Here is a 56,352-nt window from a genome sequence, read left to right as displayed (position 1 = left end):
AGCGCCGGCACGCGGCCCTGCGCGGCCTGCGGCGGCAGGTACACCGAGAACTTCATCGGCAGGCCGATGGCCGCCGAATCGTGACGGTAGAAACGCTGCTCGCCGCCGTGGCACGCATGCGAGGAAACGAGTTCGAGCATGGCGGTACGCTCCCGGTCAGTACAGCACGACCGAGCGGATCGACTCGCCGGCCTTCATCAGGTCGAAGCCTTCGTTGATCCGCTCGAGCGGCAGCGTATGCGTGATCAGGTCGTCGATGTTGATCTTGCCTTCCATGTACCAGTCGACGATCTTCGGCACGTCGGTACGCCCGCGCGCGCCGCCGAACGCCGAGCCCTTCCATTCGCGGCCCGTCACCAGCTGGAACGGACGCGTGCTGATTTCCTCGCCCGCTGCCGCCACGCCAATGATGAACGACTGGCCCCAGCCCTTGTGCGTGCATTCGAGCGCCTGGCGCATCAGCTTCACGTTGCCGACGCATTCGAACGAGTAGTCGGCGCCGCCGTCGGTCAGTTGCACGATGTGGTCGACCACGTTCTCGACTTCGTTCGGGTTGATGAAGTGGGTCATCCCGAACTTCTTCGCGAGCTCGACGCGCTTCGGGTTGATGTCGACGCCGATGATCTTGTCCGCGCCGACCATCTTCGCGCCCTGGATCACGTTCAGCCCGATCCCGCCGAGGCCGAATACGACCACGTTCGCGCCGGCCTCGACCTTCGCCGAGTACACGACCGCGCCGACGCCCGTCGTCACGCCGCAGCCGATGTAGCAGATCTTGTCGAACGGCGCGTCCTCGCGCACCTTCGCGACCGCGATCTCCGGCACGACGATGTAGTTCGAGAACGTCGACGTGCCCATGTAGTGGAACAGCGGCTTGCCGTCGAGCGAGAAGCGCGACGTCGCGTCCGGCATCAGGCCCTTGCCCTGCGTCGCGCGGATCTTCTGGCACAGGTTGGTCTTGCGCGACAGGCAGAACTTGCACTCGCGGCATTCGGGCGTGTAGAGCGGAATCACGTGGTCGCCCTTTCTCACGGTGCCGACGCCGGGGCCGACGTCGACCACCACGCCCGCGCCTTCATGGCCGAGGATCGCCGGGAAGATCCCTTCCGGATCGGCGCCCGATAGCGTGTAGTAGTCGGTATGGCAGATGCCCGTCGCCTTCACTTCGATCAGCACTTCGCCGGCGCGCGGCCCTTCGAGATCGACTTCCTCGATCGTCAGCGGCGCACCGGCCTTCCATGCAATCGCGGCTTTCGTTTTCATCGTGTCACTCCTGTGTGTCGGTGAGATCGGCCCGGGCCGGCGTGCGGCGCCGGCCGGGGTTTCATGCAAAGCGGTCGAAGCCGTGCCGCGCGGCACGGCGCAAGAATATCGTGCTCGCCATGATGGCCGCTCCCGCCGCGCATCGCGTGCGCGAAACGGTCGCCGGCTTGCCAGGATGCGTCATCGCTGGCGCAAAAGAACAAGTGGTCGAGTTTAAACGCCCGTCGTGAACCATGCATCCGTGCGGGCATACAGATCGACGAAGCGCGCGTGGCGTGCGGCCAGCAGGCGGTCGTCGTGCGGTGCCGCGACCGGCGACGCAGCCGGCGCCAGCGCGCGCAACGCGTCTTCACGCCAATGCCCGATCGCGACGCCCGCGAGCAATGCGGCGCCGCGCGTCGCGGCGTTCGGGCAATCGATCGCGTACAGCGATGCGCCGAGCGCGTCGGCGAGCAACTGGCGCCAGCGCGGATCGACCGAGCCGCCGCCCGCGAGGCGCAGCGTCGTTACCGCGTCGCGGCGATCGGCGTCGCGGATCGCATCGAGCCCGGCGCGCAACGCGAACGCGACGCCTTCGAACGCGGCGCGCATCATCGCGCCGCGCGTGTCGCCGAGCCCGAGGCCGAGCCAGCCGCCGCGCGCATCGGGGTTCATCCACGGCGAACGCTCGCCGGTCAGGTACGGCAGGAAGCACAGCCGCTCGGACGCCGGCTGCGCGAACGCGTCGTCATACGCATCGGCCCATTGCGCGTAGCCGAGCCACCCGCGCACGGCTTCGAGCGCGAGCCCGACGTTCTGCATCGCCGCCATCGTGTAATAGCCGCCGCCCGTCGCCGCACGATAGCGATGCAAGCCGCGCCGCGCGGGCGGCAACGCATCCGCGAGCACGACGATCTGCCCGCCGCTGCCGGTCGTCAGCAACGCATCGCCTGCCGCGGCCAGCCCGCTGCCGAGCGCCGCGCATGCGGTGTCGGCAGCGCCCGTCGCGAGCGGCACGCCGGCCGGTAGACCGAGCGCGGCGGCGGCCTGCGCGCCGAGCACGCCACAGCGCGCGGAGGACGCGCGAACCGGCGCGAAGCGGTTGGCCGGCAGGCCGAGCGTGTCGATCAATGCACTGTCCCACGCGCCGTCGGGCGTCGCGAGCGCCGTTGCGCACGCATCGCTCGGATCGGCCGCCACGTCGCCGCCGAGCGCGATACGCAGCCAGTCCTTCGGCTGCACGGCCCAGCGCGCGGCGCGTAGCGCGTCGGGTTCGTGCGCCGCCAGCCAGCGCAGCAGCGGGCCCGCCATGCCGGGCGCGACGGGGTTCGGGACGACGGGTAATCCGGCGACGGGCAATCCGATGGCAGGCCAGTCGGCCGCGTCCGCCTCGCGCACCGCGCGTGTGTCGGGCCACAGCAGCGCGGGCCGCACCGGCTGGCCGGCCGCGTCGATCAGCACGACGCCATGCATCTGGCCCGAAAAGCCGATCGCCGCGACCTGCGTACGCTCGTCGGCCGGCAGCCGCGCGGCCGCGCGCACGAGCGCCTGCCACCACGCATCGGGCGCGATTTCGGCCCAGCCCGGCTGCGGCGACGACAACGCATAAGGTTCGCTCGCGACGGCGCGCTCGACGCCGTCGGCATCGAGCGTGACGAGTTTGACGGAGCCGGTGCCGAGGTCGATTCCGAGCAGGCGCATGAGCTAAGAGGGATTCGAATGAACGGATGTCGATGATAACGGGATCGCGATGCGCACCCCGCTTTTTGCCGCCGCGTCGACGCATCGACCGCGCGGTCGGGCCGGCGCATTCCACCGGGCTGCACCTTGCACGCAAAAGCGGCCGTTCGCGGGTTAACCCGGCACGATTTCCGAACACCGCTTTTTGCCACTATGCGGCCCGCCCGATACACACCATAAAGCACCCCATATTTGACAGGGGGGCCGGCGCTATTTTGAAGCGCTATAAAACCGGTACACCTCACTCCCGCGGCAGTTTCCCGATGATCGCCCCCCTGTTCCATACCGAAATGGCATATCGAACCAGCAAAGAACGGAATAGAACCCAGTGCTCTTGTTGCATGGATTCATTCCGAATAACTTCGTATCACCCCGAAAACAAGATCATGGAGTGAGACAGATGCAATCGAACACGGTCCATCCGTGCGATGAGGTGCTGCCGACCGGCAAGCTGGTAACGCTTGGCCTGCAGCACGTCCTCGTCATGTACGCCGGCGCCGTCGCCGTGCCGCTTATCGTCGGCGCGGCGCTCAAGCTGCCGAAAGACCAGATCGCGTTCCTGATCAGCGCCGATCTGTTTTCGTGCGGCATCGCCACGCTGATCCAGACGCTCGGCCTGTGGATCTTCGGGATCCGCCTGCCCGTCATCATGGGCTGCACGTTCGCGGCCGTCGGCCCGATGATCGCGATCGGCACGAATCCCGGCCTCGGCATTCTCGACATCTTCGGTTCGACCATCGCGGCCGGCATCATCGGCATCGTGCTCGCGCCGACGATCGGCAAGCTGTTGCGGTTCTTCCCGCCCGTGGTGGTCGGCACGGTGATCGCGGTGATCGGGCTGTCGCTGATGGAAGTGGGCATCAACTGGGCGGCCGGCGGCGTCGGCAACCCCGAGTACGGCAGCCCCGTCTATCTCGGCCTGTCGCTGCTCGTGCTGACGCTGATCCTGCTGATCAACAAGTTCGGCCGCGGCTTCATCGCGAACATCTCGGTGCTGCTCGGCATCGTCGCCGGTTTCGTGATCGCGTTCGCGATCGGCCGCGTGAACACGGAAGGCGTGTCGCTTGCACCGTGGGTCGGCTTCGTGATGCCGTTCCACTTCGGCTGGCCGCACTTCGACCCGCTGTCGATCGTGACGATGGTCACGGTGATGTTCGTCACGTTCATCGAATCGACCGGCATGTTCCTCGCGGTCGGCGACATGGTCGATCGCCCGGTCAACCAGGAGCGCCTGGTGCGCGGCCTGCGCGTCGACGGCCTCGGCACGCTGATCGGCGGCATCTTCAACTCGTTTCCGCATACGTCGTTCTCGCAGAACGTCGGTCTGATCGGCGTGACGGGCGTGAAGAGCCGCTTCGTGTGCGCGACGGGCGGCGTGATCCTCGTGCTGCTCGGGCTGTTCCCGAAGATGGCGCAGGTGGTCGCGTCGGTGCCGCCGTTCGTGCTCGGCGGCGCGGGCATCGTGATGTTCGGGATGGTCGCCGCGAACGGCATCAAGGTGCTGTCGAAGGTCGACTTCGTGAACAACTCGCACAACCTGTTCATCGTCGCCGTGAGCGTCGGCATGGGCCTCGTGCCGGTCGTGTCGCCGCACTTCTTCTCGAAGCTGCCGCCCGCGCTCGCGCCGATCCTGCACAGCGGCATCCTGCTCGCGTCGGCGTCGGCCGTGATCCTGAACATCGTGTTCAACGGCGTGAAAGGCGAAAAGGATGCGCGCTGCGAGATTCGGCGCGCGGGACATGACTTCGACGGGCGGCCCGCCGACGTGCATCACTGATCGCGCCGCGCCGGACGACGGCTCGACGCAGTAACGAAAAACGCCACGGCATGCCGTGGCGTTTTGCTTGATTCCCTGCACGATCCGACAGCGCAAAAGAGAACGCCACGGACTTTCGTCCGTGGCGTTCTCGTTTCCGGATACAGCCGGTTCGAAGCGCAAGCGCGGTAACCCGCGCCCGCCCTTTTCGATGCTTACCCGTTCGTCGCCGCTGCCGACGCAGGCGCCGGAGCCGCCGCCTTGTCGTAGTCGACCGGCGCATCCGGCGCGCGCGGCGCTTCGCCGGCGCGCTGGATCCACCCGCCGCCGAGTGCGCGGTACAGATCGACCAGGTTCGTCCAGCGCGCCAGGCGCGCGCTGATCAGCGACTGCTGCGCGGAGTACAGATCCGTCTGCGCGGTCAGCACCGACAGATAGCTGTCCACACCGTTCTTGTAACGCAGGTCCGACAGGTCGAAGCGACGCTGCTGCGCGTGCTCGTTGCGCTCGAGCGCCGCGATCTGCTGATCGTACGTACCGCGTGCGGCGAGGCCGTCCGATACCTCGCGGAACGCCGACTGGATCGCCTTCTCGTAGTTCGCGATCTCGATGCGCTTCTGCACATGCGCGAGGTTCAGGTTCGCGATGTTCTGACCGCCTTCGAAGATCGGCATCGTGATCTGCGGCGCGAACGACCATGCCGCCGTGCCGGCCTTGAACAGGCCGCCCAGCGTCGGGCTGCCGGTGCCGAACGCGCCCGTCAGCGAGATCTTCGGGAAGAACGCCGCGCGGGCCGCGCCGATGTTCGCGTTCGCGGCCAGCAGCGTCTGCTCGGCCTGCATCACGTCCGGACGACGCGTCAGCAAGTCCGACGGCAGCCCAGCCGGCACGTCCGTCAGCAGGTTCTGCGCGTCGAGCGGCATGCCCGCCGGCAGATCGTCCGGCAGCGGCTCGCCGATCAGCAGCACCAGCGCATTCAGCGCCTGCGCACGCGCACGCGCCTGCGCCTGCTGGTTCGCGAGCGCCGTCTCGACCACCGTCTGCGCCTGACGCAGCTCGAGCTCGGAGCCCGTGCCGTTGTCGAATTGCAGCTTGGTCAGGTCGTACGACGCCTGCGCGGTCTTCAGCGTGTCCTCCGTGACCTTCAGCAGGTCATCGGTCGACAGCAGCGTCAGGTACTGATCCGCCACCTGCGACACCAGCGAGATCTCCGACGCCTGCCGTGCGTACGACGTCGACAGGTACTGCGCGAGCGCTTGGTCCTTCAGGCTCTGCACGCGGCCAAACAGGTCGAGCTCCCACGACGCCGACAGCCCGACGTTGTAGGCGCGCGAGATGTACGGCGCACCGGTCTGCGAAAGACCCTGCGGCACGCGCTGGATGCTGCCCGTGCCCGTCCCGTCGAGCGTCGGAAACAGCCCCGCACGCGTGATCTGGTACTGCGCACGCGCGGCCTCGACGTTCAGCACCGACACGCGCAGGTCGCGGTTGTTTTTCAGCGCGATCTCGATCAGCCGCTGCAGGCGCGGATCGACGAAGAACTCGCGCCAGCCGATGGCAGTCGCCGCCTGGCCGTTCGCGCTGCGCGCGCCGGCCGCACCCGGCTGCGTCGCGTAGACGCCGCCGGCCGGGTACGCCTGCGCGACGGGCGCGTCGGGCCGCGTGTAATGCGGCGCCATCGTGCAGCCCGTGGCAAAGAGCGCGACTGCGATTGCAGTCAAAGCGTGTTTTTGCATCATCACTGTCCCTTGTTGCCTTGGTCGCCGTTGCCCGGCTTCTCTTCGTGGTGCGAGTGCTCCTGAGCCAGGCGCAGCGCCTCGTCGGCATCTTCCTTCTCGCCGCTGAAGATCGCACGGATCTTCACGAAGAACATCGGGATCATGAAGATCGCGAGGAACGTCGCCGTGATCATCCCGCCGATCACGCCCGTACCGATCGCGTGCTGGCTGGCCGAACCCGCGCCGTTGCTGATCGCGAGCGGCATCACGCCGAGAATGAACGCGAGCGATGTCATCAGGATCGGACGCAGCCGCAGGCGCGCCGCTTCCAGCGCGGCCTCGATCGGCCCCATCTTCTCCGTCTGCTGCAGTTCGCGCGCGAACTCGACGATCAGGATCGCGTTCTTCGCGGACAAGCCCACGGTGGTCAGCAGGCCGACTTGGAAGAACACGTCGTTCTCGAGGCCGCGCATCGTGGCCGCGAGCAGCGCACCGATCACGCCGAGCGGCACGACCATGATCACCGAGAACGGGATCGACCAGCTTTCATACAGCGCCGCGAGACACAGGAACACGACGAGGATCGAGATCGCGTACAGGATCGGCGCCTGCGAACCGGACTGGATTTCCTGGAACGACAGGCCCGTCCACGAATAGCCGATACCGACCGGCAGCTTCTTCGCGAGCGTTTCCATCGCGGCCATCGCCTGACCGGTCGACTTGCCCGGTGCGGCCTGGCCCTGGATTTCCATCGCCGACACGCCGTTGTAGCGCTCGAGCTTCGGCGAACCGTACGTCCAGTGACCGGTCGCGAACGCGCTGAACGGCACCATCCCGCCCGACCCGTTGCGCACGTACCAGATGTTCATGTCTTCCGGCGTCATCCGGAACGGCGCGTCGGCCTGCACGTACACCTTCTTGATCCGGCCGTCGGTGTCGAGGAAGTTGTTCACGTACTTCGACGCCCACGCGATCGAGAACGTCTGGTCGATCGCATCCGCCGTCACGCCCAGTGCATTCGCCTTCTCGCGGTCGATGTCGACCTTGTACTGCGGCGTATCGTTCAGGCCGTTCGGACGGACACCCTGCAGCGTCGGATCCTTCGAAGCCATCCCGAGCAGCTGGTTACGCGCGGCCATCAGCGCGTCGTGGCCGAGACCGGCGTTGTCCGTCAGCTCGAAGTCGAAGCCGGCAGCGGTACCGAGTTCCGGAATCGACGGCGGGTTGAACGGAATCACGAGCGCGTCCTTGTAGCTCCCGTAACGCCCGAACATCCGGCCGATCAGCGCCTGCACCTTCTGGTTCGCATGCTGACGCTGCGAATAGTCCTTCAGGCGGACGAACACGAGACCGGAGTTCTGGCCGCGGCCCGCGAAGCTGAAGCCGTTGACCGTGAACGCCGATTCGACGATTTCCTTCTCGTCCTTCAGCAGGTAGTCGGAAATGTTCGCGAGCGTCTTCGCGGTCGTTTCCTGCGTCGAACCCGACGGCGTCTGCACGATCACGAACATCAGACCCTGGTCTTCATCGGGCAGGAACGACTTCGGCAGGCGCACGAACAGCAGCCCGACCGCGACGATCACGACCAGATAGATGATGAGCCAGCGGCCCGAGCGCTTGATCACGTGGTGCACGCCGACGTGGTACTTGTCGCGGCTGGTGTTGAACGTGCGGTTGAACCAGCCGAAGAAGCCCTTCTTCTCTTCGTGGTGCCCTTGCGGGATCGGCTTGAGGATCGTCGCGCACAGGGCCGGCGTCAGAATCAACGCGACCAGCACCGACAGCACCATCGCCGACACGATCGTCAGCGAGAACTGACGATAGATCGCGCCGACCGAGCCGCCCGAGAACGCGACCGGCACGAACACCGCCGACAGCACGAGCGCCACGCCGACGAGTGCGCCGGTGATCTGGCCCATCGCCTTGCGGGTCGCCTCCTTCGGCGACAGCCCCTCTTCCGCCATCACGCGCTCGACGTTCTCGACCACCACGATCGCATCGTCGACCAGCAGGCCGATCGCGAGCACGAGGCCGAACATCGACAGCGTGTTGATCGAGAAGCCGACCATCGACATGATCGCGAACGTACCGAGCAGCACGACCGGCACCGCGATCGTCGGGATGATCGTCGCCCGCAGGTTCTGCAGGAACAGATACATCACGAGGAACACGAGCACGATACCTTCGAGCAGCGTCTTGACCACTTCCTCGATCGACAGCTTCACGAACGGCGTCGTGTCGTACGGATACTTGACGACGAGGCCGTGCGGGAAGAACGGTGCGAGCTCGTCGATCTTCGCGCGCACGGCCTTCGCGGTCGCGAGCGCGTTCGCGTTGGTCGCGAGCTGGATACCGAGTGCCGCGGTCGGCTGACCGTTGTACTTCGTGTCGAAGTTGTAGTTTTCGCCGCCGAGGCCGATCTGCGCGACGTCCTTCAGGCGAACCTGCGAGCCGTCCTGGTTGACCTTCAGCAGGATGTTGCCGAACTGCGCGGGCGTCTGCAGCAGCGTCGATTCGGTGATCGTCGCCTGCAGCACGGTGCCCGGCTTGGCCGGCGTGCCGCCGATCTGGCCGCCCGCGATCTGCACGTTCTGCGCGGTGATCGCCGAGCTGACGTCGACCGGCGTGAGGCCGTAGTTGGTCAGGCGGTTCGGATCGAGCCAGATCCGCATCGCGTACTGCGAGCCGAACAGCGTGACGGTACCGACGCCGTTCAGCCGGCTGATCGGATCCTTCACGTGCGACGCCACGAAGTTCGCGAGGTCGTACTTGTTCATGCTGCCGTCTTCGGAGTTGAAGGCGAGCACCAGCAGGAAGCTGCTGCTCGACTTCGTGACCGACAGACCGAGCTGCTGCACGACCTGCGGCAGAACCGGCGTCGCGAGCGACAGCTTGTTCTGCACCTGCACCTGCGCGATGTCGGCATTGGTGCCCGGCGCGAAGGTCAGCGTGATCGTTGCGTTGCCCGAGTCGTCACTCGTCGACGACATGTACAGGAAGTTGTCGAGACCGCTCATCTGCTGCTCGATCACCTGCGTCACCGTGTCTTCCACCGTCTTAGCGGAAGCGCCCGGGTAGTTCGCGGTGATCTGGATCGATGGCGGCGCGATCGTCGGATACTGCGAGATCGGCAGCGTGAAGATCGCCGCAACCCCGGCCAGCATCAGGATGATGGCGATCACCCACGCGAAGATCGGGCGATCGATAAAAAACTTTGCCATGAAGCAGGCTCCCTGTTATTTCGCGCTCGAGGCAGCAGCAGCACTCGCCGGCGCGGCGCCCGATGCGGCGGCACCGGAAGCGGCAGCGGCGCCGGACCCGGCGGCGGCCGGCGCGGCGGGGGCAGCAGCACCCGAGGCGGCATCGGCCGCCGGTGCGAGCTGCGCGGGGACCGTCTTCACGGTCGCGCCCGGGCGCACCTTGTCGACGCCTTGCACGATCACGTGATCGCCCGCCTGCAGACCGCCTTCGACGACCCAGTTCTGGCCTTGCATGCCGGTGGTCTTCAGCGGCCGCGGCTCGACCTTGTTGCTGGCGTTCACCACCATCGCGATCGCCTGCCCCTTCTGGTCGTGCGTGACGCCGATCTGCGGCACCAGGAACGCGTTCTCGTTCACGCCTTCCTCGATCCGTGCACGCACGAACATCCCCGGCAGCAGCACGCGGCCCGGGTTCGGGAACACCGCGCGGATCGTCACCGAGCCGGTGGTCTGGTCGACCGTCACGTCCGAGAACTGCAGCTTGCCGGCTTCCGAATACGTCTTGCCGTCTTCGAGGATCAGCGACACCTTCGCCGCGCCCGGGCCGCTCGTCTTCAGACGGCCGCTCTGCACGTCCTGACGCAGCTTCAGCCCTTCGAGGCTCGACTGCGTGAGGTCGACGTACACCGGATCGAGCTGCTGCACCGTCGACATCAGCGTCGCCTGGCTCGCCTGCACGTACGCGCCCGGCGTCACCTGCGAGATGCCGACGCGGCCGCTGATCGGCGACACGACGTCCGTATAGCCGAGATTGATCTGCGCGGTGTCGACCGCTGCCTTGCCGGCCGCGACGTCCGCCGCGGCCTGGCCTTGCGTGGCGACCGCGTTGTCGTAGTCCTGCTTGCTGACCGCGTTCGCCGCAACCAGCACCTTGTAGCGCGCGACCAGCGCGTTCTGCGTGACGAGGTTCGCCTGCGCCTTCGCGAGCGTCGCCTTCGCGCTGTTCAGCGCGGCGATGTACGGCGCCGGATCGATCTTGTAGAGACGCTGACCGGCCTTGACGTCGGTGCCTTCGGTGAATTCGCGGCGCAGCACGATGCCGTCGACCCGCGCGCGGACCTGCGCGACGAGGAATGCACTGGTGCGACCCGGCAGGTCGGTGAAGACCGGTACGGCTTGCGGCTGGACGGTGACGACGCCGACTTCCGGCGTTTGCGGCGGCGGTGCCGATTCTTTTTTCCCGCACGCGGCCAGGAAAACGGCGGCCGTCGCGACAGTGATTAAGCGGTATGGAACCCGTTCGACGCGCATGGAGCGACCTCTGTGTATAACCAATGGAATAAGTGCCGCGCCCGAGCGGAGCGCAACACGGATGCGCCTCGCGGCGCTGATCGAACACCTGAATTACTGGACTGCTAGAGACTGCTGGATACAGCAAGTCGGCACGAGACCTCCGTGCCGACGGGACGCCGCGAACTGCGGACAAGTACTAGGGCGGGAATCAGCAGAGTGGGATATTAACTGATTGCCACTTGGGTCATTCGATCGTAGGGTGGTATTGTATATACATTCACGAATGTATGTAAAAAGCCCGTTTGTACGCCGCCGACTGTCCAGTCTTACGAATTGTTACCGGAAGCAAGCATAGCCCGTCTGCATGACGGCGACGAGGGGTGGCGGACCCCATATTCACCGACGATCGATCCAATCAGGCCTGCACATGGTCAGACGTACCAAGGAGGAGGCGCTCGAGACGCGCAATCGCATTCTCGACGCCGCCGAACACGTGTTCTTCGAGAAAGGCGTGTCGCACACGTCGCTCGCGGACATCGCCAAGCACGCCGGCGTGACGCGCGGCGCGATCTACTGGCATTTCGCGAACAAGAGCGAACTGTTCGATGCGATGTTCAACCGCGTGCTCCTGCCGATCGACGAACTGAAGCGGATGCCGCTCGACGCGCCGGGCGGCAATCCGCTCGAGAAGGTGCGCCAGATCCTGATCTGGTGCCTGCTCGGCGTGCAGCGCGACCCGCAGTTGCGCCGCGTGTTCAGCATCATGTTCATGAAGTGCGAATACGTCGCGGACATGGAGCCGCTGTTGCAGCGCAATCGCGCGGGGATGAGCGAGGCGCTGCACATGATCGACGCCGATCTCGCGGTGGCCGTGGGGCTCAAGCTGCTGCCCGAGCGGCTCGACACATGGCGCGCGACGCTGATGCTGCACACGCTCGTCAGCGGCTTCGTGCGCGACATGCTGATGCTGCCCGACGAGATCGACGCCGAGCAGCATGCGGAAAAGCTCGTGGACGGCTGCTTCGACATGCTGCGCTACAGCCCGGCGATGCTGAAGGACGGCGACTGACCGCGCGGCGCGTCGCACGCCCTGTCGCCGCGCGGGGTCAGGCCGCCTTCGCGCGCCGCGCGCGGGCCCGCCGGTTCGACGCGGCCACCGAATCGCGCGCCGGCATCGGCGCGCCGGCCAGTCCCGCGATCCACGCGTCGGTCGACATCACCGCCGCGAAATTCGACTGGAACACCACCCCGTACGCGCGGTGAATCTCTTCGGCGCTCACCGCGCCCGCTTCGTTCTCGTAGGGCAGCGTGCCCGTCGCGTCGTTCAGGTACTCGACCTTCAGCCCCGCATGCGCCGCGTGATAGACCGTCGACGCATTGCAGTTGTGCGTCATGTAGCCGGCCACCGCGAGCGTGTCGATCCCGTGCGCGTCGAGCCACGCGGCGAGATCGGTGCCGGCGAACGAGCTTGCCTGCGCCTTCTCGATCCGATGCGCGTACGGCCGGCTCGCGACCACGGCGTGCAGCGCGACGCCGTCGCTGCCGGGCGCGAAAATCGGCGCGCCCGCCGACGCGACGTGCTGCACCACGATCACCGGCACGCCGGCCGCGTGCGCGGCGTCGATCGCGCGGCCGATGTTCGCGAGCGACACGTCGAGCGGCGGATATTCGATCGGCAGGTTGCCCGTCACGTATTCGTTCTGCACGTCGATCACGATCAGTGCGCGGCGGTTGGCGGGACGGGAAGCGGAATGCGAGGCGGCGTTCGACATGGCGAGCTCCTGGTCGGGAGGCGCTGCCCCGCCCCGGAGCGGGGCGGCCAGCAGTGCGATGCGATGCATTGTCGGGCCGCGTGGCGCGCGTCGATAGTGGCCCGATAGCCATTCTTCGATAAAATCGGGCCATCGCCGTTCCGGAGTCCGCCATGCCCGCCGTCGCCTCGTCCCCGTCCGCTCCGACCGTCGTCGCCGTGATCGCGTACGACGGCATCAGCCCGTTCCATCTGTCGGTGCCGTCGGTCGTGTTCGGCAAGGAACGCGATGCGGCCGTGTCGCCCGTGTTCGAATTCCGCGTCTGCTCGGCCGAGCGCGGCCCGCTCGCGACCACGGGCGGCTTCACGATCACCGCGCCGTACGGGCTCGACGCGCTCGACGATGCGGACATCGTCATCGTGCCTTCGTGGCGCGACCCGGACGAAACGCCGCCCGACGCGCTGCTCGATGCGGTGCGCGCGGTCGCCGCGCGCGGCGCCGAGCTCGTCGGCCTGTGCCTCGGCGCGTACGTGCTCGCCGCGGCGGGCCTGCTCGACGGCCGACCGGCCACCACGCACTGGGCGTGGGCCGACGATTTCGCGCAACGCTTTCCGCGCGTGCGACTCGATCCCGACGTGCTGTACGTGGACGACGGCAACCTGATGACGTCGGCCGGCACGGCGGCAGGCCTCGACTGCTGCCTGCACGTCGTGCGGCGACGCTTCGGCTCGGACGCCGCGAACCGGATCGCGCGCCGCCTCGTGATCCCGCCGCACCGCCAGGGCGGCCAGGCCCAGTACGTGCCGCAACCGGTCGCCGCGCACCCGCGCGATGCGCGGCTCGCGGGCCTGCTCGATTGGGTGCGCGCCCATCTCGACGCCGCGCATAGCGTCGATTCGCTGGCCGAACGCGTGCTGATGAGCCGGCGCACGTTCACGCGCCACTTCCGCCAGGCGACGGGCACGACCGTCACCGCGTGGCTGCAGGCCGAGCGGCTCGCGCGCGCGCAGCATCTGCTCGAAACCACCGGACAATCGATCGACGCGATCGCGCAGGCGGCCGGCTACGGCTCGAGCGTGTCGCTGCGCCAGCATTTCGCGGGCGCGCTCGGCACGTCGCCGTCTGCGTATCGAAGGGAATTTCGCGGCGCCGGGGCCGGTGCCGACGCGGGACGGTGATACGCGCCGGGCGGGCGCGACGCAGGCCGTGACGCGGAACCGGGCGACCGCTCAGCCGCCGTTGAACCAGCGTGCCGCGTAAAGCAGCAGCGCGACGAACACGATCATCGCCGCCCAGGCCCACACGGGCACCGTGCCGGAATCGCGATGCCGGAGCGCGCTCGCCGCCCGCCCGCTCAGCGTACCGCCGAGATGCGGCGGCAGCGAACGCTTCGTCGCGGCCATCAGCGATGCCGGCCGCAGAAAGACATGCTGGCGTCGCTGCGCGGCGGCGCTTGCGCGATTCGGCGCGAGGCCGTGCTTCGCCTGGACGACCGCGCAGAACTCGCGGAAGAATGCGTCGGTCCATTCGCGCAGCGCATTGTCGATCTGCCGCCCCGGCAACTCCGCGAGCGGCCCGCTCGCCGTCGCCCAGACCACGTACTCGATGCGCGTGGCGGTCGCATCGTCATCCGGCATCAGCACCAGCTCGACCTGGCCGCGCAGCGCGCCGAGGCCGTCGGCCCGCGCCTTGAAGTTGACCACGCGGCGCGGCTGCCCTTGCGTGTCGCCCTGTTCGGCGGCCGCATGCGCGCGCACGTCGTAGCGGGCGCGCAGCGGGCCGAGCGGCACCGTGATCGTCAGCGCGAACTCGCCGTGCGCGAGTTTCACGAACGATTCGCAATGATCGAAGCTCGCCCGCAGCAGCGCGAGATCCTCCAGCGCTTCCCGCACGACAGGCGGCGCGAGCGGTACGCGTAACGTGTCGTTCAATTCCATGACGCCTCCCCGATGAACGCGCGCCGCATCAGGACGTCTCGACGAGACTGTCGACCCGTGCGACATCGAAGGCGACGTAGTGCGCGAGCACGGCGGCCGCCTCCTTCGGTTCTTCGTAACTCCATGCGGCGTTCTCGATCACGCCGTCTTCCGTCTGCAAGTCGAAATGCACGGCCTGCCCCCTGAACGGGCAGGCGGTCGTGACGCCCGATTTCACGAGCCGGCGCATGTTGACGTCGCTGCGCGGCAGGTAGTGGATGTCCGGGAGCCCCGCTTCACGCACGGTCAGCGCGCCGTGCGAATCGGCATAGGTGATGCCGCGATGGATCACGCGCACGCGATGACGGTTCGGCACGATTTCGAGTCGGGGGTCGGCTGCATCGGACATCGTTTCTCCTTCGGGCGGCCGCCAGGCCGGGCAGGAAACGAAAAAGCCACGGCACGCATGCCGTGGCTTTCATTATGGGCGAAACTTCGTCCGATTGCGCGTCCCGGGCCCGGGACGCGCGCGGGCGGCTACTGCGCACTCCACTGGAACGCGGCTTTCGCGCCGCCCTTCGCGCCGACCGTGACGGCGCGCGATTCGTCGCTGCCCTGGTACGACGCATGCACCGTATAGCGCCCCGGCGGCAGCTTCACCAGCATGTACGGCCCGCGCGCGTCGGTCGCCAGCACCTCGGTGCCCTTGCCGTCGACGATCCGGACATGGACGTCGGCCAGGAACTCGCCGCCCTTGCCGGTGAAGCGCAGCGCCAGCGGCCATGACGCCTCGTTACTCTGGAATGCCGTCGACTGGTCCTTGCCGATACCGCCCGACACATAGCTGATATCGCCTTGCTGGCTCGCGGCGGGCAGACCGTCCGACTGCGCGTACGCGCCGGTCGCACCGGTCGCGAGGCCGGCGGTCAGCGCCGCGGCGACGGCAAATCGGGACACGTTGCGTAGATGTTGCATGGCTCTCTCCTTGGGGTCGGAACACATACGGGGCGCAGCGTCACGCGATCGAGCGGCGGCGGCGCCCGCCGCGGCCGGCCGGGCCGGCCGTCGGCCGTGGCCGGTCAGCTCAGGTCGACCGGCACGAAGATCTGTGCATTATCGCGCTGGATCAACAGAGCAAGACTGTTGCCCGCGCCCTTCACCGCGTCGCGCAACTGCTCGGGGCTCGTGACGGGGCGGCCGTTCACCGCGAGGATCACGTCGCCGGGCTGGATGCCCGCGTTGGCGGCCGGCCCGCCGGCCTGCTGCACGATCAGCCCGTGCGACAGGTTGTCCGCGTTGCGCTCCTGCGGCGACAGCGGGCGCACCGCGACGCCCAGGCGGCCCTGCTCGACCGGCCCGCCGTCGTTCGACGCGAGCTTCGCATCGGCCATCGCGCCGAGCGTCACGCTGATCGACTTCTTCGACTTGTCGCGCCAGATCTGCAGGTCGGCCTTCGAACCCGGCTTCAGGTTCGCGATCTGCGCGGGCAGCGATGTCGAATCGGCGACCGGCGAACCGTTGACCGACAGGATCACGTCGCCCGGCTGCAGGCCGGCCTTCGCGGCCGGACCGTTGGCGTCGACCGAGCTGACGAGCGCGCCGTCCGGCTTCGGCAGCCCGAACGAGCTCGCGAGCGTCTGGTTCAGCCCCTGCACGGCCACGCCGAGACGGCCGCGGCTCACGTGGCCCGTCTTCACGAGCTCGTCCTTCACCTTGATCGCCTCGTTGATCGGGATCGCGAACGACAGGCCCTGGAAGCCGCCCGTCTGCGAGTAGATCATCGAGTTGATGCCGATCACCTCGCCTTGCAGGTTGAACAGCGGGCCGCCCGAGTTGCCCGGGTTCACCGGCACGTCGGTCTGGATGAACGGCGTGTAGTTCTCGTCCGGCAGCGCGCGCGACTTCGCGCTGATGATGCCCGACGTGACCGTGTTGTCGAAGCCGTACGGCGAGCCGATCGCGACGACCCACTGGCCGACCTTGCTCTGCGCCGGATCGCCGATCTTCACGGTCGGCAGGCCGCTCGCGTCGATCTTCAGCACGGCGACGTCGGACTGCTTGTCGGAGCCGACGACCTTCGCCTTGTATTCGCGCTTGTCGGTCAGCTTGACCGTGACGACGTTCGCGCCGTCGATCACGTGCGCATTGGTGAGGATGTACCCGTCGGCGCTGACGATGAAGCCCGACCCGAGGCTCGCGCTCGGCTGGTCGTCCGGCTGTGCGTCGCCGCCCATGCCCGGCACCTGGCCGTAGAAGTGCTTGAAGAACTGGTAGAACGGGTCGCTCGGATCGATCGGCAGTTGCGGCTGCGGCGCGCGCCGCGACACCTGCTTCACGACATGCTTCGCGCTGATGTTCACGACCGCCGGGCCGTAGGTCTCGACGAGCCCGGAGAAATCGGGAATGCCGGTCTTGGCGGCGGCTTCGGCCGGCATCATGGCGGCCTGCGCGGGCGTGATGATCTGCGGATCGGCGCGGCGGGTACCGGCGAAATAGCCTGCCGACAGGGCGGCCGCCACGGCGACCGCGACGGTGCCGCGTGCAAGGAATCGGGTGTTCATCGTAGGACCTCCTCGTTGTTAGGACGCAGCGTAACGACCCTGACTTAAAGGAGGCTTAATCAGCCTTAAGCGGGGCTTAAGCGACCTCCGGCGCCGGGCCGGCGCCGCGTCCCTTCAGGCGGATTCGGAAGGCTGCGGCGCCTGGGCCGGCATCTCGGCATCGCGGAACACGACGCTGACGAGCAGGCCGCCCGCGGCCGCATCGCCGAGCGACACCGTCGCGCCCTGCTGCGCGGCCACGCGCTTGACGATCGCGAGGCCGAGCCCGCTGCCCGACACGTCGGTGCGCGCGCGCGCCGTGCTGTCGCGATAGAAGCGGTCGAACACGCGCTCGCGCTCGTCGGCCGGAATGCCCGGTCCGCTGTCGGCGATCTGCACGCACGCGCGGCCGGCCGCGTCGCGCGTCAGCGACACGTCGATGCGGCCGCCGTCCGGCGTGTACTTCACCGCGTTGTCGAGCAGGTTGCCGAACATCACGCGCAGCGCGCCGACGTCCGCGACGACGCTCGCCGCGCGCGTTTCCTCGAAGCCGAGATCGATGTCGTGCCGCTGCGCGAGCGGCGCATGCGCGGCCACGCATTCGGCGAGCAGCGCTTGCAGGTCGACCGGTTCGCGCATCGTCGCACCGTCCGGCTCGGCGCGGGCGAGCGCGAGCAGTTGCTCGGTGAGGCGCGTCGCGCGCGACACGCCGTCCTGGAGATCCGCGATCGCCTCGCGGCGCGATGCATCGTCCTTCGCGCGCGCGACGAGCTGCGCCTGGATCTGCACGGCCGCGAGCGGCGTGCGCAATTCGTGCGCGGCGTCGGCGACGAACGCCTTCTGCGTGTCGAGCGCCGACGACAATCGCGCGAGCAGCCCGTTCAGCGCCCGCACGAGCGGCTGCACCTCGAGCGGCAGCCGGCCGTCGGGCAGCGGATCGAGCGCTTCCGGCCGGCGCGCCTCGACCGCGCGCGTCACGCGACCGAGCGGCGCGAGCCCGCGCCCGACGATTCCCCACACGGCCGCGCCGAGGAACGGCAGCAGCACGATCAGCGGCCACAGCGTGCGCAGCGCGACGTTCGCCGCGAGCCGGTTGCGCACCGACAGCGGCTGCGCGAGCTGCACGACGTTGTCGCCGACGATCGCGCCGTACACGCGCCATTCGCCGCGATCGGTGCGCTCGGTCGAGAAGCCGAGCTCCGCGCGCGGCGCGATCGGCGCGCGCGGATGCGAGAAGTACATCAGCACGCCGTTGCGGTTCCAGATCTGGATCACGATGCCTTCGTCGCCGTTGGTGCGCGAGCCGAACACCTGCGAGAACGGCTCCGACGGCAGCGCCGCGGCGATTTCCTGCAGCTGGTAGTCGAACAGTTCGTTCGCCTCGGCGAGCGCCTGCCGGTAGATGAGCCAGCCCGCCATGCCCACGCCCGCGACCACGATCGCGAGCAGCCAGATCAGCAATTGATGACGAATCGACCGCACGCGTCAGCTTTCCTTGACGACCATGTAGCCGAGCCCGCGCACGTTGCGGATCAGGTCCGAGCCGAGCTTCTTGCGCAGCGCGTGGATGTAGACCTCGACCGTGTTGCTGCCGATCTCCTCGCCCCAGCCGTACATCTTCTCCTCGAGCTGACTCTTCGACAGCACCGCGCCCGGCCGCGCGAGCAGCGCCTCGAGCAGCGCGAACTCGCGCGCGGACAGCGCGACGGGCGCGCCGTCGAGCGTCACCTGGTGCGCGGCCGGATCGAGCGTCAGCGCGCCGTGGCGGATCAGCGACTCGCTGCGCCCGGCCTGGCGACGGATCAGCGCGCGCATCCGCGCGCCGAGCTCGTCGAGATCGAACGGCTTGACGAGGTAGTCGTCGGCGCCCGCGTCGAGCCCCTTCACGCGATCGGCGACCGCGTCGCGCGCGGTGACGATCAGCACCGGCAGCGCCAGCCCGCGCCCGCGCAGCGTGCGCAGCACGTCGATGCCGTCGCGCTTCGGCAGCCCGAGATCGAGCAGCAGCAGATCGTACGTCTCGCCGCCGAGCGCGGTGAGCGCGGCGTCGCCGTCCTGCACCCAGTCGACCGCAAAGCCGTCCGAGCGCAGCGCCTTGCGCACGCCCTCGGCAATCATTCGATCATCTTCGACAAGCAGAATCCGCATCGGGCCACGCATCCATGGGGCGAGTCAAACACGGCGACCATTGTAGCGCCGCGAATCGCGTGCGCGGCACCCTGCAATGCAACAGTAAGGCGGATTGCAAGGGGCGTGCCGCGACTTGTCTCTACAATGTGCGCTTCGGCGCCCCCGCGCGCCCTGCCCGAGCCCCCTGCTTTTCCCGTATTCGCCCATGCCGATTTCCGATCTTTCCGCCCGGTTCGCCCCTCGCGCCCGCGTCTGCCTGCGGGCGGCCGCCGTCGTCGCCACCTGCACCGCGCTCGCGTTCGCGCCGCCCGCGCAGGCCCGCAAGAAATCCCACAAGGAAGCGCGCAAGAGCGCCGTCGTGTCGCCGGCCGCGCGCGCGGCCGGCCTGCCGGCATCGGTGCTCGTCGCGCTGCAGCGCGCGAAGGTGCCGGCATCGGCGATGAGCGTCGTGGTCGAGCGCGTCGGCGATCCGCAACCGCTGATCGCGTGGAATGCAAGCCGGCCGATGCTGCCGGCCTCGACGATGAAGCTCGTGACGACCTTCTCGGGCCTGTCGATCCTCGGCCCCGACTACCGCTGGCGCACGACCGCGTACACGGACGGCACGATCGATCCCGACGGCACGCTGCAGGGCAACCTGTACATCAAGGGCACCGGCGATCCGAAGCTCGTGCCCGAAGAGCTGATCGACCTCGTCGACAAGCTGCGCAAGGCCGGCGTCAAGCGCGTGGCCGGCGGCCTCGTGCTCGACAAGAGCTATTTCGCGGCGTCGACGCGCGACCTGCCTTCGTTCGACGACGATGCGAGCGCGCCGTACAACGTCGGCCCCGATCCGCTGCTGTACGCATTCAAGGCCGTGTCGTTCACGGTCACGCCGGGCGACGACGGCAAGGTCGCCGTCGACGTGCTGCCGCCGCTCGCGGACCTGTCGATCGACAACCAGCTCGTCGAAGGCTCGGGCTCGTGCAGCGCGGCCGCCGCGGCCGCGCGCCCGACGCTGACGGCCGGCGGCGGGATCATGACCGCGTCGTTCGCCGGCGACTACCCGCTGCGCTGCGGCGCGCACACGACCAACCTCGCGATCCTCGATCACACGACGTTCTTCGCACGCGGCTTCCTCGCGCTGTGGCAGCAGGACGGCGGCACGATCGCGGGGCCGGTGAGCGAAGGCAAGGTGCCGACCACCGCACGGCCGCTCGCCGTGCATCACAGCCCGGTCCTCGGCAGCATCGTCTACGACATCAACAAGTTCAGCAACAACGTGATGGCGCGCAACCTGTTCCTGACGATCGGCGCGGTCAGCGGCAAGCCGCCCGCGACGCCCGAGCAGTCGAGCCGCGCGATCCAGGCCTTCCTGCAGAAGAACGGCATCGCGATGCCCGACCTCGTGCTCGAGAACGGCTCGGGGCTGTCGCGCGAGGAGCACGTGAGCGCGCTGTCGCTCGCCGCGCTGCTGCAAGCCGCGAACGCGAGCCCCGTCGCGCAGGCGTTCGTCGATTCGCTGCCGATCGCCGGCATCGACGGCACGATGAAGAACCGCCTCACCAACGCGGGCGTGCTCGGCAACGCGCACATCAAGACCGGCACGCTGCGCGACGTGCGCGCGATCGCCGGCTACGTCGCCGGCGCGGACGGCCAGAGCTACGTCGTGGTCAGCTTCATCAACGACGATCGCGCGGAAGGCGCACGCGCCGCGCACGACACGCTGCTCGAGTGGATCTACGCGGGCGCGCACTGACGCGCCGCGCACCGCGCATCGGGCCGTCGTGACAACGCGGCCCGCGCTCCCGCTGCTCCGCGTCGCCCGCGAAATTTCGCACCGCGCGGTTTGAAACGCAGCCGCCACCCTCGTGCGACGCGCTGTGCGCACGCCATGCCCGCAAAACGGGGCCGCACCGCCCGGCCCCGTGCAGTACGGATTCCGTAGAAACCCTGTCCTCAGAGGGAACCCTCTACGCTGCCCCCTCGCCTAGCGCGTGGCGATTGCGTAGGCTGTTGGCCTGACCGATATCTACAACGGGCCACACGCCCGGCCTGATGGCTTGCAGGGGAACGAAGGAGACACTCGCCCATGCGATTCGACGTCGAATTGCTTCTGCTCGCGCTGGCGCCCGTCTTCCTGCTCTGCATCGCGTGGGAGGCCTGGCACCTCGCCCGCACCCGTGCGCACGACCGCATCTATGCGTGGCGCGACACGCTGTGCAACGCGGCGCTCGCGCTGATGCACCAGGGCGCCGACAAGCTCGCATGGCTGTTCGTGATTCCCGTCTATGCGTACTGCTACCGGCACTATCGTCTTTACACGTGGCACGACGGCTGGCTGTCGTTCGCGGTGCTGTTCGTCGCGCAGGACTTCCTCTACTACGTGTTCCATCGCGCGAGTCATCGCGTGCGCTGGCTGTGGGCCGCGCACGTCGTGCACCACTCGTCCGAGCGGATGAATTTCTCGACCGCGTTCCGCCAGAGCCTGATGTACCCGGTCGCGGGCATGTGGCTGTTCTGGCTGCCGCTCGCGTTCGCCGGCTTTCCGCCGCAACAGGTCGTCGGCATCGTGCTGATCAACCTCGCGTTCCAGTTCTTCGTGCACACGCAGGCGATCGGCAAGCTCGGCTGGCTCGAATACGTGCTGAACACGCCGTCGATCCACCGCGCGCACCATGCGCGCAACGCGCGCTACATCGACCGCAATTACGCAGGCGTCCTGGTGATCTGGGATCGTCTGTTCGGCAGCTATGTCGACGAAACGCCCGACGATCCGCCGCAGTACGGGATCGTCGAGCGGCTCGGCTCGAACAACCCGCTCGTCGCGACGTTCCACGAGTGGGTGGCAATGGCGTCCGACGCGTGGCGCGTCGGCGGATGGCGCAACAAGCTGCGCGCGATTTTCGGCCCGCCCGAATGGGCGAGCGCTTATCATGCGCAGATTGCCGAGGCCGCGAACCAGGATCCGCGCACCGTGCCGCCGGCGGCTGCGCGCGACCGATAAACCGTTTCAGCCAACGGCCGCCGCGCAGCCCGGAACCGAGCAGGCACGCGGCAGATGAGAAACACATCAGGGCCATATCTACGAGGAGATAGAACGATGCAGACACAACAACACGCACTTTCCCGCACGCGTGGGCGCATGCTGCGCACCGCGCAGGTCGCGATCGCCGGCGCCGCGCTCGCGTTGCTCGCCGCATGCGGCGGCGGCGACGACAACAACGGCAGCAGCGCGTCGACCACGCCGCCGTCGGGCGTGAAGATGCAGATCGTGTCGTTCGGCGACAGCCTGTCCGACGTCGGCACCTACTCGCAAATCAAGCTCGGCTTCGGCGGCGGCCGCTTCACGACCAACCCGGGCCAGGTGTGGACGCAGAACGTCGCGCAGTACTACGGCGACACGCTGCAGCCCGCCAACCAGGGCGGCTTCGGCATTCCGCTGCAGGCCACCGGCGGCCTCGGCTACGCGCAGGGCGGCTCGCGCGTGACGCTGCAGCCGGGCATCGGCCATGCGGACGCGAGCGTGCCGAACCCCGACTACGCGCAGGCGACCACCACGCCGATCGCCGATCAGGTCAAGCAGTACCTGACGCAGCACGGCAGCTTCAACGCCGGCCAGATCGTGCTGATCAACGGCGGCGCGAACGACATCTTCTACCAGGCCCAGGTCGCGCAGGCGCAAGGCAATACACCGGCCGCGCAGCTCGCGGCGGCGCAGGCGATCGGCCTGGCCGCGCAACAGCTCGGCGGAATCGTCCAGCAGATCGTCGCGGCAGGCGCCACGCACGTGTTCGTCGCGAACGTGCCGGACATCGGCGGCACGCCGCTCGCGCTGCAGGGCGGCACGCAGGCCGCGTTCACGCAACTGTCGGGCCTCTTCAACCAGACGCTCGTCGGCACGCTGGCCGCGCTGAAGGTCGACACGACGAAGGTCGCGGTGGTCGATTCGTTCACGTGGCAGGACGGCATCGCGGCCAACTACCAGGCGAACGGCTTCAGCGTGAAGAACACCGATACGGCCTGCAACCTGAAGGCGATGGTCCAGGCCGCGACGCAGTACGGCGTCGCGAACGCGACCGCGTTCGGCTCGTCGCTGTTCTGCTCGCCGCAGACCTACACGGTCGCGAACGCGGACCAGACCTACATGTTCGCCGACACGGTCCACCCGACGACGCGCCTGCATGCGCTGTTCGCGCAGTACGTCGAACAGCAGATCGCGAAATCCGGCGTCGGCAAGTAAGCTGCCGGCCACGCGCCCAAGCGAAAACGCCTGACCGGTTCGCGCCGGTCAGGCGTTTTTTCATTCGCGAGCGGAAGGCGAAGGCTGCGTCAGTCGCGCGCTTCGAACGCGGCCGCCGCGCGGCCGAGACGATCGTTGACCGCGATCCATTCGACGGTTTCGGGCAGCTTCTCGACGAGGATGCGCGCGACCTGCGCGCGGTCGAGCGCCCGCAGCATCCCGTACAGGTCGCGCGCATAGGCCTGCGGATCTTCCGGCGCCGCGATGAAATGCACGCCGTCGGCCTGCGCCCAGTGCGCTGCCCGCGATGCGCGCGCGACGAGCGCGACGCGCTCGCCGTCGGTTTGCGCGGCCGCGAGCAGCGGCTCGAGCGCGTCGAACGGCAGCAGCGCGAGCGGCGTGCGCGGCGCGTAATGCGCTTTCAGCGTGCCCGATGCGCGCGGCGCCGTCGCATCGCTGCCGTCCGGCAGCCTCGGTGCGCGGCCGAGCACGTCGGCGATCTGTTGCGGCGTCACGTGACCCGGGCGCAGCAGCGCGGGGAAGCCGCGCGACAGATCGAGGATCGTCGACTCGATGCCGACTTCGGACGCGCCGCCGTCGAGCACGTGCACGGTATCGCCGAACTCGTCGCGCACGTGCTGCGCGGTCGTCGGACTCACGTGGCCGAACCGGTTCGCGGACGGCGCGGCCACGCCGCCGTGGCCGCCGCGCCGCGCGCTGAACGCGGCCAGCAGCGCCTGCGCGACCGGATGCGACGGACAGCGCAGCCCGACCGAATCCTGCCCGCCGCTGACGGCATCGGGAATGCGCGCATGGCGCTTCAGGATCAGCGTGAGCGGGCCCGGCCAGAAGGCATCGATCAGCGCGTGCGCGTCGGCCGGCAGGTCGTCGGCCCAATAGCCCGGATCGCCGCCGGGCGGCAGATGCACGATCACCGGATGGTTCGCGGGCCGCCCCTTCGCCGCGTAGATGCGTGCGACGGCCTCGGGGTTCGCCGCATCGCCGCCGAGCCCGTAGACGGTCTCGGTCGGAAACGCGACGAGCTGGCCCGCGTCGAGCAGCACGGCGGCCGCGTCGATCTGCGCGGGCGTCACGTGCTTCGGGAGATCGATGGACATCGGCCCGCGCCTCAGTCGAGCGGCACGCGCAGCAGTTGCGCGCACGCGGTGGCGGCGGCGACGGCTTCGTCGCGCGTCTCGGCCGTGAAGTTCACGTGGCCCATCTTGCGGCCGACGCGCGCTTCTTCCTTGCCGTACAGGTGCAGGTGCGCGGCCGGCATCGCGGCGACCGTGTCCCACGGCGGCGTGACGGCGTCAGCCGCAGCACCATCGGGAAACCACACGTCGCCGAGGATGTTCAGCATCGCGGCCGGCGAATGCTGGCGCGGATTGCCGAGCGGCATGCGCGTCATCGCGCGCACCTGCTGCTCGAACTGGCTCGTTGCGCACGCATCGACCGTGTAGTGGCCGGAGTTGTGCGGGCGCGGCGCCATTTCGTTCGCGACGAACGAGCCGTCCTCCAGCACGAAGAATTCGACGCACAGCACGCCGACGTAGCCGAGCGTATCGGCGATCCGCACGGCCGCCTGCTGCGCCTCTTCGACGCGCGCGGCGTCGGCCGCCGGCGCCGGCACGACCGTCAGCGCGAGGATGCCGTTGTGATGCACGTTCTGCGCGAGCGGGAACGCGGCCGAGCGGCCGTCGGCGCCGCGCGCGATCAGCGCCGACACTTCGTATTTCAGCGGCAGGCGCTTCTCCAGCACGCACGGCACGCCGCCGAGCGCGGCATGCGCGTCGCGCGCTTCCTGCGCGGTGGCGACACGCACCTGGCCCTTGCCGTCGTAGCCGAGGCGGGCCGTCTTCAGGATGCCCGGCAGCACCGCGGTGAGCGCCGCATCGTCGAGCGCGGCGAGCGCCGCCGCCGATTCGATCACGACGTGCGGCGCGACCGGCACGCCCGACGCCTCGATGAACCGCTTCTCCGCGATCCGGTCCTGCGCGACCGCGACGCAGCGGCCGGCCGGTGCGACGAACGTCGTGCGGGCGAGGAAATCGAGGCTCGCGGCCGGCACGTTCTCGAACTCCGTCGATACGGCGTCGCACAGGTCCGCCAGTTCGGCGAGCGCGGCTTCGTCGTCGTACGCCGCGCGCAGGTGGCGATCGGCGACCGCGCCGGCGGGGCTCGTCGGATCGGGATCGAGCACGGCGACGCGATAGCCCATCGACTGGGCGGCAAAGCAGAACATGCGGCCGAGCTGGCCGCCGCCGACCATGCCCAGCCACGCGCCGGGCAGGATCGGGGAAACGGAATCAGGAGTTGCGGTCATGTCAGTGGTCGGTCGCGGCGGAACGCGGAAAGGCCCGCCGCAGTAGGAAAATCCGGCGCCGGCCGCGTCCTGCGGCCGCGCGCCATGCCGTCATTCCAGCGGCGGCAGCACCATCGCGTGCGCGGCTTCGTTCTGGCGCACGCGGAACGCGGCGAGCCGGTTCGCGTAGTCGACCGAGTTGCCGGACAGGATTGACACCGCGAACAGCGCGGCATTCGCGGCGCCGGCCTCGCCGATCGCGAACGTCGCGACCGGCACGCCCTTCGGCATCTGCACGATCGAGTGCAGCGAATCGACGCCCTTCAGGTACTTGCTCGCGACCGGCACGCCGAGCACGGGCACCGTGGTTTTCGCGGCGAGCATGCCGGGCAGGTGTGCGGCGCCGCCGGCGCCCGCGATGATCGCGCGCAGCCCGCGCTCGCGCGCCTTCTCCGCATAGTCGAACATCTCGTCGGGCATCCGGTGCGCGGACACGACCTTCGCTTCGTACGGCACGCCGAATTCCTGCAGGATGGCGACCGCATGCTTCATCACGTCCCAGTCGGAACTCGAACCCATCAGCACGCCGATCAGCGGCGCGCTGTGCGTGTGGGCGGTCTGGATTTCACTCATTTTCGTGCATTCCTTCTCAGGCAAGCGACTGGCCCGTGATGCGCTCGAGCGCTTCCTGGTACTTCGCGGCCGTCTTCTCGACCACGTCGGCCGGCAGCGCCGGCGCCGGTGCCGTCTTGCCCCACGGCTGCGCCTCGAGCCAGTCGCGCACGAACTGCTTGTCGAACGACGGCGGGTTCGTGCCGACTTCGTACTGGTCGGCCGGCCAGAAGCGTGACGAATCGGCGGTCAGCACTTCGTCCATCAGGTACAGCTTGCCGTGATTGTCGAGGCCGAATTCGAACTTCGTGTCGGCGATGATGATGCCGCGCGTCGCCGCGTAGTCGGCCGCTTCCTTGTACAGGCGGATCGAGATGTCGCGGATCGTCGCGGCCAGCTCGGTGCCGATGCGGCGCTCGGTTTCCTCGAACGTGATGTTCTCGTCGTGCTCGCCCATCTCGGCCTTCGCGGCCGGCGTGAAGATCGGCTCGGGCAGCTTCTGCGCGTTCTGCAGGCCTTCCGGCAGCTGCACGCCGCACACGGCGCCCGACGCCTGGTATTCCTTCCAGCCGCTGCCGGCCAGGTAGCCGCGCACGACCGCTTCGATCATGATCGGCTCGAGGCGCTTGACGACCACGCCGCGGCCCTTCACCTGCTCGACCTCGTCGGCCGCGACGACCGCTTCCGGCGCGTCGCCCGTCAGGTGGTTCGGCACGATGTGCGCGAGCTTGTCGAACCAGAAGTTCGCCATTTGGTTCAGCACGCGGCCCTTGTTCGGAATCGGCTCGCCCATCACCACGTCGAAGGCCGACAGGCGATCGGTCGTGACGATCAGGAGCTTGTCGTTGCCGACCGCGTAGTTATCGCGAACCTTGCCGCGACCGAGAAGCGGCAGCGAGCGGAGCGTGGATTCGTAAAGGGTAGACATCGTCTTTTCGCAGATAAGGAGCCAAACAAAAAGGGAAACGCCGTTCCCCGCGGCAGGCGGGAACGGCGGTCTTGCAATACGTCGGCGAACCGGCGGGCGCAGCGCCCGGGCGGCTGCCGGCCGGCCCTTGTTCGGCCGGACGGAACGGCTGCCGGGGCCGGATCAAATCCGGCCGAACGGGCAGCCAGCCCATGCCCGGCGGCAGAACCGGGCGGGGCAATCGTACTACAGTCTCAGCGCACGACCTGTGCGAGCGCGCCCGACTTGTACTGCTCGGCGATCTTGTCGAGCGACACCGGCTTGATCTTGCCGGCCTGGCCTTCGCAGCCGAACGCGAGGTAACGGTCGACGCACACCTTCTTCGCGGCTTCGCGCGCGGGCTTCAGGTAGTCGCGCGGATCGAACTTGCCCGGGTTCTCGAACAGGTAGCGGCGGATCGCGCCGGTGATCGCGAGACGCAGGTCGGTGTCGATGTTGATCTTGCGCACGCCATGCTTGATGCCTTCCTGGATTTCCTCGACCGGCACGCCGTAGGTTTCCTTCATGTCGCCGCCGAATTCGCGGATCTCGGCCAGCAGTTCCTGCGGCACCGACGACGAACCGTGCATCACCAGGTGCGTGTTCGGAATGCGTGCGTGGATTTCCTTGATGCGCTGGATCGACAGGATGTCGCCCGTCGGCTTCTTCGAGAACTTGTACGCGCCGTGCGACGTGCCGATCGCGATCGCGAGCGCGTCGCACTGCGTGAGCTTCACGAAGTCGGCGGCCTGCTCCGGATCGGTCAGCAGCTGCTCGCGGGTCATCGTGCCTTCCGCGCCGTGGCCGTCTTCCTTGTCGCCCTTCATCGTCTCGAGCGAGCCGAGCACGCCCAGTTCGGCTTCGACCGTCACGCCGATCGAGTGCGCCATCTCGACGACCTTGCGCGACACGTCGACGTTGTACTCGTACGACGCGACCGTCTTGCCGTCGGCTTCGAGCGAACCGTCCATCATCACGCTCGTGAAGCCGCTGCGGATCGCGGCCGTGCAGACCGCCGGCGACTGGCCGTGATCCTGGTGCATCACGACCGGGATGTGCGGATAGGATTCGACCGCTGCTTCGATCAGGTGGCGCAGGAACGGCTCGCCCGCATACTTACGCGCGCCGGCCGATGCCTGCATGATCACGGGCGCGCCGACCTGATCCGCCGCCGCCATGATCGCCTGGACCTGCTCCAGGTTGTTCACGTTGAAGGCCGGCAGGCCGTAACCGTGCTCTGCCGCGTGGTCCAGCAATTGACGCATTGATACGAGAGGCATTGTGGAACTCCTTGGAATGAAAACCGGTGCGCCCTGACGCCGGCGCGGCGCTCGCTCCGCTGTGAACCGGGACGGCGCGGCGCGGCTGAGCGTCGAATAGCCGCATTTTATCGCGAAGCGCCTCCGATTCCGACCGCCCGGTGGCGCCCGCTCGCAATTTGTTACGTTCGCACGGCACAATCGGGCCAAAAAGGAGAAAAAAAGCCGCGCGGGGCTTCGGACCCCGCGCGGCTTGTGCGCAAAAAAACGGTGCCGGATCGATTGCAGCCGATCCGGGCCGCCGGTCTGCCGGCCGGCGCGATGCGGTTCAGCCGGCGCTCAATAGTGCTCGCCGACCCGCACGATCTTCAGCGTGTTGGTGCCGCCCGCCTGCCCCATCGGCTCGCCGACGGTCAGCACGACCATGTCGCCGTGCTGCACGTAGCCTTGCTTGACGACGATTTCGAGCGCGGCCTGCAGCGCCGAATCGCGGTCGCTGTTGAAGTCGACGTGCAGCGGCGTCACGTTGCGGTACAGCGCCATCGTGCGCTCGCTGCCGACGCGCGGCGTCAGTGCGAAGATCGGCACGTGCGTGTAGTGCCGCGACATCCACAGCGCGGTCGCGCCCGATTCGGTCAGCGCGATGATCGCCTTCGCGCCCAGGTGGTACGCGGTGAACAGCGCGCCCATCGCGATCGACTGGTCGATCCGCGTGAACGTGCGGTCGAGGAAGTCCTTGTCCAGCTCGACTTCTTCGGATTTTTCCGCCTCGACGCACACGGCCGCCATCGTCTCGATCGTGACGACCGGATACTTGCCGGCAGCCGTCTCGGCCGACAGCATCACCGCGTCGGTGCCGTCGAGCACCGCGTTCGCGACGTCCGACACTTCCGCGCGGGTCGGCACGGGCGCGTAGATCATCGATTCCATCATCTGCGTCGCGGTGATCACGAGCTTGTTCGACTCGCGCGCCATCCGGATCATCCGCTTCTGCAGCGCCGGCACGGCCGCGTTGCCCACTTCGACCGCGAGGTCGCCGCGCGCGACCATGATGCCGTCGGACGCGTCGAGGATGCTCTGCAGCGCCGGAATCGCCTCCGCGCGTTCGATCTTCGCGATCATCTTCGGCTTGATGCCGTACGGCGCGCCCGCGATGTTCGCGAGCTGGCGCGCCATTTCCATGTCGGTCGCGTTCTTCGGGAACGACACCGCGACGAGGTCCGCGCCGAGCGACATCGCGGTGCGGATGTCTTCCATGTCCTTCGCGGTCAGCGCCGGCGCCGATAGGCCGCCGCCCTGGCGGTTGATCCCCTTGTTGTTCGACAGCTCGCCGCCCACCTTGACGATCGTGTGGATCTCGTCGCCGAGCACGCGCTCGACGGTCAGCACGATCAGGCCGTCGTTCAGCAGCAGCAGGTCGCCCGGCTTCAGATCGCGCGGCAGCTCCTTGTAGTCGAGGCCGACACGCTCGTCGTTGCCGAGTTCGCAGCCCGCATCGAGGATGAACGGCTGCCCCGGCACAAGCGTCGTCTTGCCGTTCTCGAACTTGCCGACGCGGATCTTCGGGCCCTGGAGGTCGGCCATGATCGCGATCTCGCGGCCAACCTTGCGGGCGGCCTCGCGGACCATTTCGGCGCGCTGGCGGTGATCGTCGGCCGTGCCGTGCGAAAAATTGAGCCGCACGACGTCGAGGCCCGCCTGCATCATCTGCAGCAGAATCTCCGGCGAACTGGATGCCGGGCCGATCGTGGCGACTATCTTGGTGGCGCGCTGCATGAAACTCCTCATCTGGATCAAGGTGGATGCGCTGGGTGAAACGCTGCGAGAGCCGGAAGCGGCAGGCCCAGCGGCCGCCGTTCCGGGGGGCGTGCCGGTGCTGGCGCCCGGCATCGCTTTGTTCTGAATCTCGTGGTGCTGCACGGCCGCGTCGCCGGCGGCCGCCGGTGCGCGCGGGGCGGTGTTCGCCCGCGCGGGCGCGCGTGTGCGCTTGCCCGCGCCGGCCGGCTGCTCCGCTTTCGCGGAGCGCGCGGCCTTCGTCACCCCTGCGCGCGCCGCCACGCTCAGGCCGCCCGCGTTTCGAGCACTTCCACCGCCGGCAGCTTCTTCCCTTCGAGGAACTCGAGGAAGGCGCCGCCGCCCGTCGAGATGTAGCTGACCTGGTCGTGGATGCCGTACTTCGCGATGGCCGCGAGCGTGTCGCCGCCGCCCGCGATCGAGAACGCGGACGATTTGGCGATCGCTTCGGCGAGCGTCTTGGTGCCGTTGCCGAACTGGTCGAACTCGAACACGCCGACCGGGCCGTTCCACACGATCGTGCCGGCCTTCTCGAGCTGGCTCGCGAGCGCCTTGGCGGTATCGGGGCCGATGTCGAGGATCATGTCGTCCGCTTCGATGTCGGCGACCTGCTTCACCGTGGCCGCGGCCGTCGGCGAGAATTCCTTCGCGGTGACGACGTCGGTCGGGATCGGCACCGACGCGCCGCGCTCGCGCGCTTCGTCGATGATCGCCTTCGCCTCGGCGACGAGATCGGCTTCCGCGAGCGACTTGCCGATCGACAGGCCGGCCGCGAGCATGAACGTGTTCGCGATGCCGCCGCCGACGATCAGCTGGTCGACCTTGCCGGCCAGCGACTTCAGGATGGTCAGCTTGGTCGACACCTTCGAACCGGCGACGATCGCGACCAGCGGGCGCGCCGGGTTGCCGAGCGCCTTGCCGAGCGCGTCGAGTTCCGCAGCAAGCAGCGGGCCCGCGCATGCCACGGGCGCGTACTTCGCGATCCCGTGGGTGGTCGCCTCCGCACGGTGCGCGGTGCCGAACGCGTCGTTCACGTACACGTCGCAGAGCTTCGCCATCTTCTGCGCGAGCTCGTCCGAATTTTTCTTCTCGCCCTTGTTCACGCGGCAGTTCTCGAGCAGCACGACCTGGCCCGGCGCGACGTTCACGCCGTTCTCGACCCAGTTCGCGACGAGCGGTACGTCGCGGCCGAGCAGGTCGGCGAGACGCTTCGCGACCGGCGCGAGCGAGTCTTCCGGCTTGAATTCGCCTTCGGTCGGACGGCCGAGGTGCGACGTGACCATCACCGCCGCGCCGGCGTCGAGCGCGGCCTGGATGGCCGGCACGGACGCACGCACGCGCGTGTCCTCGGTGATGTTGCCCTGGTCGTCCTGCGGGACGTTCAGGTCGGCGCGGATGAACACCCGCTTGCCGGCGAGCTGGCCGGCGGCGATCAGGTCGGTAAGACGCTTGACTTGGCTCATGTTGAACAGATTGAAGTGGTGGATGGGGAAAGGGGGTTCACGCTGGACGTGCGCGGGCTGCCGCGAAAGGGCGCCGGATGCGGCCGTGGCTGGCGGTTCGCAAGACGCGCACGGGTAAAAAATCTCGAACGGGCATTCTAGCCGATCCATCCGGCAGACTGACCCGTGCGACGGCGAATTCCGCCTATTTGGGATCGCGCGCCGGAACGGACGAATTGCTGCATCGCAGCAAGACAGGCGCGCAGCCGGCCGGCAGTGATCGGGCCGGAACGGCGGTGCATCAGAAGATCAGCCGCAGTGCGGTGAACACGAGCATCCCGACGACGATCGTGCCGAGCATGCTGCGCCGCCACAAAAACCAGCCGAGGCCGGCGAGCGCCGCGTAGAACGGATGATTGGACAGCCCGAACGACAGTCCGGCCGGCGTTTCGAGCACGTCGGGCAGCACGACGGCGACCAGCGCGGCGGCCGGCGCGTAGCGCAGCGCGCGCTGCGCGCGTTCGGGCAGCACGGTGCGCTCGCCGCCGATCAGGAACAGCGCGCGCGTGACGGCCGTGACGATCGTCATCCCGACGATGACGATCCAGATCTCGGTCGCGCTCATTCGATGTCCTTTTCGTGCACGGTTTCGGTCCGGATGCGCCGCCAGTCGGCGCGCTCGACGAAGAAATCGGCCGCGCAGCCGGCCGCGAGCGCGGCCAGCACCGCGATCGGCAGCGCGAGCCGGTACGGCAGGTCGAACGCGATCAGCGACACGATGCCCGCGACCGCGACAGCCGCGAGCGTCGAGCGGTTCGCGACCGCCGACACCATGATCGGGATCAGCGCGAGCGTGCCGGCCAGCTCCAGCCCCCAGCTCGCGGGAAAGACGCTCGCGAGCAGGATGCCGGCGAGCGACGACACCTGCCACGACGCCCAGCTCGCGAGCGCCATCCCCCAGAAATACGCTTCCTTGCCCGGCACGCGGCCGTATGCGAAGCCCTGTTTCTGGAACAGCAGATAGATCACGTCGCCGTTGAAATAGCCGATCGCGAGGCGCCGCCACAGCGGCAGGTAGGAAAAATGGGGCGCCAGCCCGGCGCTGAAGATCACGAAGCGCAGGTTGACCATCGCGGCCGTGAGCAACACGGTCCAGATCGGCAGCTTCGCCGCGAGCAGCGGCAGCACCGCGAGCTGCGACGAGCCCGCGTAGACGAACAGCGACATCGCGCTCGCCTGCCCGAGCGTCATCACGGACTTGCTCATCGCGATGCCGGTGACGAGCCCCCAGGACAGGATCGCCATCAGTGTCGGGGAATAGTCGCGCGCGCCCTGGATCAGCGCGAAGCGGTCGGTGGCGGACAATCGAGCGAGCATCGGAAAGCGGGCCGCAGCGGGCGGTTCGTCGGGACGCCGGCGCCTCCTGCCGGTGCGACCCATCGTTATTGGAATCGGTACCGGACGATTATAGCGCCGGCCCCGTGCCGCCCGACCGGATCGTCCCCAAATGACGCTAAAATAAGCGTCTTTCCGGTTCAACGCTGCACATCACCCGCAGCACATCACCGCTTCCAGGAGAATCCTATGTCAATGGCCGACCGCGACGGCAAGATCTGGATGGACGGCAAGCTGATCGACTGGCGCGACGCCAAGATCCACGTCCTGACCCATACGCTGCACTACGGCATGGGCGTCTTCGAGGGCGTGCGCGCGTACAAGACGGCCGACGGCGGCACCGCGATCTTCCGCCTGCGCGAGCACACCAAACGTCTGCTGAATTCGGCGAAGATCTTCCAGATGGACGTGCCGTTCGACCGCGAAACGCTCGAAGCCGCGCAACTCGCGGTCGTGCGCGAGAACCGCCTCGAGTCGTGCTACCTGCGCCCGATCGTCTGGGTCGGCTCGGAAAAGCTCGGCGTGGCCGCGAAGGGCAACACGATCCACGTCGCGATCGCCGCGTGGCCGTGGGGCGCATACCTCGGCGAGGACGGCCTCGCGAAGGGCATCCGCGTGAAGACGTCGTCGTTCACGCGCCATCACGTGAACGTGTCGATGGTGCGCGCGAAGGCGTCGGGCTGGTACGTGAACTCGATCCTCGCGAACCAGGAAGCGACGGCCGACGGTTACGACGAAGCGCTGCTGCTCGACGTCGACGGCTACGTGTCCGAAGGCTCCGGCGAGAACTTCTTCCTCGTGAACAACGGCAAGCTGTACACGCCCGACCTATCGTCGTGCCTCGACGGCATCACGCGCGACACGGTCATCACGCTCGCGAAGGACGCCGGCATCGAGGTCATCGAGAAGCGCATCACGCGCGACGAGGTCTACACGGCCGACGAAGCGTTCTTCACCGGCACGGCCGCCGAGGTCACGCCGATCCGCGAACTCGACAACCGCACGATCGGCAGCGGCGCGCGCGGCCCCGTCACGGAAAAGCTCCAATCGGCGTTTTTCGATATCGTGTCGGGCAAGAACGCGAAGTACGCGCACTGGCTGACGAAGGTCTGAGCGCGCCGCGCCACCGACCGCCCCACACAAGAGTGATAAGAGAAAGTCTCATGAGCGAAATCAAGGAAATGCCGCTGGTCGAGCTGACGGCCAAGGATCTTCCCGCCTACTGCCCGAACCCGGCCATGACGCGCTGGAATGCGCACCCGCGCGTCTTCATCGACGTATCGCACGGCGAGGCGCGCTGCCCGTACTGCGGCACGCGCTACAAGCTGCGCGACGGCGAGGTCGTCAAGGGCCACTGAGCCTCGGCGGCCGGGCCTGACGGCCCGCCGACCCGCAAGGCGGCGCAGACGGAAATCCGGCGCGCCGCCCTTCCCCATTCTGGCAACCCGAACGCGGCGCCCGTGCGCCGTGCTTCATTACGACATCGGAAGTCGACCTGATGCGTCGAGCGCTGGTTATCGCACCGAACTGGATCGGTGACGCATTGATGGCGCAGCCGCTTTTTGCGCTGCTGAAAAAGCTCCATCCCCGCATCGCGATCGATGCCGTCGCACCCTCCTGGGTCGCGCCCGTGCTCGAGCGGATGCCCGAGATCCACGATGTCTACGCGACCGATCTCGCGCATGGCAAGCTGCAGCTGCTGCGCCGCTGGCAGCTCGCGAGCGACCTGCGCGACGTCGGCTACGACGCGGCGTACGTGCTGCCGAATTCGCTGAAATCCGCGGTGATCCCGTGGCTCGCGAACATTCCGCTGCGGATCGGCTATACGGGCGAGCACCGCTACGGGCTGCTGAACGTGCGGCACGCGAACCCCGACAAGTCGGGCGAGCGGCCGCCGATGACGACCCACTACGCGGCGCTCGCGTACGCGCCGGGCGCGAAGCTGCCCGAGTCGATGAAGACGCTGCCCGCGCCGCGCCTGGACGCCGACCTGAACGAGACGGCGCGCGTGTCCGCACGTTTCAATCTCGATACGCGCAAGCCGCTCGTCGTGTTCTGCCCCGGCGCCGAATACGGCCCGGCCAAGCGCTGGCCGCCCGAGCACTTCGCGTCGCTCGCGACCATCGTCCACCAGTCGTTCCCGTATACGCAGATCGTCGCGCTCGGCTCGCCGAAGGATTCGGCGGCCGCGCAGGCGATCGCCGACCACGCGCCGAACGTGCGCAACCTGTGCGGGCAGACGTCGTTGTCCGAGGCGTGCGCGCTGATCGCGCGCGCGAACGCGGTCGTCACCAACGATTCGGGGCTGATGCACGTCGCCGCCGCGTTGCGCCGGCCGCTCGTCGCGTTGTACGGATCGACCGATCCGCGCCATACCCCTCCGCTGTCGGACCTGGCGAAGGTACAATGGTTACATCTCGAATGCAGTCCCTGCTTCGAACGCGAGTGCCCGCTCGGCCACCTGAAGTGCCTGCGCGAACTCGGTCCCGAGCAGGTATTCGGCGATTTGCGCGGCATGCTCGTCGGGCAGCGCTGACCCTGACCGGCAGCGTCGCACGGCGCGCCGGGCAATCCGATTCACCGGTGTACGGCGGCTCGATCCGGGCCGCCGTGCTGAATACGGCGCGCGATGCGCGCGAGAGACCACCCCGATGCCACGTTTTGCCCGCCTGTTCGAAGCTGCCGCCGATACGCTGAACGCCTACTACCAGGCCGTCGCGGATGCCAATCTCGACGCGCTGCTGGCGCTGTGGATCGACGAGGATTTCGCCAGCTGCGTGTGGGCGGACGGCGAGCATCTGCACGGCCTCGACCAGATCCGCAGCGGGCTGGGCAATCGCCTCGCGACGCGCCCCGTCACGATCGAGCCGCTCGACATCCGCGTGTACGACAGCCTCGGCACGGTCGTCTATACGATCGCCGAAGCGCATCAGCAGGCCGACCTGACGGCCGAACCCGACATGGTTTTCGCGACGTACGTGATGATCCACGAACGTGGCGAATGGCGCATCGCGCACATCCACGCGAGCCCGATTCCTGAACGAGCGGCCGGACAATTCGCCGCGAAGATCCGTCACGGGCAGGGTCCGCTGCACTGACGAAAAACGAAGCAACGCATTAGCGGGGCGATCATGAGTACGGCTTCTCCGCCCACCTCGCCGCTGACCGGGCCCCCGGCCCCCGACGACGATTCATTGCGCTATCGCGCACCGCGCTGGCTGCCCAACAGCCATGTGCAAACCATCGTGCCCGCGCTGTTCGCGCGGCGGCCGGTAGTCGGTTATCGGCGAGAGCGATGGGAAACGCCCGACCACGACTTCATCGACCTCGACTGGGTCGCGCACCTCGACAGCGCGGCGCCGGCGCCCGACGCGCCGCTGTTCGTGCTGTTCCACGGCCTCGAAGGCAGCTCCGGCTCGCACTACGCGCTCGCGATGATGGCCACCGCGCGCGCGCACGGCTGGCACGCGGTCGTCCCGCACTTCCGCAGTTGCAGCGGCGAGATCAACCGGCAGCCGCGCTTCTACCATCTCGCCGACAGCGCCGAGGTCGACTGGATCCTGCGCCGGCTCGCCGCGCAGCACCGCGGACCGCTGGTCGTGGCCGGCGTGTCGCTGGGCGGCAACGTGCTGCTGCGCTGGCTCGGCGAGCATCGCAGCGACACGTCGATCGTGCGCGCCGCCGCCGCGATCTCGACGCCGATCGACGTGCATGCCGGCGGCCGCGCGCTGTCGCAGGGCTTCGCGATGGTCTACACGCGCAGCTTCCTGAAGACGCTCAAACGCAAGGGGCTCGCGAAACTCGAACAGTATCCGGGGCTGTTCGACCGCGACGCGATGCTGCGGGCCGTGACGATGCGCGACTTCGACGAAGTCGTGACCGCGCCGCTGCACGGCTTCGCGAACGCGGACGACTACTGGACCCAGGCGACGACGCGCCCGCTGCTGCGCGCGATCGACGTGCCCACGCTGATCCTCAACGCCCGCAACGACCCGTTCCTGCCCGAATCGGCACTGCCGGGCCCGGCCGACGTGTCGCCGGCCGTCGAGCTCGACCAGCCCGCGCACGGCGGCCACGCGGGCTTCATGACCGGGCCGTTCCCCGGCCGCCTCGACTGGCTATCGGCGCGGGTGTTCGGCTATTGCTCGAAATTCGTCGACCATGGATGACATCGTCAGGCAGGCGCTCGCCAAATGGCCGAACGTGCCGCATTGCACCGGCTGGCTGCTGCTCGATCGGCGCGGCGCATGGCGGCTGCGCGACGACGCCGCGCAGGCGGCCGGCGAGCTCGGCTCGCCGATCCGGCATGCGGCGCTGAACGCGTTCATCGGCCGCAACTACGCCTGCGACGCGCAGGGCCAGTGGTTCTTCCAGAACGGGCCGCAGCGCGTGTACGTCGAACTCGCCTATACGCCGTGGGTCGTGCGGCTCGCCGAGCATGACGGGCAGCTTGCGCTCACCGACCAGACGGGCGCCCCGTTCGAGCCGGAGGCAGCGTGGCTCGACGACGGCGGCGGCGTGCTGTTTCGCGACGCCGGCACGCCCGCGCGCATCGCGGCGCTGCACGATCACGACCTCGGGCTGTTCGCCGATCACGCGGATTTCGATGCCGAGCCGCCCGTGCTGCGCTGGCGCGACGGCCGCATGCTGCCGCTCGGCAGCATCGCGTGCGCCGACGTACCGGCACGGTTCGGCTACGTCGCCAGCCCGGCGCGCCGCGCGCGCGACGCGGCCGACCGCGGCCAGTGAGCCGCGGCGGCGCCGGCCGCGTTCGCCGCGCGATGGCCGCTACCCGCGGCCGTTCTTCTCGTCGTCGCGCTCTTCCTTGTAGCGCGCCTCGAATTCCAGCAGCCGCGCGCCGATGATCGACTGCTCGTAGAACGACACGTCCTTCGCGTCGCGCGCTTCCTTCAGTTGCCGGATCGCCGATGGCCACGCGCCGTCGAGCGCCAGTTTCTCCGCCAGCGCGCGGCGCCGCGCGAGCACGTCGCCCTTGCCGTCGCTCGCCTTCGCGAGGTAATCCCACCAGTCCGGCTGTTCGGGGTCGGCCTTCGCCTGCGCCCGCGCGAGCGTCTGCGCGTCGGCGAAGCGACGCGCGGCGATCAGCGCCTGCAGATGCGCGACGATCGCCGCGTGCGACGCCGGCCAGCGCCGCTGCGCGAGCGCCGATAGCCGTACCGCGTCGTCGGTTCGGCCCGCGCGGCGGGCGATGTCGGCGGCCAGCACGTCGAGGCTCGGCGAACGGGTGGCCGGATCGTCGTCGCGCCGCTCGCGCTCGTCGAACGCGCCGCGCGCCGACGCGAGCGCCTTGTCCGCCGCATCGTACTGGCCGAGCAGCGTGTTCGCGAGCGCGATGCCGTACCAGTTCGCCGCGACGTTCGGCGCGGTGCGATCGTCGATCTCGAGCTGCATCCGGCGCGCCTCGGCCGAGATGTCGGTCGGCGCCCGGTTCTGCAGGATGCGCAGCCGCGCGCGCACGAACCCGTATTCGGCCGACTGGCGCGGTTGCCGGTACGGCGAGCGGCGCGCACGATCCTCCATGTCCGCAATTCGCTCGCCGGTCAGCGGATGCGTGCGCGCGTAGGCCGGCACGCCCGCATCGCCCATCGACGCGCGATCGAGCCGCTCGAAGAAGCCCGGCATCCCATACGGGTCGTAGCCGGCTCCCGCGAGCAACTGGAAGCCGACGCGATCGGCCTCGCGCTCGGCCGAACGCGAGAAGCGCAGCTGGTTGTCGACCGCGTACGCCTGCCCGCCCATCGCGATCGCGCTGCCGAGATCGCCGCTGCGCGCGAGCACGCCGGCCAGCACGCCGAGCAGCATCGTCGCGAGCGCCGTGTAGCCGCTCTTCTCGCTCGCGCCGATCATCCGCGCGATGTGCCGCTGCAGCACATGCCCCATCTCGTGGCCGACCACCGATGCGAGCTCCGACTCCGTCTGCGTCGTCACCACCAGCCCGCTGTTGATCCCGATGAAGCCGCCCGGCATCGAGAACGCGTTGATCTGCGGATCGCGCACCGGGAACAGGTCGAAGTCGGGCGTGTAGCCGCCGATGTAGCGCGCCGCCGCCGCGGCCGCGAGCCGCGCCGCCATCGCGTTCAGGTAGTCGCGCACGAGCCAGTCGTCGAGATAGTCGGGATCGCGCCGCACCTCGCGCATCACGCGCTCGCCGAGCCGGCGCTCGGCCCGCGGCGTCAGCGCGCCGCCGGAGCCGTCGCCGAGATCGGGCAGCTCCAGCGCACGCAGCGGCGCGCGCAGGCTCGCGACCGGCGCCGACGCACCGTCCGCGCCCGAGAACCGGCTCTCCGCGCCGCCGTACGTGCCGAACACGCCGGTCGCGATGCCGGACGGCACGGTGGATATCGACGTCGCGCCGCCCGCTGCCGGCTCGAGCGGCGGCGCGGCGGCGCTCTGCGCATGGCCGCCCGGTGGCAGCGCAAGCGCGGCCGACAGCGACACGGCAAGCAACGGTTTGACACGCATGGCAGGATGAATACGACGCCGTCCCGCGCGAGCGGCGCGCATCGCGGCGTTTGGTCTGAATATTCGGGTCATTGTACCGGCGCCGCGACGACTGTCCCGTGCCGCGCATGCGTCATCTGCGCGTCCGGCAACGCGAACGCCGCTGCTATGATAGGCGCCCGCTGCACGGTTGGATCGGTTCGTCGCGCCGGTACGGGATTCGAAGCGCGGCTGATCACGGAGCCGGATCGACGGACGTGCGCGCGCACGCCGTTCCACGAGAGGAAGACATGTCAGGACTCACCCATTTCGATGCCGCCGGCCATGCGCACATGGTCGACGTCGGCGACAAGCAGGAAACCCGACGCATCGCGATCGCGCGCGGCACGATCCGGATGCTGCCGGCCACGTTCGCGCTGATCCGCGACGGCAAGGCCAAGAAAGGCGACGTGCTCGGCGTCGCGCGCATCGCGGCGATCCAGGGCGCGAAGCGCACGGCCGATCTCATTCCGCTGTGCCACCCGCTCGCGCTGACGCGCGTGGCCGTCGACTTCGAACTCGACGACGCGCTGCCGGGCGTGCATTGCGTCGTGCAGGTCGAGACGTTCGGCCGGACCGGCGTCGAGATGGAAGCGCTGACGGCCGTCCAGGTCGGGCTGCTGACCGTGTACGACATGTGCAAGGCGGTCGACCGCGGGATGGTGATCACCGACGTGAGCGTGCGCGAGAAGCGCGGCGGGAAGTCGGGGGACTGGAAGGCGGAGGAGGTAAAGGATTGATTTATAAGCCCTTCCCGTCGTTCCGTATCTAACCTCCCCGGCGTCGCCATCGTCTGACGAAATCGCCTCGAATCTTGCTGCTGGCATACGAAAAGTCGATCTTGTCCCAGAGGAGAGTGGAATGACCTCAATTCGCCAACAAGACAGGAAATGGCAAGTACGTGTTCCGCTTAGAGAATTCACCGACGAAGCAAAAACCTTTAGCACCAGCGCAGATGCGGAACGATGGGCGCAATCCGTCGAAAGCGAGATGGATCGCGGAAGCTTCGTCAGTCGTAGCGAGGCCGAAGCAAACTCGCTCGACGACATCATCAACCATTACATCGACAACACATGCCCGACACACCGTATGGCACTGACGCAATCATTTGGCTTCGCGCCATCTGCCGCAACACGTTGGTGAAACTCAGCATGGCGGCATTGACGCCAGCTTAGCAATATTGAAGCGGTGCTACCATCCCGCAGCAACGAACTTGGCACGAAAACTAGGCTGAGACAAGCCGCGAAGGTAGCGCCGCATACACCGACTCTCGTCGAGTTACGCCACCTTCGTCCTCACCACTTCGGGGTTCCCGATATCTGGTACCTCTCGCGGCTTAGACAGGTCGACCACACGGCAGCGACCTGTTCGCAGCAGCTCCACGAATTCTCGCTGAGATGCGGCCAACCAGCTTTTCAAGACCCAGATCCCTTCACCGGCTTGCACGTCGTGATTTCGAGCATAGAGACGAAAGCCGACGTTACCTTGTCTATCGTCCGCATCAGCTATCGCCTGTTCAACTTGTACGTACCACTCACCGCACTGGCTTTCGAGACTGTCCGTTTCGCGGAAGCTGTATAGCGGCGGTTCACCTTGGGTTTCGACTAGGTAGCGGAATGCGAACGCCATGATTCGCTTGTGATCCTCCGAATCTGACAGTCCCTCCCCAGATGCCTTGATCCGATCCTTCAATTCGTTATGCGACACACCAAACAATTCATGTGACTTCCTGTTACGCAGCGCCTGCGTTTTCTCGTCATCGATGTATTCATTGTGACCGATATCCAAGGCCGGCTTGAACGACGCCGAAACCCAGAAATACCAGTCCTTAGCAAAACCGTCCACATCGCCCCGAGCATCAACGAACTCGACCGAGTTGAAAGGAACACGCTTCCGCTTCTGATTATCGATCTGCATTCTCTCATCGCCCTATCATCGTTGCCGACAGCTTCTTTTTTGCTTTCGCAACGGCACCCTTCGCCTGCTCAAGACTACGTTCCGCTTCCACTAGTTCTGCCATGTGGAGAGCCAAATTCGACCCGGCCAACCAAGATGTCACCGATTCGATCTGGTCTGCATTCCCGCTGACGATTCCCGGATCAGTACCAGTCAAGATCAAAAGCCGGTGTTTGCAGTACGTGCCATTCTCACCAGCCGGACAAGTACAGAATGCGACAATCCGCTTTTCGTCACGCTCGAACGTAAGTTCATAGGGGATTTCCGCCGACCCCTGAACAGAGAACACGATTTTTTCCATTATTGTCAGTTCGCCTTCCGCAAGTTTCCTAATTCGCCAACCTTATCGATTGGAATTCAAGCGGGGAAGTACGTGCGCTTCAACGGGACCAGACGCTTCGTCTCCGCATCAGTCTTCTCGTAGTGGTCTATCAATGCACGGACGACATGATCCGATGTCCAGAGAGTAAGCGGCACAGAGGCCCGATCCGCTTCATAATATGCCTCTTTGCTGAAGCCCCCCGTACTGACGTACAGCCCACGATCGTCGGGATGGCGACCACCGAGGAAGCTGCGAATTTCCTTCGTCCCCATCTGGCCTTTCCGGTGCTTCACTTCCACGATGATTCTTGGATGTTCGAAACCGAACCCATCGGGCGATGCGATAATGTCTTTGCCGCGGTCACTGCCAGCCGGAGAAACCTGAGTCCTGTAACCCATTGCTCGAAGAATCCCGGCGACAAGCTCCTGCATCTCGTCCCAATCAAGACCGTTCACCACGTCCTTGATACGTTCGACTGCACGGTACTCAAGTCCTTCGAGCGGGTCGGCTTCGACCTGTTCTTCAACCACTTCTGGTGCTGGCAGGACTGGTTTTCCAGTCGCTTCGCCGAGTAGTTCGTGCATCGCGAACTCAGATACGACGAAGACTGTCATCGTCGGACCAAGGGCAATCTTGGTGGCGTCAGTCAGACTATCTCGGCCGACTTCTTTCTCTTGCCACTTGACGACACGCGCCAGCGGCATTTCAGCGTCCATGAGTTCAGGTCTGTATTCGCATCCGCCGGCGACCTTGCCGATCAGATAGGTACGGTTTGCGGGTGAATACGTGACAACGAAATCCCCCGCTTCGATTTCATTCATGAAGCGCCATACCTGAGACGCACCAGCAATCGCTGTCTTTTCTTTGATTCCCGGTTCGATGGAGAGGTACAGGTCGATCAGTTCTTTCCGCGTCATGCCGACCGTGACATGCGGAGCGAGATTCGTCCACCCGATAGCTGCGATACCCCGTTCGCGGAATTCTTCATAGAGGCTCCCACCATCGGACCGAACCATCCACATTTTGCTCATACATTCCCCGTAGCTCATCGAACGTCGCCCGATGACTGCCGCGACGTACATCTTTCAATTCTCAACGCCCAATAATACAAAAACCGCCGGTAGATTGGCGGTTTCAGTTCAAATAGTGACCGGATAGTGCAACAGTTCGTTGTCCGCTGGCCCGATCCAACGTCTGCTACCATGGGTACTTCGTTTGTGCCCGCCGAAGTCGATCAAATCATTGTGGTCGCATCTCTCGATAACAAAATGCCAGCAGCGACTCGAACTGTTCACGACGGACATGAAGTTCCCGGCCATCATGCCGCCGCTATGTGATATTGCGCACGAAACGGTCAAGTCTTCGTCGGTACCCATGCGTTGATGCCACGCTCTCGCAGCGCCGTGGCAAACGGAATCACGGAAACGCTGTTTGTCCTCACTGGCATGGCTGACGATGGCCTTGGGGAGGGCGACGCTCATTGCATGTTCAGCCTTTGGAGCGGGTTATCGATAAGAGCGGAACGCATTTATATAGCACGGGACGGAGTCTGTCTCTCCGAAGTCTTCAAAGCGACAAGACTTCGTACCGGCTCCTGCTTGATCGCGAAGCACGTGCCAACAATGCCGTCTGAAACTCTTCCAGCGGACAGCCTACAGGGAGCATCAAGACCCGCCTATGCCAGTGCAGTACGTCGCCGCGCTTCGGCGCATGTCCGGCGATGCGACGCCGGATCGCATCTACGATGCCCTGTCGTGCCGCGACGTGTACTTCCGTCCGACCGGTTCAATCGCGTAAACTTGCGGCATAGTGTGGTCCGATTGATGTACCAAATCCGTCCCACTGCCGTCTCACTTTATCAACGGAGCGGGACAAGATCGAATAAATTGCCACTTGATTTAAAAGGCCGTCCAGATCGGGCTGCTGACCGTGTACGACATGTGCAAGGCGGTCGACCGCGGGATGGTGATCACCGACGTGAGCGTGCGCGAGAAGCGCGGCGGGAAGTCGGGGGACTGGAAGGCGGAGGACGCGGCGGGCTGAACGGCCAGGGCGCAGCCGGCCCGCAAATTCGAGATAAAACCGTTTATCTCATACAATTACCGGATTCCGCACGAGAGAGCGTGCGAACCAGCAAAACAGCACAACAAAAGCGAGCCCTGGTGATGAATTCGCAAGCGTTAAGAAGCGCGTTGCTGGCCGGACCGGTCCAGCACGCGCGCCTCGTCAAGCTGGATACCCCGCTCGGCCCTGACGTCCTGTTGCCGCAGCGGGTCACGGGCCGGTCGCGACTCGGACGCCATTTCGAGTTCACCGTCGATACCGTGTCGGTATCCGACAACGTCGAACTCAAGAAACTGATCGCGCAGCCGGTGACGCTGTGGATCCAGCAGGCCGACCAATCGTACGCGCCCCACCACGGCTACGCGCATGCGGTCCGCCGGCTCGGATCGGACAGCGGCGTCACGCACTACCAGATCGTCTTTGCATCGTTCCTGCACTTCCTGAAGTTCCGCCGCGATCAGCGCATCTGGCAGGACCGGTCGGCCGACGACATCATCGCCGACGTGCTGAACCAGCACCCGCAGGCCCAGGGCCGCTTCACGTTCCAGCTTTCCCGGCCGCTGCCGTCGCGCTCGTTCTGCATGCAATACGAGGACGACTGGAATTTCGTGCATCGGCTGATGGAATCGGAAGGCCTGTACGGTTTCTGGGAACAGGACAAGGACGGCAAGTCGCACCGGCTCGTCATCGTCGATCGGCTCGATGCGTTGCCCGCGCTGTCGCCGCGAACCGTACGCTTTCATCACGCGGGCACGGGCGACGAAGCCGACACGCTCGTCCAGTTCACCGGTACGCGCACGCTGCGCAGCGTCGCGCGCGCCACGCGCACGTTCGACTACAAGCAGCCGCCCACCGCGTCGAATCCGAAGGCCACCCACACGCCGACGATCGCGAACCAGGGCGACCTGCCGGGGCAACTCGAAGTCTACGAATACACGGGTGCGTACACGTATCCCGAGCAGTCGCGCGGCGACCATCTGTCGAAGATCTGGATGGAAGAACAGGAATCGCACGCGAAGCGCTTTCATGGTGTCGGCGGCGTGCGGCGCATGGACGCGGGCCGCACGTTCGCGTTCGCCGATCATCCCGAACACGACAAGGACGATGCCGGTCAACGCGAATTCGCGGTGATCGAGACGACGTGGGTCATCGTCAACAACCTGCCCGTGGCCGACGAGCCGGCCGTTTTCCCGCACAGCCTGCAGGCCGAGATCGGCCGCATCGTGCAGGCAGGCGATACTCCGCTGTCGCGCGTGCGTCATCCCGACGGCAGCGAGGGCTTCTATCAGATCCGCATCGAAGCGCAGCGCACGACGGTGCCGTTCCGCAGCCCGTTCGACCATGCGAAGCCGCCGATGCACCTGCAATCGGCGATCGTCGTCGCCCCGCAGGGCGAAGAGGTCCACACGGACGCGCTCAACCGGGTCAAGGTCCGCTTCCACTGGGACCGCCTGAACGACGGCGACGAAAAGGCATCGTGCTGGCTGCGCGCCACGTCGTCCGATTCGGGCAACGGCTACGGTGCCGTTCACCCGCACCGCAGCGGCGAGGAAGTGCTGGTCGACTTCGTCGGCGGCGACTGCGATCGTCCGATCATCGTCGGCAAGGTCTACAACGGCGCGACGAGTCCGCAATGGCACAGCAACGGGATCCTGTCCGGATACCGGTCAAAGGAATATGCGGGCGCCGGCTACAACCAGCTGGTGCTCGACGACGCGACGTCGCAGAACCGCGTGCACCTGTACAGCAGCCAGACCAACGCACATCTGCATCTGGGCTACCTGATCGACCACGCGGGCAACAACCGCGGCAGCTATCTCGGCAGCGGCTTCGACCTGCGTTCCGACGCCTACGGCGCGGTGCGCGCGAACCGCGGGCTGTACGTCACGACGCACCCGAAGCAGGCGGCAAGCCAGCCGCTCGACGTTCAGGAAACGCAACAGCAGCTCGTCCGGGCGGAAGGCCTGATGGAGGCGATGTCGGAGGTCAGTGCGCAGCATCAGGCGGCGTCGCTCGATACCGGCCACACGGCGCTGAAACAGTTCAGCGATGCGACGCAGCACAGCGTGAGCGGCAGCAGCGCCGGCGGCAGGACCGCGGGTGGCGGAACCGGCTCGGCCAACGCGTTCAAGGAGCCGGTGATGCTGTTCGGCAGCCCGGCCGGCATCGGGATGTCCACGCAGCAATCCGCGCAATTTGCCGCAGACCAGCAGATCAATCTCGTCAGCGGACAAAGCACGCACGTCGCCGCCGGGAAATCGCTGGTCGCCAGCGTCCTCGACCGGATCAGCCTGTTCGCGCAAAACGCGGGGATGAAGTTGTTCGCCGGCAAGGGCAAGGTCGAAGTGCAGGCGCACGCGGACAACATCGAGCTGACCGCGCAGAAGGCGCTGAAGCTGATCGCCGTCACGCAGTCGGTCGAAGGTGCCGCGGCGAAGGAAATCCTGCTGACGTCCGGCGGCGCCTATATCCGCATCGCGAACGGCAACATCGAAGTGCATGCGCCCGGCAAGATCGACATCAAGGGCGCGCAGCATGCGTTCAGCGGCCCCACCCACCTGTCGCAAGCGATGCCGACGCTGCCGAACTCCAACGGCAACTACGACCAGGCGTTCATCGCGCACTGGGCCGGCACCGACATCCCGGTCGCGAACACGCGGTACCAGATGTTCTCGAACGGCAAGCTGATCTCGGAAGGCGTCACCAACGCGGCAGGCGAGACGGGGCTCACGCAGAGCCACGTGCCGCACGACGTCGTCGTCAAGTTTCTAGGGAAATCGAATGGCTGACGGACAACAGGACAAGGTGCTCGGAACCGGTGCGGCGATGCTCACCCCGACGGGATACCAGGATCGGCCGAAGGTGCAGATCAACATCTGCGACAAGCATGTGACGCCGGCGGCGAAATGGATCGTCGGCACCTGTCCGTTTTACTATCGACCGCTTCACGGCCAATACTGGGACACGGTCCAGAAAGTCAGTATGTCGAGCGTATGGGAAACCGTGAAGAAGTTCGCCACTTCGTGGGATCCGTGGAAAGACAAGAAGGTCGCCGAGGAATTGCTGCATCGGCGCGAAGAGCTGATCAAAACGGAAAGCACCGATTCCGACTGGTCGCGCCACGGCAACTTCATGATGCGCCATATCGGGTGTGGACATAAACCACCCGACTACTACATTAGCTACGGCTACTACTATTGCTCCGACTATGGCAAGAATCTTTACCCTCGACTCAGCCCCCAAGGGAAAGCGTGGCTGAACAAAGCGCGGAAACTGCTTCAGGTCAACATGGAAGACGGCCTCAATCAGAACATGATGGGCGACACGATCCAGATGGCCAGCCCGACACCTGGAAACGGTAGCGTCGATATGACGTGGCCACAGTTCGAGCTCGAAATGAACACCGAAAAGTTCAAGGAATTCGCATTCAAGACGCACCCGATGGCCTACCTCGATGGCGGGTTGGCAGACCTGCCGATCATGGATCTCGTCAAGATCGGGATGCGTCCGAACATTCAGGAATGGGGCGACGGAAGAACGTGGGGACAGGCGGTCGATTCGGCCATCCCCGTTCTCAGGAACAAAGCCGACGCATGGGATGTCGATGATCCGGTCGGCAAGGCACTCGGCAGGCTGCTGGTGAAGTGACATGCGAAAAGGCAAACGATGGCTCTTGATCGCGGGATGCGCGCTTGTTCTACCGATCGCTATTTACGGATATACGGAAATGACTTCAGGGTGGGAAACGGTATCGACCGAATTCATGCGCAACGACAAGCCGTACGGTGCGGGCGCATTTCGCGTGCAGCACAACGATTTCATGTCATTAAAGGTTGCACGACCGGAACTCACGTTCAAGCCGGAAAGCGAGCAGAAGAACCCTGACGTCGCGGAATTCGCCGAACCGTGGATGGACGATTCGAACCAACGGCTGAACCGATCGACGGTGAGTTTCCTGCGCGGCACGCTGGGCGGCAGCCCCGTGCGTCATTTTCAGGAACCGGGCCAGACCGCGTCATGGTGGTACTCGCCTGACTGGCGGATCCTGTACGTAAGCACCGGCTGGATGGATTACGCGGCACCGCGCCCCGACGACGGAGCGGCCCCTCAGACGACCAGGCTCTGGAAGTCGAGCGATGGCGGTCAGCACTGGGCCCAGCTCGAATGGCCCGGCAACCGCAACATCAATCGCCTGCTCTTCCTAGACGCGCAACGGGGCTACGCCATCGGCTGGGGGCCACACGTGTGGCGAACGGCAGACGGCGGGCAAACGTGGCAGGAAATCGCGGAGCCACCTGGTGCCGCCGTCCAAGGCAAGCCGCGCCGGACTTTCGATGGATCCAACCTCGGTCCCGACGGCGTATTGCGCATCGCCTATCAGGTCGAAGACGCCGAGCATCCGCAACCGGCAACCGTTGTCTGGCGACTCGGGTGGAGTCAGCAGGATTTCGTCCGGGAAGCAGTGCTGCCCGGACAAGTTGTCGTCAGTCTCGAATCGCCGCCGGAGCCCGTCCGAAATTACGCGCTGTATGCGTTGTCCGGTACAAGTGGCGAATCCGGCAGTGGTCGTGGCGCGGGCATCATTTCGACCTGGACCAGCGAGCATCCCGATCACATCCAGGAGCTACGTACGTTTGACAGCTCGCTGACGCTAAACGGACTCAGCGCAGGTCGCAACGGCGTCCTGCTGGTTCATGCAACTGATCCGAACACCGCGAATGGCGGTGGCGCGCCGATCGATCTGACTATCAGCAGCACCGACGGTGGGAAGACGTGGCAGCAAACCACTGACAAGGCTTCACAGGGTGGCTACTTCGACCCGGAAACGAATACGCTCTATTCGGTGTTCGCCTACACACTTCGGAAACGGCGATTCTGATCGCCGCCAGACGCATTTGCCGTGGGCCGATTCCGCAGAATCGGACGACGCCCGCGGGATGACCTGCCTCATGCCTCTCCATTGACTTCAGCCAGCCCCATGCGCAACCGGTCCCGCCTAAAGCGGCTGGCCGCCATCGCGATCAGCAGCATCGCATTGATACTGCTGGTCGAAAATACCGGCTCTCGATGGGAAACCGTTTCGTCGAAGGTGATGTGGCCCGTCCCACTGGCTGGCGTCGGCGATTTCTACGTCACCGGCAACGACATCATGTCGCTCACGGTCGCCGACCCTGTGGTGACGCTAAAGCCTCCCGGCGAGTGGAAGAATCCAATGATCGCCGAACCCACCGAAGCGTGGATGAACAACGCAGTAGAAACCCTCAATCGGCGGACCGTAAATTTCTTCCGTGGCACCCTCGATCAGGGATTGCAGCGCTTCTTGCAAGCACCGGGCCAACACACGGCGTGGTGGCATTCGCGAGACGGTCGGGTCCAGGTCATCGGCGTCGGCCGGACTAGCGACACGACGCCACATCCGGCAGACGGCCTCGTCTCGCAGCAAACCCGTGTCTGGAAATCGCTCGACGGCGGCCGTCACTGGTCGCAGCTCGACTGGCCCGAGCACGAGGATATCGATCAGTTGCTCTTCATCGACGCGCGACGCGGCTATGCGATCGGTCGGGGCCCGGCCGTCCGGCGAACGTCCGACGGCGGCGTGTCCTGGCAGCGGATCGCACTACCGCCTGATGCAGCCGTCCGCGGTGCTCCCTGGCGCAGCTTCGCAGGCGTAAATCTTGGCCCCGACGGCACCCTGCGGGTGACTTACCCTGTTAACCGTTCGGCTAGGGCCCCTGCCCGCAGCGTCGTATACCGACTCGCGCCAAATCAGCAGGCGTTCGTTCTCGATACCGTCTTACCTAACCTGACCGTCACTCGACTCGTGTCTGCGCCTGCCACGGCTGGCGGCTACGCGCTTTACACGCTGTCTCTCCTCGACCATGAGAGCGGCGACGATACTGCACCGGATCGCGCACGCCGGACCGGCGTGCTTTCGACGTGGGCGAACACGCGCCCCGAGCAAGTCCGGCAAGTGACGACGTTTGACAGGAAGCTCATCCTGAGCAGCCTCGACGTGGGCCGCGATGGCCTGTTGCTCGTCTATGCGACCGACCCCGGACAGGCAATCGATGATCCACCGATCCCCCTGATAATCAGCAGCACTGACGCAGGCAAGACCTGGAAGCAGAATGTCGACGGGATCGTCTATCACAATCGGTATTTCAATCAGGATACGAACACGCTGTACTCGTTGCTCGATGAAAGACTGAGCAAACTGTCGTTCCCGGTCCGAAATAACCGTGCCTTACAAGACCGAATCCCGTTGCTACGACGGAAGACTCAATTCGATGAATAAATCATTGCGTCGCGCCGCACTCGCGCGATGCGTTGCCACATCGCCCGCCGCCTTCGCCGCCAGCCCCTGCCCCGCCGCCGACACCGCTGCACGCGCCGCGCTCTTTGACGGACAAGGGCGGAGAAACGGTCGCGCGTCGCTACTCGCTGATCCGCCAGGAGCGCAACGGCTTCACGATGCTCGGGCTGCGCAATGCGTCCGAGCACGCGTGTCGCGGCGCGGATCTGATGCCGCGGCACTGAGCCGTCAGCGGCGCACCGCAGCGGTGAAATCGCGCCGGACAGCCGATAACGACAAGTAACCGGGCGTGGTGGCACGGCGCGAGCGCCCGCACCGGCCACGCGTCATTCGGCGCGCCGCGGCTCGAACACGAACGGTTGCGTGAGCAGGAAAGGATTCGCGGTCGCGCCAGTCTGCGCGCAGGTCGCGTGCGTCATCGCCTCGACGGCCGCGCGATCGGCCGCCGCGTTGCGGCTACTCGTCGTCACGGTCACGTTCTGCGCTTCGCCGGACGTCGTCATCAGCGCGCGCACGAGCACGGTAACCGGACGCGTGAGCGGTTTCGCGCTATCCGGATAGACGGCCCGGGGGATATGGCAGGTCAGCTTGCTTTCCTGCGACGACGACAGCATCGCGCAGCCGGAAAGCAGCATCGCGACGGCGGGCAGGATCAGGTAGGTCGAGCGAAGGGCCATGGTCGAATGTCGTTCTTCAGTACTGTTCTGGGCACATGCGTCGCGCGCCGGCAGCCTTCCGCCGGCCGCATCGCATGTGTCGCACTGCGCCGCGGCCATCGGACCGGCGCCCCGTTACGGCCGCGCGGCCGAGCAATGCTCGCCCGCAATCCTGCTCGGCGGAATGCCCGGATAACCGGGACATTCTCCGTATTCGCACCGGCTACGCGCCGCGCCGGCGGGCACGCGAGCGCTTTCGCGCATTGTGCACGCGCCGCCCGGTCAGCGGCGGCGATTTGACAATGGTTGACGCGAATCGCCGCCCATTCGGCTGGAATCCGCGCGATCCGCGACGTAATCGATACCCGACCGGATTGGCGCGCTATGCGCCGGGCGGCCGTCTTGCTCCGACGTCAGCCGCCGTCAGCGCGGCGCGGTAGACGCCGGAATTCCCCGTTCCGGCGCGCACGACACGCGTCAATCCGAATCGTCGTCGTCCGAATCGTCGCCCTCGTCGGCCGGCGCTTCCCCGTACTTCGCGACGACGGCTGCCCTGAACGTCTTCAGCGCCGGCTCCTGGTCGCACAGCTTGTACAACGCGGCCAGCTGTTGCGGCCAGTCCTTCAGTTCCTTCGCAAACACATGCAGGCGCGCGACGGTATCGAGCGCATCGGCCTCGCGGCCGGCCAGCGCCTGCAGCACCGCATAGCGGCGCAGCACCGTCTCGCCGGGCAGCAGCGCGATCGCACGCTCGTGCGCGGCGAGCTTGAGCGGCAGGTTGTCCGACGAAATCGTGAGCAGCGTCGCCGCACCGTAATCGCCCCACGCGCCGAACAGCCGCGACGGCGCATCGCGGTACTGCGCGGCCGGGCTGCTGCCGTAATAGAGCACTTCCGCACGCTGGTAGTCGCGCAGCACGGGCACCGCCGCCAGCACGCCGCCGAACGACAGCACCGCGAACAGCCCGAATGCCGCGCGCCCCGGCAGGATGCGCAGCGGCTTCACCTCGAGCAGCCCGATCACGAACATCGCGGGCAGCAGGAAGAACATGTATTGCTGCGGATACTCGACCAGCGCATGCATCAGCAGGATGCCGATCAGCGCGAAGCCGAACACGCGCATGCTCGACTGCGGCGCCCGCACCGCGCGCACGAACCACGTGACGAGCGTGACGGCGAGCACGCCGAGCCCGACGAGACCGGACTTCGCGAGCAGGTCGATGAAGATGTCGTGCGAGTTGTTCGCGATCTCGACGCCGCCGAGCGTGCGCACGAGCGCAAACTGGTGCGACGGGAATTCGCCCCAGCCGACCCCGAGCAGCGGATGCTCGCGGAACATCGCGAGCCCGTACTTCCACAGCGCGAGGCGCGGCGCGATCTGCCCGGCATCGCGCATCCGGTCGGCTGCCGACTCCGCGAGATTCAGGTGGTAGTGCACGTTGGCCCAGCGCACCGCGACGTTCACCGCGATGAATGCGACCGCAAGCACGACCGGTATCAGCCACGCACGCGCATTGCCCGGCGTGCGGCGCGATTCGACCCACGCCATCCAGAAGCCCGCGACGACCATCACCGCGACCTGCAGCCACGGCCCGCGCGACACCGTCAGCGCGAGACCGACCGACAGCACGAGCGACAGCGCGAGCCATGCCCACACCGCGAGCCGGCGCGTCTGCACCAGATACAGCGCACCCGCGAGCGCGAAGGCGATGTAGCTGGCCAGGTGGTTCGCCTGCGCCATGTTGCCGTACGGGCGGCGGTCGACCGCGATGTTGTACACCACGACGAACGGCGAGACGGCCGATTCGAGGTGGAACAGCTGCACGATCTGGGTACCGACCGCGAACACGCCGCCCACGAGCAACGCACCGGCCATCATCCGCGACATGATTTCCGCCATCCCGTCGCGCGCCAGCGCATACCCGGCCTGCATCGCGACCAGCGCAGCGGCGAGATAGCCGACCGCCAACCAGTTCATCGACGGCACCTTGAGCGGGATCAGCGCGACCTGCGCGATCAGCACCGCCGCAAAACCGAGCGGCGCCGCGAACGCCGCCGGCGCGGCAAACGGCTGGGCCGGGCGGCCGGTGCCCGGGAGCAGCACGACGGACACGCCCACCAGCAGATACAGCACCAGCGCGGAAAACTCCGAATAGAAGGTCGGGATCGGATACGTGTGATTCGTGATCGCGTACGGCACGATCAGGGCGACAGCCAGCGCAACGAGCGACAACGAACGGGAAAAAGTAGAAGGCATGAGCGAACCGGATGTCAGCAACCGGCGCACTATACAAAACTTTCCCTGCTCTGTGCGGGGCCGTCGCTCCGCGAGCCGGCGCCGGGCCGCAGCCCGGCCGGCCGAAGCGGCGGCCGGCAGGCCGCACGCGCGGCCGCTCTCCTTCTGCGCCAGCCTTATGCACGGCACTCCGCGGGCGCATATTTCGCGGGCAGCGTCGCGGCGTTACCGGGCAACGGCCCGGCGCCGGGCGCCGGCAGCGACGACGCGTCCTTGCCGGCGGCGAAGCATTCCCACGCAATCGCGCCCGCCTGTATCGCCCCCTTTTTGAGCGGCACGCGCGCGGTGGGCGCATCGGCCTTGTCGGGCGCGGACGGCACGAGCACCAGCGTATTCGTGCCGGCCGCGGCGACGCGGGTGGTGAACGCGACGGTGATCTGGCCGGTGGCGCCGTCGATCGCAACCGATTCGACGTTGCGGGTCGCCGCAGGCGGGCTGTAGCCGCCGTCGAGGCTCGCGCCGCTCGCGGCATTGTCGGCGACCGCGAGCCGGGCCGACGACGCGAGCGCCAGCCCCTCGCCGACGCGCGACCGCGCGAGGTAATCCTGGTACGCGGGAATCGCATAGGCCGCGACGACGCCGACGATCGCCAGCACGATCATCAGTTCGATCAGCGTGAACCCGGCCAGCCGCCAGCGCGGCGACGGCCGGTTCGCGCGCCGCAGATCGGCGGCAACGCGACGGAACAGGGAAACGGAAAAGGCTTCGAACATGGCAGGCTCCGGAAACGAAAAACGCCTGCCGACAAAGGCAGGCGTCTCGATCGTAGCCAGCGGGCCGCGAAGCCGGCAGTCGGCCGGATGGCCAGTCAGTGCTGCGGCACGTCGCGGCGTTTCCTGAGCGCGTAACCGATCGCGATGACGAACAGGGCCCCGACGATGCTCGCGCCGTAGACCACTTCCGGCGTATCGAGCACCGGCCAGCGGTCGCCGACCGGGTCGTTCACGATCAGCCCGCCCGCGATCCAGCCAAGCAGCCCCGCGCCGAGCGCCACGACGACCGGGAAACGGTCGAGCAGCTTCAGCACCAGCGTGCTGCCCCACACGATGATCGGCACGCTGACGACGAGCCCGAAGATCACGAGCGCGATCCGGTGCGACGGATCGGCCTGCTCGGCCGCGCCGGCGATCGCGATCACGTTGTCGAGGCTCATGACCGCATCGGCGATCACGATCGTCTTCACGGCATCCCACAGCCGGTCGGCCGGCTTGATGTTGTCGTGCGCGTCGGCGGCCGGCGCCATCAGCTTGATGCCGATCCACAGCAGCAGCAGCCCGCCGCCGAGCTTCAGGAACGGCACGTCGAGCAGCGCGACCGCGAACGTGATCAGCGCGACGCGCAGCAGGATCGCCCCCGCGGTGCCCCAGACGACCCCGCGCAGCCGCTGGTTCGCCGGCAGGTTGCGGCACGCAAGCGCGATCACGACCGCGTTGTCGCCGCCGAGCAGGATATCGATGATGATGATCTGGAGGATCGCGCCCCAGTGCAGCGAGGTCAGGAATTCGAGCATGGCGGAGAGGAAAGGACAACGGCCGCCTCGCGGGCGGCCCGGTTCATCGTAGGCGCATGCAGCACGCATGCCCGGTGCTTACGAATTCATTGCGGGAGCATAACAAAAATCTATGGTCAGCCCGATTTTTGCAAGCGAGGTGGTGTTGACCTAAAGTGGACTTGCTCGAATCTATCCGGGGTCGCGGATGGGAAAGATCCCGCCCCATGATGGGAGCCGCGCCGGGCAAACCTCAAAAACCCCTCAGCATTGAGATGCTGTTTTTTGTGTCAGGTTACTTGCCCGGCCGTTGAGTCGTTTATGCCTTCACGTATCTCGCGTCGCAAAACCTGGTGTGACTACTGCAACTGAAGCCGTAAGCGACAGGAAGCGTCAGACTGCAGGAACAGCCTCGATGCTTCGGTAGTGTGTCCCTTTGGCGAGGATGGCCCACGCGATCCTCGCCAATTTATTGGCCAAGGCACAGGCCACTACGTTCGAATGTCGTCGCGCCAACAGGCTGCGAATCCAGACGCCCAATGCATCCGTGCGGTGCTCGATGCGCTGCATGATGGTCCGCGCACATTGCACCAGCAGCCGCCGCAATTCCTTGTCCCCGCGCTTGCTGATGCCGAGTAGCGTTGGTTTGCCGCCGGTGCTGTACTGCCGCGGCACCAGCCCGACCGACGCCGCAAACTGCCTTGCCGAACCATATTGACGCGCATCGCCCAACTCCGACATCAACACGCTGGCAGTCATGGGGCCAATGCCGGGAATCTCGAGCAGCCGTTCGCTGCGTTCGTCCTCGTGTAACTGGGAAAGCAACTCATGCTCGAGCTGATGGATCTGCTCGTCCAGATACTTGAAGTGCGCGTGCAGACGTTCGAGCACGCTCACCAGTCTCGGCGGCAACGATTCTGCCTCCAGCACGGCGGGCAGCCGTCGGATCACCGCCATACCGCGCGGCAAGCTGATGCCGAACTCCAACAGAAACGCATGAATCTGATTGATCGTGCAGGTGCGCTCACGCACAAGGCCCTCGCGCACGCGGTGCAAGGCTGAAACGATCTGCTGAGCTTCGTTGTGCGGACTCGCGAAACGCATGCTCGGACGCGAAGCTGCTTCGCAGATCGCCTGGGCGTCCGCGAAATCGTTCTTGTTGCCTTGCCGGAACGGTTTGACGAACTGAGGGGAAATCAGCTTGGCCTCGTGGCCCAGCGTCTGAAGTCGGCGGGCAATCCAGTGAGCACCCGCGCAGGCCTCCATGACCACCGTACAACTCGGGAAATTGCCCAGCAGCGTAAACATCTGGCTGCGCGTGAGCTTCTTACGGAACACCATCCTGCCTGACGCATCCTGCCCATGCAGGTGGAAGCAGTGTTTGCCGAGATCGACTCCGATCAGCGATACCGTGTCCATGATGGTCCTCCAGAAGGACAAAATCCTCACTCAGCGTAGTCCACTGAGTGAGGATCGGGCTGACCATCCTATTAAC

52 protein-coding genes and 1 pseudogene (1 of these 53 only partly in view) are annotated in these 56,352 nt (G+C 66.8%); 21 read left to right on the top strand and 32 right to left on the bottom strand.

What is annotated here, in order from left to right; genetic code table 11:
• From fghA to HWX55_RS23350, 3 genes are all read right to left on the bottom strand, one after another.
• Positions 1 to 140: the beginning of an S-formylglutathione hydrolase gene (gene fghA / locus HWX55_RS23360; RefSeq protein ID WP_175977443.1), read on the bottom strand. It extends 709 nt beyond the left edge of the window; 140 of the gene's 849 nt are visible here — the first part of the coding sequence; it begins with the start codon at positions 138 to 140; the stop codon falls past the left edge of the window.
• A gap of 16 nt (positions 141 to 156) precedes the next feature.
• Positions 157 to 1,263, bottom strand: coding sequence for an S-(hydroxymethyl)glutathione dehydrogenase/class III alcohol dehydrogenase (locus HWX55_RS23355; RefSeq protein ID WP_006483756.1), 1,107 nt, complete (start codon positions 1,261 to 1,263; stop codon positions 157 to 159).
• 213 nt (positions 1,264 to 1,476) lie between these two features.
• Complete coding sequence (locus HWX55_RS23350) at positions 1,477 to 2,943, bottom strand: FGGY family carbohydrate kinase (RefSeq protein ID WP_175977442.1); 1,467 nt, start codon at positions 2,941 to 2,943, stop codon at positions 1,477 to 1,479.
• A gap of 439 nt (positions 2,944 to 3,382) precedes the next feature.
• Between HWX55_RS23350 and HWX55_RS23345 the strand changes: the two genes are divergently transcribed.
• Positions 3,383 to 4,759: a nucleobase:cation symporter-2 family protein gene (locus HWX55_RS23345; RefSeq protein WP_050016976.1), complete on the top strand. Its 1,377-nt coding sequence runs from the start codon at positions 3,383 to 3,385 to the stop codon at positions 4,757 to 4,759.
• Positions 4,760 to 4,953: 194 nt separating this feature from the next.
• On the opposite strand, the gene HWX55_RS23340 is transcribed toward HWX55_RS23345, so the two are convergent.
• The 3 genes from HWX55_RS23340 to HWX55_RS23330 are packed head-to-tail and all read right to left on the bottom strand — an operon-like array spanning position 4,954 to position 10,967.
• Positions 4,954 to 6,477: an efflux transporter outer membrane subunit gene (locus HWX55_RS23340; RefSeq protein ID WP_175977441.1), complete on the bottom strand. Its 1,524-nt coding sequence runs from the start codon at positions 6,475 to 6,477 to the stop codon at positions 4,954 to 4,956.
• Positions 6,477 to 9,677 (bottom strand): efflux RND transporter permease BpeB, encoded by a 3,201-nt coding sequence (bpeB, locus tag HWX55_RS23335; RefSeq protein WP_175977440.1) that lies wholly within the window; start codon positions 9,675 to 9,677, stop codon positions 6,477 to 6,479. Before bpeB ends, HWX55_RS23340 begins: the two co-directional genes overlap by 1 nt.
• A 15-nt stretch (positions 9,678 to 9,692) precedes the next feature.
• The gene (locus tag HWX55_RS23330; protein ID WP_175977439.1) at positions 9,693 to 10,967 is read right to left on the bottom strand and encodes an efflux RND transporter periplasmic adaptor subunit; all 1,275 of its coding nucleotides are present in this window, start codon (positions 10,965 to 10,967) and stop codon (positions 9,693 to 9,695) included.
• Between the two features lie 409 nt (positions 10,968 to 11,376).
• Here HWX55_RS23330 and HWX55_RS23325 point away from each other — a divergent pair, with 409 nt between their 5' ends.
• Positions 11,377 to 12,018: a TetR family transcriptional regulator gene (locus tag HWX55_RS23325; RefSeq protein ID WP_175977438.1), complete on the top strand. Its 642-nt coding sequence runs from the start codon at positions 11,377 to 11,379 to the stop codon at positions 12,016 to 12,018.
• 37 nt (positions 12,019 to 12,055) lie between these two features.
• Here the strand turns inward: HWX55_RS23325 and HWX55_RS23320 are convergent, their stop codons facing one another.
• Positions 12,056 to 12,721 carry a cysteine hydrolase family protein gene (locus tag HWX55_RS23320; protein WP_175977437.1) on the bottom strand — a complete coding sequence of 222 codons (666 nt, stop codon included), beginning with the start codon at positions 12,719 to 12,721 and terminating at the stop codon, positions 12,056 to 12,058.
• A gap of 152 nt (positions 12,722 to 12,873) precedes the next feature.
• Here HWX55_RS23320 and HWX55_RS23315 point away from each other — a divergent pair, with 152 nt between their 5' ends.
• Positions 12,874 to 13,878, top strand: coding sequence for a helix-turn-helix domain-containing protein (locus HWX55_RS23315; RefSeq protein ID WP_175977436.1), 1,005 nt, complete (start codon positions 12,874 to 12,876; stop codon positions 13,876 to 13,878).
• Positions 13,879 to 13,929: 51 nt separating this feature from the next.
• Here the strand turns inward: HWX55_RS23315 and HWX55_RS23310 are convergent, their stop codons facing one another.
• The 6 genes from HWX55_RS23310 to HWX55_RS23285 form a co-directional block, all read right to left on the bottom strand.
• Positions 13,930 to 14,637, bottom strand: a complete 708-nt coding sequence (locus tag HWX55_RS23310) for an SRPBCC domain-containing protein (protein WP_175977435.1) — start codon at positions 14,635 to 14,637, stop codon at positions 13,930 to 13,932.
• A 28-nt stretch (positions 14,638 to 14,665) separates the two neighbouring features.
• Positions 14,666 to 15,025, bottom strand: a complete 360-nt coding sequence (locus HWX55_RS23305; RefSeq protein ID WP_050014528.1) for a DUF427 domain-containing protein — start codon at positions 15,023 to 15,025, stop codon at positions 14,666 to 14,668.
• Between the two features lie 128 nt (positions 15,026 to 15,153).
• Positions 15,154 to 15,591, bottom strand: a complete 438-nt coding sequence (locus HWX55_RS23300) for a carboxypeptidase-like regulatory domain-containing protein (RefSeq protein ID WP_175977434.1) — start codon at positions 15,589 to 15,591, stop codon at positions 15,154 to 15,156.
• Positions 15,592 to 15,695: 104 nt separating this feature from the next.
• Positions 15,696 to 17,177, bottom strand: a complete 1,482-nt coding sequence (locus HWX55_RS23295) for a DegQ family serine endoprotease (RefSeq protein ID WP_175977433.1) — start codon at positions 17,175 to 17,177, stop codon at positions 15,696 to 15,698.
• Between the two features lie 114 nt (positions 17,178 to 17,291).
• Positions 17,292 to 18,638, bottom strand: coding sequence for an ATP-binding protein (locus HWX55_RS23290; protein WP_050014534.1), 1,347 nt, complete (start codon positions 18,636 to 18,638; stop codon positions 17,292 to 17,294).
• A 3-nt stretch (positions 18,639 to 18,641) separates the two neighbouring features.
• Positions 18,642 to 19,304, bottom strand: a complete 663-nt coding sequence (locus HWX55_RS23285; RefSeq protein WP_050014536.1) for a response regulator — start codon at positions 19,302 to 19,304, stop codon at positions 18,642 to 18,644.
• A 187-nt stretch (positions 19,305 to 19,491) separates the two neighbouring features.
• Between HWX55_RS23285 and dacB the strand changes: the two genes are divergently transcribed.
• From dacB to HWX55_RS23270, 3 genes are all read left to right on the top strand, one after another.
• Complete coding sequence (gene dacB / locus HWX55_RS23280) at positions 19,492 to 21,024, top strand: D-alanyl-D-alanine carboxypeptidase/D-alanyl-D-alanine-endopeptidase (protein WP_050014537.1); 1,533 nt, start codon at positions 19,492 to 19,494, stop codon at positions 21,022 to 21,024.
• A 333-nt stretch (positions 21,025 to 21,357) separates the two neighbouring features.
• Entirely contained in the window at positions 21,358 to 22,272 is a 915-nt protein-coding gene (locus tag HWX55_RS23275) for a sterol desaturase family protein (protein ID WP_175977432.1), read from the top strand.
• A 96-nt stretch (positions 22,273 to 22,368) separates the two neighbouring features.
• The gene (locus HWX55_RS23270; RefSeq protein WP_175977431.1) at positions 22,369 to 23,508 is read left to right on the top strand and encodes an SGNH/GDSL hydrolase family protein; all 1,140 of its coding nucleotides are present in this window, start codon (positions 22,369 to 22,371) and stop codon (positions 23,506 to 23,508) included.
• 89 nt (positions 23,509 to 23,597) lie between these two features.
• On the opposite strand, the gene HWX55_RS23265 is transcribed toward HWX55_RS23270, so the two are convergent.
• From HWX55_RS23265 to pyk, 6 genes are all read right to left on the bottom strand, one after another.
• Positions 23,598 to 24,626, bottom strand: a complete 1,029-nt coding sequence (locus tag HWX55_RS23265) for an L-threonylcarbamoyladenylate synthase (protein ID WP_175977430.1) — start codon at positions 24,624 to 24,626, stop codon at positions 23,598 to 23,600.
• A gap of 11 nt (positions 24,627 to 24,637) precedes the next feature.
• Positions 24,638 to 25,834, bottom strand: coding sequence for a 5-(carboxyamino)imidazole ribonucleotide synthase (locus HWX55_RS23260; protein ID WP_175977429.1), 1,197 nt, complete (start codon positions 25,832 to 25,834; stop codon positions 24,638 to 24,640).
• A 90-nt stretch (positions 25,835 to 25,924) separates the two neighbouring features.
• On the bottom strand, positions 25,925 to 26,446 hold the full coding sequence (purE, locus tag HWX55_RS23255) for a 5-(carboxyamino)imidazole ribonucleotide mutase (protein ID WP_006477946.1): 522 nt from the start codon (positions 26,444 to 26,446) through the stop codon (positions 25,925 to 25,927).
• A gap of 16 nt (positions 26,447 to 26,462) precedes the next feature.
• On the bottom strand, positions 26,463 to 27,353 hold the full coding sequence (locus HWX55_RS23250; protein ID WP_027785305.1) for a phosphoribosylaminoimidazolesuccinocarboxamide synthase: 891 nt from the start codon (positions 27,351 to 27,353) through the stop codon (positions 26,463 to 26,465).
• A 233-nt stretch (positions 27,354 to 27,586) separates the two neighbouring features.
• Positions 27,587 to 28,651: a class II fructose-bisphosphate aldolase gene (fba, locus tag HWX55_RS23245; RefSeq protein WP_006481730.1), complete on the bottom strand. Its 1,065-nt coding sequence runs from the start codon at positions 28,649 to 28,651 to the stop codon at positions 27,587 to 27,589.
• Between the two features lie 318 nt (positions 28,652 to 28,969).
• Complete coding sequence (gene pyk, locus HWX55_RS23240; RefSeq protein ID WP_050014704.1) at positions 28,970 to 30,406, bottom strand: pyruvate kinase; 1,437 nt, start codon at positions 30,404 to 30,406, stop codon at positions 28,970 to 28,972.
• Here pyk and HWX55_RS36355 point away from each other — a divergent pair.
• Positions 30,405 to 30,533, top strand: a complete 129-nt coding sequence (locus tag HWX55_RS36355) for a hypothetical protein (RefSeq protein ID WP_021164118.1) — start codon at positions 30,405 to 30,407, stop codon at positions 30,531 to 30,533. The two genes, pyk and HWX55_RS36355, sit on opposite strands and share 2 nt — an antisense overlap.
• 157 nt (positions 30,534 to 30,690) lie before the next feature.
• On the opposite strand, the gene HWX55_RS23235 is transcribed toward HWX55_RS36355, so the two are convergent.
• The 3 genes from HWX55_RS23235 to HWX55_RS23225 all read right to left on the bottom strand — a co-directional run bounded on the left by HWX55_RS23235 (position 30,691) and on the right by HWX55_RS23225 (position 33,243).
• Complete coding sequence (locus tag HWX55_RS23235; RefSeq protein WP_050014551.1) at positions 30,691 to 31,887, bottom strand: phosphoglycerate kinase; 1,197 nt, start codon at positions 31,885 to 31,887, stop codon at positions 30,691 to 30,693.
• A 280-nt stretch (positions 31,888 to 32,167) separates the two neighbouring features.
• Positions 32,168 to 32,491: an AzlD domain-containing protein gene (locus HWX55_RS23230; protein ID WP_126363139.1), complete on the bottom strand. Its 324-nt coding sequence runs from the start codon at positions 32,489 to 32,491 to the stop codon at positions 32,168 to 32,170.
• Positions 32,488 to 33,243 carry an AzlC family ABC transporter permease gene (locus HWX55_RS23225; RefSeq protein ID WP_050014553.1) on the bottom strand — a complete coding sequence of 252 codons (756 nt, stop codon included), beginning with the start codon at positions 33,241 to 33,243 and terminating at the stop codon, positions 32,488 to 32,490. Before HWX55_RS23225 ends, HWX55_RS23230 begins: the two co-directional genes overlap by 4 nt.
• Before the next feature lie 207 nt (positions 33,244 to 33,450).
• On the opposite strand from HWX55_RS23225, the gene HWX55_RS23220 reads away from it, so the two are divergent.
• The 6 genes from HWX55_RS23220 to HWX55_RS23195 all read left to right on the top strand — a co-directional run bounded on the left by HWX55_RS23220 (position 33,451) and on the right by HWX55_RS23195 (position 38,010).
• Positions 33,451 to 34,374 (top strand): branched-chain amino acid transaminase, encoded by a 924-nt coding sequence (locus HWX55_RS23220; RefSeq protein ID WP_175977428.1) that lies wholly within the window; start codon positions 33,451 to 33,453, stop codon positions 34,372 to 34,374.
• Positions 34,375 to 34,424: 50 nt separating this feature from the next.
• On the top strand, positions 34,425 to 34,619 hold the full coding sequence (locus tag HWX55_RS23215) for a zinc-finger domain-containing protein (protein ID WP_006482499.1): 195 nt from the start codon (positions 34,425 to 34,427) through the stop codon (positions 34,617 to 34,619).
• A gap of 140 nt (positions 34,620 to 34,759) precedes the next feature.
• Positions 34,760 to 35,797 carry a lipopolysaccharide heptosyltransferase II gene (gene waaF / locus HWX55_RS23210; RefSeq protein WP_050014556.1) on the top strand — a complete coding sequence of 346 codons (1,038 nt, stop codon included), beginning with the start codon at positions 34,760 to 34,762 and terminating at the stop codon, positions 35,795 to 35,797.
• A 115-nt stretch (positions 35,798 to 35,912) separates the two neighbouring features.
• On the top strand, positions 35,913 to 36,359 hold the full coding sequence (locus tag HWX55_RS23205) for a nuclear transport factor 2 family protein (protein WP_050014558.1): 447 nt from the start codon (positions 35,913 to 35,915) through the stop codon (positions 36,357 to 36,359).
• A gap of 33 nt (positions 36,360 to 36,392) precedes the next feature.
• Positions 36,393 to 37,430: an alpha/beta fold hydrolase gene (locus HWX55_RS23200; protein ID WP_050014560.1), complete on the top strand. Its 1,038-nt coding sequence runs from the start codon at positions 36,393 to 36,395 to the stop codon at positions 37,428 to 37,430.
• Complete coding sequence (locus HWX55_RS23195; RefSeq protein WP_175977427.1) at positions 37,423 to 38,010, top strand: DUF2946 family protein; 588 nt, start codon at positions 37,423 to 37,425, stop codon at positions 38,008 to 38,010. Before HWX55_RS23200 ends, HWX55_RS23195 begins: the two co-directional genes overlap by 8 nt.
• Positions 38,011 to 38,049: 39 nt before the next feature.
• On the opposite strand, the gene HWX55_RS23190 is transcribed toward HWX55_RS23195, so the two are convergent.
• Complete coding sequence (locus HWX55_RS23190) at positions 38,050 to 39,744, bottom strand: M48 family metalloprotease (protein ID WP_175977426.1); 1,695 nt, start codon at positions 39,742 to 39,744, stop codon at positions 38,050 to 38,052.
• A 269-nt stretch (positions 39,745 to 40,013) separates the two neighbouring features.
• Between HWX55_RS23190 and moaC the strand changes: the two genes are divergently transcribed.
• Complete coding sequence (gene moaC / locus HWX55_RS23185) at positions 40,014 to 40,502, top strand: cyclic pyranopterin monophosphate synthase MoaC (RefSeq protein ID WP_175977425.1); 489 nt, start codon at positions 40,014 to 40,016, stop codon at positions 40,500 to 40,502.
• Positions 40,503 to 40,623: 121 nt separating this feature from the next.
• Positions 40,624 to 40,905 carry a hypothetical protein gene (locus HWX55_RS23180; RefSeq protein ID WP_175977424.1) on the top strand — a complete coding sequence of 94 codons (282 nt, stop codon included), beginning with the start codon at positions 40,624 to 40,626 and terminating at the stop codon, positions 40,903 to 40,905.
• Positions 40,906 to 41,040: 135 nt separating this feature from the next.
• Here HWX55_RS23180 and HWX55_RS23175 read toward each other — a convergent pair whose 3' ends face one another.
• The 4 genes from HWX55_RS23175 to HWX55_RS23160 form a co-directional block, all read right to left on the bottom strand.
• Positions 41,041 to 41,679, bottom strand: coding sequence for a hypothetical protein (locus HWX55_RS23175; RefSeq protein ID WP_175977423.1), 639 nt, complete (start codon positions 41,677 to 41,679; stop codon positions 41,041 to 41,043).
• Between the two features lie 4 nt (positions 41,680 to 41,683).
• Complete coding sequence (locus tag HWX55_RS23170) at positions 41,684 to 42,019, bottom strand: SWIM zinc finger family protein (protein WP_175977422.1); 336 nt, start codon at positions 42,017 to 42,019, stop codon at positions 41,684 to 41,686.
• A gap of 56 nt (positions 42,020 to 42,075) precedes the next feature.
• On the bottom strand, positions 42,076 to 43,071 hold the full coding sequence (locus tag HWX55_RS23165; RefSeq protein WP_175977421.1) for a restriction endonuclease: 996 nt from the start codon (positions 43,069 to 43,071) through the stop codon (positions 42,076 to 42,078).
• Between the two features lie 108 nt (positions 43,072 to 43,179).
• On the bottom strand, positions 43,180 to 43,521 hold the full coding sequence (locus HWX55_RS23160; RefSeq protein ID WP_175977420.1) for a hypothetical protein: 342 nt from the start codon (positions 43,519 to 43,521) through the stop codon (positions 43,180 to 43,182).
• 424 nt (positions 43,522 to 43,945) lie between these two features.
• On the opposite strand from HWX55_RS23160, the pseudogene HWX55_RS23155 reads away from it, so the two are divergent.
• The 6 genes and pseudogenes from HWX55_RS23155 to HWX55_RS23130 all read left to right on the top strand — a co-directional run.
• A pseudogene (locus tag HWX55_RS23155) lies at positions 43,946 to 44,083 on the top strand (cyclic pyranopterin monophosphate synthase MoaC); the annotation flags it as partial.
• Positions 44,084 to 44,205: 122 nt separating this feature from the next.
• Complete coding sequence (locus HWX55_RS23150) at positions 44,206 to 46,893, top strand: type VI secretion system tip protein VgrG (protein ID WP_175977419.1); 2,688 nt, start codon at positions 44,206 to 44,208, stop codon at positions 46,891 to 46,893.
• Complete coding sequence (locus HWX55_RS23145; RefSeq protein WP_175977418.1) at positions 46,886 to 47,752, top strand: hypothetical protein; 867 nt, start codon at positions 46,886 to 46,888, stop codon at positions 47,750 to 47,752. Before HWX55_RS23150 ends, HWX55_RS23145 begins: the two co-directional genes overlap by 8 nt.
• A gap of 79 nt (positions 47,753 to 47,831) precedes the next feature.
• Positions 47,832 to 48,983 carry a glycosyl hydrolase gene (locus tag HWX55_RS23140; RefSeq protein ID WP_175977495.1) on the top strand — a complete coding sequence of 384 codons (1,152 nt, stop codon included), beginning with the start codon at positions 47,832 to 47,834 and terminating at the stop codon, positions 48,981 to 48,983.
• Positions 48,984 to 49,082: 99 nt separating this feature from the next.
• Entirely contained in the window at positions 49,083 to 50,399 is a 1,317-nt protein-coding gene (locus HWX55_RS23135) for a glycosyl hydrolase (protein ID WP_244140630.1), read from the top strand.
• A 104-nt stretch (positions 50,400 to 50,503) separates the two neighbouring features.
• On the top strand, positions 50,504 to 50,641 hold the full coding sequence (locus HWX55_RS23130) for a hypothetical protein (protein ID WP_244140629.1): 138 nt from the start codon (positions 50,504 to 50,506) through the stop codon (positions 50,639 to 50,641).
• A gap of 102 nt (positions 50,642 to 50,743) precedes the next feature.
• On the opposite strand, the gene HWX55_RS23125 is transcribed toward HWX55_RS23130, so the two are convergent.
• From HWX55_RS23125 to HWX55_RS23105, 5 genes are all read right to left on the bottom strand, one after another.
• The gene (locus HWX55_RS23125; protein WP_175977417.1) at positions 50,744 to 51,094 is read right to left on the bottom strand and encodes a TonB family protein; all 351 of its coding nucleotides are present in this window, start codon (positions 51,092 to 51,094) and stop codon (positions 50,744 to 50,746) included.
• Between the two features lie 456 nt (positions 51,095 to 51,550).
• Entirely contained in the window at positions 51,551 to 53,329 is a 1,779-nt protein-coding gene (locus HWX55_RS23120; protein WP_175977416.1) for a Wzy polymerase domain-containing protein, read from the bottom strand.
• 155 nt (positions 53,330 to 53,484) lie between these two features.
• Positions 53,485 to 54,081: a pilin gene (locus HWX55_RS23115; RefSeq protein WP_175977415.1), complete on the bottom strand. Its 597-nt coding sequence runs from the start codon at positions 54,079 to 54,081 to the stop codon at positions 53,485 to 53,487.
• Positions 54,082 to 54,176: 95 nt separating this feature from the next.
• Positions 54,177 to 54,878 (bottom strand): TerC family protein, encoded by a 702-nt coding sequence (locus HWX55_RS23110; protein ID WP_175977414.1) that lies wholly within the window; start codon positions 54,876 to 54,878, stop codon positions 54,177 to 54,179.
• 372 nt (positions 54,879 to 55,250) lie between these two features.
• Positions 55,251 to 56,276 carry an IS110-like element ISBcen2 family transposase gene (locus HWX55_RS23105; protein ID WP_175977413.1) on the bottom strand — a complete coding sequence of 342 codons (1,026 nt, stop codon included), beginning with the start codon at positions 56,274 to 56,276 and terminating at the stop codon, positions 55,251 to 55,253.
• Positions 56,277 to 56,352 lie beyond the last annotated feature (76 nt).

It is taken from the genome of Burkholderia sp. BCC1047, assembly GCF_902833155.1.
Classification (GTDB): Bacteria; Pseudomonadota; Gammaproteobacteria; order Burkholderiales; family Burkholderiaceae; genus Burkholderia; species Burkholderia sola.
Note: the sequence above shows the minus strand (reverse complement) of the source record. Positions and strands in the feature narration are given on the sequence as shown.

Bases quoted from the DNA above. Each gene is read 5' to 3' on its own strand.
- HWX55_RS23165 (WP_175977421.1), bottom strand. From the start codon at position 43,071: ATGAGCAAAATGTGGATGGTTCGGTCCGATGGTGGGAGCCTCTATGAA.
- HWX55_RS23275 (WP_175977432.1), top strand. From the start codon at position 21,358: ATGCGATTCGACGTCGAATTGCTTCTGCTCGCGCTGGCGCCCGTCTTC.
- HWX55_RS23250 (WP_027785305.1), bottom strand. From the start codon at position 27,353: ATGTCTACCCTTTACGAATCCACGCTCCGCTCGCTGCCGCTTCTCGGT.
- HWX55_RS23285 (WP_050014536.1), bottom strand. From the start codon at position 19,304: ATGCGGATTCTGCTTGTCGAAGATGATCGAATGATTGCCGAGGGCGTG.
- HWX55_RS23140 (WP_175977495.1), top strand. From the start codon at position 47,832: ATGACTTCAGGGTGGGAAACGGTATCGACCGAATTCATGCGCAACGAC.
- HWX55_RS23120 (WP_175977416.1), bottom strand. From the start codon at position 53,329: ATGCCTTCTACTTTTTCCCGTTCGTTGTCGCTCGTTGCGCTGGCTGTC.
- moaC (WP_175977425.1), top strand. From the start codon at position 40,014: ATGTCAGGACTCACCCATTTCGATGCCGCCGGCCATGCGCACATGGTC.
- HWX55_RS23315 (WP_175977436.1), top strand. From the start codon at position 12,874: ATGCCCGCCGTCGCCTCGTCCCCGTCCGCTCCGACCGTCGTCGCCGTG.
- HWX55_RS23300 (WP_175977434.1), bottom strand. From the start codon at position 15,591: ATGCAACATCTACGCAACGTGTCCCGATTTGCCGTCGCCGCGGCGCTG.
- HWX55_RS23340 (WP_175977441.1), bottom strand. From the start codon at position 6,477: ATGATGCAAAAACACGCTTTGACTGCAATCGCAGTCGCGCTCTTTGCC.
- HWX55_RS23180 (WP_175977424.1), top strand. From the start codon at position 40,624: ATGACCTCAATTCGCCAACAAGACAGGAAATGGCAAGTACGTGTTCCG.
- HWX55_RS23215 (WP_006482499.1), top strand. From the start codon at position 34,425: ATGAGCGAAATCAAGGAAATGCCGCTGGTCGAGCTGACGGCCAAGGAT.
- HWX55_RS23270 (WP_175977431.1), top strand. From the start codon at position 22,369: ATGCAGACACAACAACACGCACTTTCCCGCACGCGTGGGCGCATGCTG.
- HWX55_RS23175 (WP_175977423.1), bottom strand. From the start codon at position 41,679: ATGCAGATCGATAATCAGAAGCGGAAGCGTGTTCCTTTCAACTCGGTC.
- HWX55_RS23105 (WP_175977413.1), bottom strand. From the start codon at position 56,276: ATGGACACGGTATCGCTGATCGGAGTCGATCTCGGCAAACACTGCTTC.
- HWX55_RS23110 (WP_175977414.1), bottom strand. From the start codon at position 54,878: ATGCTCGAATTCCTGACCTCGCTGCACTGGGGCGCGATCCTCCAGATC.
- HWX55_RS23220 (WP_175977428.1), top strand. From the start codon at position 33,451: ATGTCAATGGCCGACCGCGACGGCAAGATCTGGATGGACGGCAAGCTG.
- pyk (WP_050014704.1), bottom strand. From the start codon at position 30,406: ATGCAGCGCGCCACCAAGATAGTCGCCACGATCGGCCCGGCATCCAGT.
- HWX55_RS23355 (WP_006483756.1), bottom strand. From the start codon at position 1,263: ATGAAAACGAAAGCCGCGATTGCATGGAAGGCCGGTGCGCCGCTGACG.
- HWX55_RS23320 (WP_175977437.1), bottom strand. From the start codon at position 12,721: ATGTCGAACGCCGCCTCGCATTCCGCTTCCCGTCCCGCCAACCGCCGC.
- HWX55_RS23135 (WP_244140630.1), top strand. From the start codon at position 49,083: ATGCGCAACCGGTCCCGCCTAAAGCGGCTGGCCGCCATCGCGATCAGC.
- dacB (WP_050014537.1), top strand. From the start codon at position 19,492: ATGCCGATTTCCGATCTTTCCGCCCGGTTCGCCCCTCGCGCCCGCGTC.
- HWX55_RS23265 (WP_175977430.1), bottom strand. From the start codon at position 24,626: ATGTCCATCGATCTCCCGAAGCACGTGACGCCCGCGCAGATCGACGCG.
- HWX55_RS23115 (WP_175977415.1), bottom strand. From the start codon at position 54,081: ATGTTCGAAGCCTTTTCCGTTTCCCTGTTCCGTCGCGTTGCCGCCGAT.
- HWX55_RS23125 (WP_175977417.1), bottom strand. From the start codon at position 51,094: ATGGCCCTTCGCTCGACCTACCTGATCCTGCCCGCCGTCGCGATGCTG.
- HWX55_RS23325 (WP_175977438.1), top strand. From the start codon at position 11,377: ATGGTCAGACGTACCAAGGAGGAGGCGCTCGAGACGCGCAATCGCATT.
- HWX55_RS23145 (WP_175977418.1), top strand. From the start codon at position 46,886: ATGGCTGACGGACAACAGGACAAGGTGCTCGGAACCGGTGCGGCGATG.
- HWX55_RS23295 (WP_175977433.1), bottom strand. From the start codon at position 17,177: ATGAACACCCGATTCCTTGCACGCGGCACCGTCGCGGTCGCCGTGGCG.
- HWX55_RS23170 (WP_175977422.1), bottom strand. From the start codon at position 42,019: ATGGAAAAAATCGTGTTCTCTGTTCAGGGGTCGGCGGAAATCCCCTAT.
- HWX55_RS23225 (WP_050014553.1), bottom strand. From the start codon at position 33,243: ATGCTCGCTCGATTGTCCGCCACCGACCGCTTCGCGCTGATCCAGGGC.
- HWX55_RS23150 (WP_175977419.1), top strand. From the start codon at position 44,206: ATGAATTCGCAAGCGTTAAGAAGCGCGTTGCTGGCCGGACCGGTCCAG.
- HWX55_RS23195 (WP_175977427.1), top strand. From the start codon at position 37,423: ATGGATGACATCGTCAGGCAGGCGCTCGCCAAATGGCCGAACGTGCCG.
- HWX55_RS23235 (WP_050014551.1), bottom strand. From the start codon at position 31,887: ATGAGCCAAGTCAAGCGTCTTACCGACCTGATCGCCGCCGGCCAGCTC.
- HWX55_RS23200 (WP_050014560.1), top strand. From the start codon at position 36,393: ATGAGTACGGCTTCTCCGCCCACCTCGCCGCTGACCGGGCCCCCGGCC.
- HWX55_RS36355 (WP_021164118.1), top strand. From the start codon at position 30,405: ATGAAACTCCTCATCTGGATCAAGGTGGATGCGCTGGGTGAAACGCTG.
- HWX55_RS23330 (WP_175977439.1), bottom strand. From the start codon at position 10,967: ATGCGCGTCGAACGGGTTCCATACCGCTTAATCACTGTCGCGACGGCC.
- HWX55_RS23190 (WP_175977426.1), bottom strand. From the start codon at position 39,744: ATGCGTGTCAAACCGTTGCTTGCCGTGTCGCTGTCGGCCGCGCTTGCG.
- HWX55_RS23160 (WP_175977420.1), bottom strand. From the start codon at position 43,521: ATGAGCGTCGCCCTCCCCAAGGCCATCGTCAGCCATGCCAGTGAGGAC.
- waaF (WP_050014556.1), top strand. From the start codon at position 34,760: ATGCGTCGAGCGCTGGTTATCGCACCGAACTGGATCGGTGACGCATTG.
- HWX55_RS23230 (WP_126363139.1), bottom strand. From the start codon at position 32,491: ATGAGCGCGACCGAGATCTGGATCGTCATCGTCGGGATGACGATCGTC.
- purE (WP_006477946.1), bottom strand. From the start codon at position 26,446: ATGAGTGAAATCCAGACCGCCCACACGCACAGCGCGCCGCTGATCGGC.
- fba (WP_006481730.1), bottom strand. From the start codon at position 28,651: ATGCCTCTCGTATCAATGCGTCAATTGCTGGACCACGCGGCAGAGCAC.
- HWX55_RS23310 (WP_175977435.1), bottom strand. From the start codon at position 14,637: ATGGAATTGAACGACACGTTACGCGTACCGCTCGCGCCGCCTGTCGTG.
- bpeB (WP_175977440.1), bottom strand. From the start codon at position 9,677: ATGGCAAAGTTTTTTATCGATCGCCCGATCTTCGCGTGGGTGATCGCC.
- HWX55_RS23350 (WP_175977442.1), bottom strand. From the start codon at position 2,943: ATGCGCCTGCTCGGAATCGACCTCGGCACCGGCTCCGTCAAACTCGTC.
- HWX55_RS23345 (WP_050016976.1), top strand. From the start codon at position 3,383: ATGCAATCGAACACGGTCCATCCGTGCGATGAGGTGCTGCCGACCGGC.
- HWX55_RS23260 (WP_175977429.1), bottom strand. From the start codon at position 25,834: ATGACCGCAACTCCTGATTCCGTTTCCCCGATCCTGCCCGGCGCGTGG.
- HWX55_RS23305 (WP_050014528.1), bottom strand. From the start codon at position 15,025: ATGTCCGATGCAGCCGACCCCCGACTCGAAATCGTGCCGAACCGTCAT.
- HWX55_RS23205 (WP_050014558.1), top strand. From the start codon at position 35,913: ATGCCACGTTTTGCCCGCCTGTTCGAAGCTGCCGCCGATACGCTGAAC.